Origin of the sequence: Kibdelosporangium philippinense, from assembly GCF_021390435.2 — a bacterium.
In the GTDB taxonomy this organism is placed as follows: domain Bacteria; phylum Actinomycetota; class Actinomycetes; order Mycobacteriales; family Pseudonocardiaceae; genus Kibdelosporangium; species Kibdelosporangium philippinense.
The window spans coordinates 112,781-170,451 of record NZ_JAJVCN010000004.1; the positions used below are offsets into that span (position 1 = coordinate 112,781).

At 65.7% G+C, this 57,671-nt stretch carries 55 protein-coding genes (2 of these 55 running past the window's edge); 29 read left to right on the top strand and 26 right to left on the bottom strand.

Annotated features, from left to right (window positions below):
• On the bottom strand, positions 1-398 hold the 5' portion of the coding sequence (locus LWC34_RS43430; protein ID WP_233731150.1) for a hypothetical protein. Its footprint begins 214 nt before the window's first position; 398 of the gene's 612 nt are visible here — the first part of the coding sequence; the start codon lies at positions 396-398; the stop codon falls past the left edge of the window.
• Between the two features lie 23 nt (positions 399-421).
• On the opposite strand from LWC34_RS43430, the gene LWC34_RS43435 reads away from it, so the two are divergent.
• The 3 genes from LWC34_RS43435 to LWC34_RS43445 all read left to right on the top strand — a co-directional run bounded on the left by LWC34_RS43435 (position 422) and on the right by LWC34_RS43445 (position 4,853).
• Positions 422-1,597 (top strand): acetoin utilization protein AcuC, encoded by a 1,176-nt coding sequence (locus tag LWC34_RS43435; RefSeq protein ID WP_233731151.1) that lies wholly within the window; start codon positions 422-424, stop codon positions 1,595-1,597.
• A gap of 4 nt (positions 1,598-1,601) precedes the next feature.
• The gene (locus LWC34_RS43440) at positions 1,602-4,262 is read left to right on the top strand and encodes a bifunctional acetate--CoA ligase family protein/GNAT family N-acetyltransferase (protein WP_233731152.1); all 2,661 of its coding nucleotides are present in this window, start codon (positions 1,602-1,604) and stop codon (positions 4,260-4,262) included.
• Between the two features lie 162 nt (positions 4,263-4,424).
• Positions 4,425-4,853, top strand: coding sequence for an MgtC/SapB family protein (locus tag LWC34_RS43445; protein WP_233731153.1), 429 nt, complete (start codon positions 4,425-4,427; stop codon positions 4,851-4,853).
• Here LWC34_RS43445 and LWC34_RS43450 read toward each other — a convergent pair.
• The 3 genes from LWC34_RS43450 to LWC34_RS43460 form a co-directional block, all read right to left on the bottom strand.
• Positions 4,850-5,434, bottom strand: coding sequence for an NADPH-dependent FMN reductase (locus LWC34_RS43450; RefSeq protein ID WP_233731154.1), 585 nt, complete (start codon positions 5,432-5,434; stop codon positions 4,850-4,852). The two genes, LWC34_RS43445 and LWC34_RS43450, sit on opposite strands and share 4 nt — an antisense overlap.
• A gap of 13 nt (positions 5,435-5,447) precedes the next feature.
• Complete coding sequence (locus LWC34_RS43455; RefSeq protein WP_233731155.1) at positions 5,448-6,230, bottom strand: tryptophan 2,3-dioxygenase; 783 nt, start codon at positions 6,228-6,230, stop codon at positions 5,448-5,450.
• A 185-nt stretch (positions 6,231-6,415) separates the two neighbouring features.
• Positions 6,416-6,742, bottom strand: coding sequence for a hypothetical protein (locus tag LWC34_RS43460; protein ID WP_233731156.1), 327 nt, complete (start codon positions 6,740-6,742; stop codon positions 6,416-6,418).
• A 169-nt stretch (positions 6,743-6,911) separates the two neighbouring features.
• On the opposite strand from LWC34_RS43460, the gene LWC34_RS43465 reads away from it, so the two are divergent.
• The 4 genes from LWC34_RS43465 (at position 6,912) to LWC34_RS43480 (ending at position 12,416) form a co-directional block, all read left to right on the top strand.
• Positions 6,912-8,153, top strand: a complete 1,242-nt coding sequence (locus LWC34_RS43465) for a bifunctional glycosyltransferase family 2/GtrA family protein (RefSeq protein WP_233731157.1) — start codon at positions 6,912-6,914, stop codon at positions 8,151-8,153.
• On the top strand, positions 8,150-10,201 hold the full coding sequence (locus LWC34_RS43470) for an ArnT family glycosyltransferase (RefSeq protein WP_233731158.1): 2,052 nt from the start codon (positions 8,150-8,152) through the stop codon (positions 10,199-10,201). The genes LWC34_RS43465 and LWC34_RS43470 overlap by 4 nt, the downstream gene beginning before the upstream one ends.
• A 62-nt stretch (positions 10,202-10,263) precedes the next feature.
• On the top strand, positions 10,264-10,971 hold the full coding sequence (locus LWC34_RS43475; protein ID WP_233731159.1) for a response regulator transcription factor: 708 nt from the start codon (positions 10,264-10,266) through the stop codon (positions 10,969-10,971).
• Positions 10,971-12,416, top strand: a complete 1,446-nt coding sequence (locus LWC34_RS43480) for a sensor histidine kinase (RefSeq protein WP_233731160.1) — start codon at positions 10,971-10,973, stop codon at positions 12,414-12,416. The genes LWC34_RS43475 and LWC34_RS43480 overlap by 1 nt, the downstream gene beginning before the upstream one ends.
• Before the next feature lie 65 nt (positions 12,417-12,481).
• Here the strand turns inward: LWC34_RS43480 and LWC34_RS43485 are convergent, their stop codons facing one another.
• Genes LWC34_RS43485 through LWC34_RS58360 form a run of 3 tightly spaced genes read right to left on the bottom strand, consistent with a single transcriptional unit; the run spans position 12,482 to position 15,665 of the window.
• On the bottom strand, positions 12,482-13,987 hold the full coding sequence (locus tag LWC34_RS43485) for an aldehyde dehydrogenase (NADP(+)) (protein ID WP_233731161.1): 1,506 nt from the start codon (positions 13,985-13,987) through the stop codon (positions 12,482-12,484).
• Complete coding sequence (locus LWC34_RS43490) at positions 13,984-14,808, bottom strand: NAD-dependent epimerase/dehydratase family protein (protein WP_308200220.1); 825 nt, start codon at positions 14,806-14,808, stop codon at positions 13,984-13,986. Before LWC34_RS43490 ends, LWC34_RS43485 begins: the two co-directional genes overlap by 4 nt.
• Positions 14,809-14,864: 56 nt before the next feature.
• Positions 14,865-15,665 carry an IclR family transcriptional regulator gene (locus tag LWC34_RS58360; RefSeq protein WP_233731162.1) on the bottom strand — a complete coding sequence of 267 codons (801 nt, stop codon included), beginning with the start codon at positions 15,663-15,665 and terminating at the stop codon, positions 14,865-14,867.
• 208 nt (positions 15,666-15,873) lie between these two features.
• Here LWC34_RS58360 and LWC34_RS43500 point away from each other — a divergent pair, with 208 nt between their 5' ends.
• The 8 genes from LWC34_RS43500 to LWC34_RS43535 all read left to right on the top strand — a co-directional run bounded on the left by LWC34_RS43500 (position 15,874) and on the right by LWC34_RS43535 (position 23,892).
• Positions 15,874-17,181, top strand: a complete 1,308-nt coding sequence (locus LWC34_RS43500) for a sugar ABC transporter substrate-binding protein (RefSeq protein WP_233731163.1) — start codon at positions 15,874-15,876, stop codon at positions 17,179-17,181.
• Positions 17,178-18,137 carry a carbohydrate ABC transporter permease gene (locus LWC34_RS43505; RefSeq protein ID WP_233731164.1) on the top strand — a complete coding sequence of 320 codons (960 nt, stop codon included), beginning with the start codon at positions 17,178-17,180 and terminating at the stop codon, positions 18,135-18,137. The genes LWC34_RS43500 and LWC34_RS43505 overlap by 4 nt, the downstream gene beginning before the upstream one ends.
• Positions 18,134-19,066: a carbohydrate ABC transporter permease gene (locus LWC34_RS43510; RefSeq protein ID WP_233731165.1), complete on the top strand. Its 933-nt coding sequence runs from the start codon at positions 18,134-18,136 to the stop codon at positions 19,064-19,066. The genes LWC34_RS43505 and LWC34_RS43510 overlap by 4 nt, the downstream gene beginning before the upstream one ends.
• A gap of 24 nt (positions 19,067-19,090) precedes the next feature.
• Positions 19,091-19,996, top strand: a complete 906-nt coding sequence (locus LWC34_RS43515; RefSeq protein WP_233731166.1) for a 5-dehydro-4-deoxyglucarate dehydratase — start codon at positions 19,091-19,093, stop codon at positions 19,994-19,996.
• Between the two features lie 4 nt (positions 19,997-20,000).
• Positions 20,001-21,275 carry a glucarate dehydratase family protein gene (locus tag LWC34_RS43520; protein WP_233731167.1) on the top strand — a complete coding sequence of 425 codons (1,275 nt, stop codon included), beginning with the start codon at positions 20,001-20,003 and terminating at the stop codon, positions 21,273-21,275.
• Complete coding sequence (locus tag LWC34_RS43525; RefSeq protein WP_233731168.1) at positions 21,269-22,393, top strand: hypothetical protein; 1,125 nt, start codon at positions 21,269-21,271, stop codon at positions 22,391-22,393. The genes LWC34_RS43520 and LWC34_RS43525 overlap by 7 nt, the downstream gene beginning before the upstream one ends.
• 56 nt (positions 22,394-22,449) lie before the next feature.
• The gene (locus LWC34_RS43530) at positions 22,450-22,869 is read left to right on the top strand and encodes a hypothetical protein (protein WP_233731169.1); all 420 of its coding nucleotides are present in this window, start codon (positions 22,450-22,452) and stop codon (positions 22,867-22,869) included.
• Positions 22,870-23,022: 153 nt separating this feature from the next.
• Complete coding sequence (locus tag LWC34_RS43535) at positions 23,023-23,892, top strand: nuclease (protein ID WP_233731170.1); 870 nt, start codon at positions 23,023-23,025, stop codon at positions 23,890-23,892.
• On the opposite strand, the gene LWC34_RS43540 is transcribed toward LWC34_RS43535, so the two are convergent.
• Together LWC34_RS43540 and LWC34_RS43545 are read right to left on the bottom strand one after the other, a co-directional pair.
• Positions 23,873-24,787, bottom strand: a complete 915-nt coding sequence (locus LWC34_RS43540; RefSeq protein WP_372496828.1) for an aminoglycoside phosphotransferase family protein — start codon at positions 24,785-24,787, stop codon at positions 23,873-23,875. The two genes, LWC34_RS43535 and LWC34_RS43540, sit on opposite strands and share 20 nt — an antisense overlap.
• Positions 24,772-26,430, bottom strand: coding sequence for a fumarate hydratase (locus LWC34_RS43545; RefSeq protein WP_233731172.1), 1,659 nt, complete (start codon positions 26,428-26,430; stop codon positions 24,772-24,774). The genes LWC34_RS43540 and LWC34_RS43545 overlap by 16 nt, the downstream gene beginning before the upstream one ends.
• 91 nt (positions 26,431-26,521) lie before the next feature.
• Between LWC34_RS43545 and LWC34_RS43550 the strand changes: the two genes are divergently transcribed.
• The gene (locus LWC34_RS43550) at positions 26,522-27,055 is read left to right on the top strand and encodes a hypothetical protein (protein ID WP_233731173.1); all 534 of its coding nucleotides are present in this window, start codon (positions 26,522-26,524) and stop codon (positions 27,053-27,055) included.
• A 441-nt stretch (positions 27,056-27,496) separates the two neighbouring features.
• Here the strand turns inward: LWC34_RS43550 and LWC34_RS43555 are convergent, their stop codons facing one another.
• From LWC34_RS43555 to LWC34_RS43565, 3 genes are all read right to left on the bottom strand, one after another.
• Positions 27,497-28,474 (bottom strand): sigma-70 family RNA polymerase sigma factor, encoded by a 978-nt coding sequence (locus tag LWC34_RS43555; protein WP_233731174.1) that lies wholly within the window; start codon positions 28,472-28,474, stop codon positions 27,497-27,499.
• A gap of 232 nt (positions 28,475-28,706) precedes the next feature.
• On the bottom strand, positions 28,707-29,129 hold the full coding sequence (gene dtd, locus LWC34_RS43560; RefSeq protein ID WP_233731175.1) for a D-aminoacyl-tRNA deacylase: 423 nt from the start codon (positions 29,127-29,129) through the stop codon (positions 28,707-28,709).
• The gene (locus LWC34_RS43565; protein ID WP_233731176.1) at positions 29,126-30,601 is read right to left on the bottom strand and encodes a N5-glutamine methyltransferase family protein; all 1,476 of its coding nucleotides are present in this window, start codon (positions 30,599-30,601) and stop codon (positions 29,126-29,128) included. Before LWC34_RS43565 ends, dtd begins: the two co-directional genes overlap by 4 nt.
• Positions 30,602-30,656: 55 nt before the next feature.
• Between LWC34_RS43565 and LWC34_RS43570 the strand changes: the two genes are divergently transcribed.
• On the top strand, positions 30,657-31,028 hold the full coding sequence (locus LWC34_RS43570) for a DUF3099 domain-containing protein (RefSeq protein ID WP_233731177.1): 372 nt from the start codon (positions 30,657-30,659) through the stop codon (positions 31,026-31,028).
• On the opposite strand, the gene LWC34_RS43575 is transcribed toward LWC34_RS43570, so the two are convergent.
• The 5 genes from LWC34_RS43575 to LWC34_RS43595 all read right to left on the bottom strand — a co-directional run bounded on the left by LWC34_RS43575 (position 31,025) and on the right by LWC34_RS43595 (position 34,358).
• The gene (locus LWC34_RS43575) at positions 31,025-31,879 is read right to left on the bottom strand and encodes a carbohydrate kinase family protein (RefSeq protein WP_233731178.1); all 855 of its coding nucleotides are present in this window, start codon (positions 31,877-31,879) and stop codon (positions 31,025-31,027) included. The genes LWC34_RS43570 and LWC34_RS43575 overlap by 4 nt on opposite strands.
• Positions 31,876-32,796 (bottom strand): pseudouridine-5'-phosphate glycosidase, encoded by a 921-nt coding sequence (locus tag LWC34_RS43580; protein WP_233731179.1) that lies wholly within the window; start codon positions 32,794-32,796, stop codon positions 31,876-31,878. The genes LWC34_RS43575 and LWC34_RS43580 overlap by 4 nt, the downstream gene beginning before the upstream one ends.
• Before the next feature lie 84 nt (positions 32,797-32,880).
• Positions 32,881-33,264, bottom strand: a complete 384-nt coding sequence (locus tag LWC34_RS43585) for a type II toxin-antitoxin system VapC family toxin (RefSeq protein WP_233731180.1) — start codon at positions 33,262-33,264, stop codon at positions 32,881-32,883.
• Positions 33,251-33,499, bottom strand: coding sequence for a type II toxin-antitoxin system Phd/YefM family antitoxin (locus LWC34_RS43590; protein ID WP_233731181.1), 249 nt, complete (start codon positions 33,497-33,499; stop codon positions 33,251-33,253). Before LWC34_RS43590 ends, LWC34_RS43585 begins: the two co-directional genes overlap by 14 nt.
• A gap of 49 nt (positions 33,500-33,548) precedes the next feature.
• Positions 33,549-34,358: a sporulation protein gene (locus LWC34_RS43595; RefSeq protein ID WP_233731182.1), complete on the bottom strand. Its 810-nt coding sequence runs from the start codon at positions 34,356-34,358 to the stop codon at positions 33,549-33,551.
• A gap of 48 nt (positions 34,359-34,406) precedes the next feature.
• Here LWC34_RS43595 and LWC34_RS43600 point away from each other — a divergent pair, with 48 nt between their 5' ends.
• Complete coding sequence (locus LWC34_RS43600; RefSeq protein WP_308200221.1) at positions 34,407-34,649, top strand: DUF3039 domain-containing protein; 243 nt, start codon at positions 34,407-34,409, stop codon at positions 34,647-34,649.
• Positions 34,650-34,742: 93 nt separating this feature from the next.
• Here the strand turns inward: LWC34_RS43600 and LWC34_RS43605 are convergent, their stop codons facing one another.
• Positions 34,743-37,841, bottom strand: coding sequence for an efflux RND transporter permease subunit (locus tag LWC34_RS43605; protein ID WP_233731183.1), 3,099 nt, complete (start codon positions 37,839-37,841; stop codon positions 34,743-34,745).
• A 175-nt stretch (positions 37,842-38,016) separates the two neighbouring features.
• Positions 38,017-39,072, bottom strand: a complete 1,056-nt coding sequence (locus LWC34_RS43610; protein WP_233731184.1) for a YihY/virulence factor BrkB family protein — start codon at positions 39,070-39,072, stop codon at positions 38,017-38,019.
• A gap of 245 nt (positions 39,073-39,317) precedes the next feature.
• Here LWC34_RS43610 and LWC34_RS43615 point away from each other — a divergent pair, with 245 nt between their 5' ends.
• From LWC34_RS43615 to LWC34_RS43640, 6 genes are all read left to right on the top strand, one after another.
• A complete protein-coding gene (locus tag LWC34_RS43615; RefSeq protein WP_233731185.1) occupies positions 39,318-41,063 on the top strand; it encodes a DEAD/DEAH box helicase in 1,746 nt (581 codons plus the stop codon).
• Positions 41,064-41,335: 272 nt separating this feature from the next.
• The gene (locus LWC34_RS43620) at positions 41,336-41,761 is read left to right on the top strand and encodes a PH domain-containing protein (protein WP_233731186.1); all 426 of its coding nucleotides are present in this window, start codon (positions 41,336-41,338) and stop codon (positions 41,759-41,761) included.
• 361 nt (positions 41,762-42,122) lie between these two features.
• Entirely contained in the window at positions 42,123-43,244 is a 1,122-nt protein-coding gene (locus LWC34_RS43625) for a sugar ABC transporter substrate-binding protein (RefSeq protein WP_233731187.1), read from the top strand.
• 72 nt (positions 43,245-43,316) lie between these two features.
• Positions 43,317-44,093: an ATP-binding cassette domain-containing protein gene (locus tag LWC34_RS43630; RefSeq protein WP_233731188.1), complete on the top strand. Its 777-nt coding sequence runs from the start codon at positions 43,317-43,319 to the stop codon at positions 44,091-44,093.
• A gap of 35 nt (positions 44,094-44,128) precedes the next feature.
• Positions 44,129-45,580, top strand: a complete 1,452-nt coding sequence (locus LWC34_RS43635; RefSeq protein WP_233731189.1) for a sugar ABC transporter permease — start codon at positions 44,129-44,131, stop codon at positions 45,578-45,580.
• Positions 45,581-45,585: 5 nt separating this feature from the next.
• Complete coding sequence (locus LWC34_RS43640) at positions 45,586-46,761, top strand: ROK family transcriptional regulator (RefSeq protein WP_233731190.1); 1,176 nt, start codon at positions 45,586-45,588, stop codon at positions 46,759-46,761.
• 177 nt (positions 46,762-46,938) lie between these two features.
• Here the strand turns inward: LWC34_RS43640 and LWC34_RS43645 are convergent, their stop codons facing one another.
• From LWC34_RS43645 to ppgK, 5 genes are all read right to left on the bottom strand, one after another.
• The gene (locus LWC34_RS43645) at positions 46,939-47,118 is read right to left on the bottom strand and encodes a DUF7455 domain-containing protein (protein ID WP_033391384.1); all 180 of its coding nucleotides are present in this window, start codon (positions 47,116-47,118) and stop codon (positions 46,939-46,941) included.
• A gap of 680 nt (positions 47,119-47,798) precedes the next feature.
• Complete coding sequence (locus tag LWC34_RS43650) at positions 47,799-49,361, bottom strand: IS1182 family transposase (RefSeq protein WP_233723308.1); 1,563 nt, start codon at positions 49,359-49,361, stop codon at positions 47,799-47,801.
• A 194-nt stretch (positions 49,362-49,555) separates the two neighbouring features.
• Positions 49,556-49,927: an FKBP-type peptidyl-prolyl cis-trans isomerase gene (locus tag LWC34_RS43655; protein WP_233731191.1), complete on the bottom strand. Its 372-nt coding sequence runs from the start codon at positions 49,925-49,927 to the stop codon at positions 49,556-49,558.
• 129 nt (positions 49,928-50,056) lie between these two features.
• Positions 50,057-51,442 carry an RNA polymerase sigma factor gene (locus LWC34_RS43660; RefSeq protein WP_233731192.1) on the bottom strand — a complete coding sequence of 462 codons (1,386 nt, stop codon included), beginning with the start codon at positions 51,440-51,442 and terminating at the stop codon, positions 50,057-50,059.
• Between the two features lie 176 nt (positions 51,443-51,618).
• Positions 51,619-52,380 carry a polyphosphate--glucose phosphotransferase gene (ppgK, locus tag LWC34_RS43665; protein ID WP_233731193.1) on the bottom strand — a complete coding sequence of 254 codons (762 nt, stop codon included), beginning with the start codon at positions 52,378-52,380 and terminating at the stop codon, positions 51,619-51,621.
• A 73-nt stretch (positions 52,381-52,453) separates the two neighbouring features.
• Here ppgK and LWC34_RS43670 point away from each other — a divergent pair, with 73 nt between their 5' ends.
• Positions 52,454-53,242 (top strand): inositol monophosphatase family protein, encoded by a 789-nt coding sequence (locus LWC34_RS43670; RefSeq protein WP_233731194.1) that lies wholly within the window; start codon positions 52,454-52,456, stop codon positions 53,240-53,242.
• Positions 53,243-53,287: 45 nt separating this feature from the next.
• Here the strand turns inward: LWC34_RS43670 and cei are convergent, their stop codons facing one another.
• Entirely contained in the window at positions 53,288-54,004 is a 717-nt protein-coding gene (gene cei / locus LWC34_RS43675) for an envelope integrity protein Cei (RefSeq protein WP_308200222.1), read from the bottom strand.
• A gap of 508 nt (positions 54,005-54,512) precedes the next feature.
• Here cei and LWC34_RS43680 point away from each other — a divergent pair.
• A complete protein-coding gene (locus LWC34_RS43680; protein WP_033391377.1) occupies positions 54,513-54,821 on the top strand; it encodes a DUF4193 domain-containing protein in 309 nt (102 codons plus the stop codon).
• 63 nt (positions 54,822-54,884) lie between these two features.
• On the opposite strand, the gene LWC34_RS43685 is transcribed toward LWC34_RS43680, so the two are convergent.
• Complete coding sequence (locus LWC34_RS43685) at positions 54,885-55,358, bottom strand: DUF3093 domain-containing protein (protein ID WP_308200223.1); 474 nt, start codon at positions 55,356-55,358, stop codon at positions 54,885-54,887.
• A 24-nt stretch (positions 55,359-55,382) separates the two neighbouring features.
• On the opposite strand from LWC34_RS43685, the gene dut reads away from it, so the two are divergent.
• From dut to LWC34_RS43700, 3 genes are all read left to right on the top strand, one after another.
• The gene (dut, locus tag LWC34_RS43690; protein WP_233734030.1) at positions 55,383-55,862 is read left to right on the top strand and encodes a dUTP diphosphatase; all 480 of its coding nucleotides are present in this window, start codon (positions 55,383-55,385) and stop codon (positions 55,860-55,862) included.
• A complete protein-coding gene (locus LWC34_RS43695; RefSeq protein ID WP_233731196.1) occupies positions 55,862-56,515 on the top strand; it encodes a DUF3710 domain-containing protein in 654 nt (217 codons plus the stop codon). Before dut ends, LWC34_RS43695 begins: the two co-directional genes overlap by 1 nt.
• Positions 56,516-56,638: 123 nt before the next feature.
• Positions 56,639-57,671, top strand: the beginning of a protein-coding gene (locus tag LWC34_RS43700) for an autotransporter outer membrane beta-barrel domain-containing protein (protein WP_233731197.1). The gene runs 2,027 nt beyond the window's last position; only the first 1,033 of its 3,060 coding nucleotides appear in the window; its start codon is at positions 56,639-56,641; its stop codon lies beyond the right edge, outside the window.

Here is a 57,671-nt window from a genome sequence, read left to right on the forward strand (position 1 = left end):
TTCTGCGGGTCGATCGTCTCCGTCAGCACGACCAGTGCGATTCCGGCGGGCGTGCCGGAGCGGTCCAGCGTGTAGTTGCAGAAGCCCGCGTCCTCGGGTTCCGCGGTCGCCGTCGTACCTGTGATGCGGCTGATGTCCGCCGGGGTTACGAAGGTTCCGCATGCCGGAGCCGTGGTGAGGGTTTTGCGTTTGGCGATGGTCAGCGGTGGTCCGGATGTGGTGGTCGTCGGGCGTGTGGTGGTGGAGGGGTACGAGGGTTCGGTGGGGTAGGGCGGTTCTTGCGTCGTTGTGATGATCGAATCGCTCGGGGCGGCGGCGAGCGGTGTTCCCTCTGTTGGCTGGGTGCAGGCCGCAGCTGACAGGACGAGTGCCACACAGCACATGAACCGTCGGATCACAGGGATCAGACTAGTGTTGTCCCATGGGTACGCCAGCCGCTGTCGTATGGGACCCCGCACTTCTCGGTTACGACCTGGGTGGGGATCATCCGTTCAACCCTGTCAGGCTCGAGCTGACCATCGCGTTGGCCACGCAGCTCGGGGTTCTTGACGACGTCGAACTTCTCCGACCGGAACCCGCGCCGGACCACGAAATCGAACGAGTCCATGATGCGGAATACATCGCTGCCGTCAAGGAAGCGCCGATGGTGGGCTGGGATGTCGGCCATGGCCTCGGCACGCCGGACAACCCCGTCTTCTCCAACATGCACGAGGCCACCTCGCTCGTGGTCGGGGCAACCCTGTTGGGCGCGCAGAAGATCGCGTCCGGTGCCACGAACCGTGCGGTGAACATCGCGGGCGGATTGCACCACGCGATGCGTGACCGGGCGGCCGGGTTCTGCGTCTACAACGACTGTGCGGTGGCCATTTCCTGGCTGTTGGACAACGGCGCTGACCGTGTCGCCTACATCGATGTCGACGTGCACCACGGTGACGGCACGCAAGCGGCGTTCTACAACGACCCACGCGTGCTGACGATCTCCTTGCACCAGAGTCCGATGACGCTCTTCCCGGGTACTGGCCGGGTTACCGAGCTCGGCGGGCCGGATGCGCAGGGCACGTCGGTGAACATTCCGTTGCCGCCGTTCACTCGTGACCCCGCATGGCAGCGTGCGTTCCACGCCGTGGTTCCGAGCTTGCTCAAGGAGTTCCGGCCGGATGTCCTCGTCACTCAGTGCGGTGTGGACACTCACGAGGAGGACCCGCTCGCGGAGCTCTACCTGAGCGTGGACGGGCATCGCGAGACCTATCGGACGTTGCGGTCACTGGCCGAGCAGTACGCGGGCGGCAAGTGGCTTTCGATGGGCGGTGGTGGTTACCAGTTGCTGCGGGTGGTGCCGAGGTCGTGGACGCATCTGATCGCCACCGTCCTCGACCGCGACATTGAGCCGTCGACTCCGCTGCCGCACGACTGGGTGAACAACGTCCAGCGGCGCGCGCCGAACGCGATTCTTCCGCGCACGATGACAGACGAGATGGATGTCAGCTTCGAACCGTGGGACGGGTCGACAAGCGAACCGGTCGACTCGGTGATCCGGGACGTCCGGCACGCGATCTTCCCGCTGCACGGATTGGATCCAGACGACCCCAGGGACTGAAGACGTGGCGGATTTCGATCCTTACGACTACCCGCGCCGCTGGGAGGCGGACGTGGTGCTGTCGGACGGCGGCACCGTCCACCTGAGACCGATCACGCCGGACGACGCCGACCGGCTGGTCGCGTTCCACGGCCGCCTGTCCGAGCGCACCAGGTACTTCCGGTACTTCGGCGCGTACCCGCGGATCCCACCGCGGGATCTGGAACGGTTCGTCACGCTCGACCACCACGACCGGGTGGGTTTCGCGGCGATGCTCGGCGACGACATCATCGCCGTCGGCCGCTACGAACGCCTGCACGGCAGCGAGCAGGCCGAGGTCGCGTTCGTGGTGGAGGACGGTCACCAGGGCCGGGGCATCGGATCGATCCTCCTGGAACATCTGGCCGCGGCAGCGCAGGAAAGCGGCCTGAAACGGTTCGTCGCGGAGGTGCTCGGCGAGAACGGCCAGATGGTCAGGGTCTTCAAGGACGCCGGGTACCAGATCAGCCGCGCCCTTGAGGACGGCGTGATCCACCTGGAGTTCGCGATCGACCCGACCGAGGAGTCCGTCGCGGTCGCGCGTTCGCGGGAACAGGCCGCCGAGGCACGCAGTGTCCACAATGTCCTGCACCCCAAGTCGGTCGCGGTGATCGGCGCCTCGACCGATCCGACCAAGGTCGGCTACGCGGTACTGACGAACCTGCTCACCGCCGACTTCGCGGGCCCGGTGTTCCCCGTCAACGCCGAACACTTATCGGTCCGGGGCGTCCGCGCGTACCGCCGGGTTCTGGACATCCCTGACCCGGTCGACCTCGCGGTCGTGGCCGTGCCTGCCACGAGCATCAACGAGGTATTGGACGACTGCCTGGCCAAAGGCGTGAAAGCCCTGGTCGTTGTGACGTCCGGGTTCAGCGAGATCGGCGACGAGGGTCGCAGCGCTGAGCAGAAACTGGCCGAGGAGGCCAGGGCGCACGGCATGCGTGTGGTCGGTCCGAACGCGCTCGGTGTGGTGAACATGGACCGTGCTGTGCGGCTGAACGCGAGTCTGGCGCCGAAGCTGCCTGGCTTGGGGCGCACGGGTTTCTTCTGCCAATCGGGTGCCTTGGGCACCGCGATTCTGGCGGACGCGGCCGCGCGCGGCCTTGGCTTGTCGACGTTCGTCTCGGCAGGTAACCGGGCTGACGTGTCCGGTAACGACATGCTGCAGTACTGGATGACCGACCCGGCAACCGATGTGGTGTTGCTGTACCTGGAATCCTTCGGTAACCCAAGGAAATTCGCTCGGTTGGCGCGCAGATTGGGCCGTACGAAACCGATTGTTGCGGTGAAATCGGGCCGCAATGCCGTGTCGCCCGCGCTCCTGGCCACGTCGGTGCAGGTCGACGAGCCGAGCGTGCAGGCAGTGTTCGAGCAGGCCGGTGTGATCAGGGTCGAGTCCCTGGCGCAGCTGTTCGACACGGCTCTTTTGCTTGCACACCAACCATTGCCAGCGGGCAGTCAGGTCGCTGTGGTCGGTAACTCGACAGCGATCGGCGTGCTCGCGGCCGATACGGCGTTGGCGCAAGGCCTTGAGCTGGCGGAAGAGCCGATCGATGTCGGGCCGCAAGCGGGGCCCGAGGAGTTCGCGGCCGCGGTCCGAGAGGCCTTGGAGCGTGACGATGTCGACGCTCTGATCGTGGTTTTCGTGCCCCCGCTGGCGATTCCGGGAGCGGCCTACGCGCGCGAGCTCCGGGACGTGGGACAAGGGCAGGGAAAGCCGATTGTTTCCACGTTCTTGGCGGCCGAGGGTGTGCCCGCGGAGCTCGCGGTGGCTGGGCCGGACGGTTGGTCGCCGGGGCGCGGGTCGATCCCGTCCTATCCGAGCCCGGAACGAGCTGCTCTCGCGCTCGCCCGCGTGACCAGGTACGCCCGCTGGCGATCAGCCCCGCGAGGCACGCTGGCGCGTCCAACCGGGACAAAACCGGACGCGGCTCGTGATCTGGTTCAGTCCGTGATGGACAGCGGGGCCGAATGGCTTACCGATACGCAAGTCGTGCAGCTGCTGGGTTTCTACGGCATCGAGGTCGCGCCGTTCAAGATCGTCGCGAGTGCCGACGAAGCCGCTGACGCGGCGGAAAAACTGGGGTTCCCGGTCGCGGCGAAGGCGTCGAACTCCTTGTTGAAGCACCGGTCGGACCTGGTCGGCGTGCGGCTGGACATCAGCGGTCCGGACACCATGCGGGCGGCGTACACCGATCTCTGTCAGGTATCCGGTGTGGACACTGTGTACGTGCAACGGATGGTCGCCAAGGGCACCTCGTGTGTGATCGGCCTGCAGGACGACCCGTCCTTCGGCACGCTGGTCTCGTTCGGACTGTCCGGTGTGGTCAACGATCTGCTCGGAGATCGGGCATATCGCTCAATTCCGATGACCGACGTGGACGCGGCAGGCCTGGTTCGCGCACCAAAAGCGGCGCCGCTGCTCGCGGGCTACGGCGGCAGCCCCATGGCAGACCTTGGCGCGCTGGAGGATCTCGTGCTACGGGTCGCCGCGCTCGCCGAAGACGTCCCCGAGGTACGCAGGCTCGAGCTGGAACCTGTTGTGGCGTCGGAATCCGGTGCGAGCGTCGTGTATGCCCGAGTCGCGGTTGGACCGCCGCCGTCACGCCACGACACCGGCCCGCGACGCCTGCGAACCATGAACTAGACCACGTGGGGTGGACAACACCTGAGTGAAGGGTGTCTACTGATCGACGGCCTTGAGGAGGTGAGCCGAATGTCCGCTGATGGAAGTAGTAGTCGTCGATACCTCGCGGGCTCGGCTCGATAAACCGGCCGACTCGCGGGACAACCGTGGGGAGGTCGCGAAATGACCACATTTGAGATGGGCCTGCGGATCGCGGCCGGGGTTGGTCTCGGCGCGCTGATCGGGTTCGAACGTCAATTCCGCGCCCGGATGGCCGGGATGCGGACCAATGCCCTGGTTTCGGTCGGGGCCACGTTGTTCGTGCTGCTCTCGGCGCATGGATTCGGCGGTATGACAGACGCCGATCCGACGCGAGTGGCCGCGCAAATCGTGTCAGGCATCGGTTTTCTTGGTGCTGGCGTCATCCTGAGGGACGGCGCCAGCATTCGAGGGCTCAACACGGCGGCAACGCTGTGGTGCTCGGCAGCCGTCGGAGCGTTGGCCGGAACCGGCCTTTACATCGTCGCGGCGATGGGCGCGGTGACCGTGCTGGGCACGAACATCGTATTGCGTTGGGCGGCAAGGAAAGTCGACCGGCAGAACGGCGACTAGTTCGCCTCTGCGATGAGAGCGGCGACCGCATGCTGATGCCTGATCAGATCGGACAGTCCGTTGAGGACGTTCGAGAGGATCGCGGTCGCCTGCTCAGGCAAAGCGTCCGAGTCAGTCAAGTGCTGGTGTGCCAAGGAAAGAAGGAACTCCGGCTGGCCAAGAACGGCGGCGTTCATCTTGTGCAGCACAACCCGCAGATTCAGTTGCGCCCGGATTGTCCCTATCGGACTCGTTGACGCGCCGATGATGGCGACGGGTTTGCGGTTGAGTACATCGCCGAAGTCGCTGGGCCGTGACAGCCAGTCGAGCGCGTTCTTCAGCACACCAGGGAGGGATCCGTTGTACTCAGGGGTGGCGATGAGAACCCCGTCCGCCGCGTGGATCCGCTGTCGCAGATCGGTGACGGCGGCCGGGGCGGGGTGCTCCTCGTCCTCGTTGAACGGCGGGATGGCGGCCAGATCTTGGAAACGGTCGAACGACAACTCCGGCGGCGCCACATTCTGTGCCGCGGTCAACAGCCGGGTGTTGAGGGACGCCTTGCGCAGGCTTCCGGACAGGGCAAGGATCGTCAGATCCGACATGGTTCTCCTAGAGCTAAGCCGGGTTCATCGTCCACAGATCGGGGAACGGCAGCGAGCTGCTGGATTTCTCCAGCCAGCCCACACCGCTGGTGCCGTAGTACCCGGGCCGGTCGCCGAACGACCGCCGGGTGGCTGTCAGGTGCAGGTACTGGTATTCGCCGTATCCTTCGGCGACCCGCATCAGCGCTTCGCCGCAGGAACGCAGGTCGGCCAGCCCTCCGTCGTCGCCATAGAAGACCGTGCTCCAGACCTCGGCAACTCCTGGGTGCGGTTGGCGTGGGCACTCCGAGGCGACGTCGAGGACTTCCTGCGGAACGGGCAGGCCACGCCGGTGCAAGAGGTGCAGCACCGCTGTGTACACACAGGGTGCGTGCAAGGTGGCGTGCAGGTCGCCGTGCGGACCGGGTACCTGGGCGAGCTCGGCGGATTTCAGGTCGAGCAGGAAGGCCATTTCACGAAATTTCCACGACTGCAGCGAGGAAGACTTGCCGTGCTCGGCGCTGAGCCCGTCCTTGATCGGGAGAAAATCGCCGACCGTCATCCATTCCAAGGATTTCCAGGAGGCGTTGAGCGCCGTGAAGTGTGCGGCGATCCGGCGCAGTGTCGTGATCGCTTCCGGTACCGCGTCGGTCTGCAGGTGCTCGATCACGCGGCGAAGTTCGGCGGCGATCAGGCCGAAATACAGTTCCTGCACCTGGCACACGGCCAGGAACGACAGTTCACCATCGGTATCGGTGACCGGCTGCTGCAAGGCGTGCAGCTGGTCGGCCCGCAAATAGGCGTTGTACGCAGTCATTGCGATCAAGCCTCCTGGACTTCGATGGACCTTCATGGTCGTCATCCAGGGGTATGCGTGACAAATTCCAATGTGGGTATACGCCATGCTTGTTTGGCTATAACGCACACAAGGCCCCGCACCCACGTAAGTGCTCCGAGCCGGCAGGACGGCCCGAAGCACTCACGCGGTGCAGGGTATTAACTTCAGGTTGGGTGGGGGCTCGCTCCCGCCGCCAGACTGAACGAGCCCCCGTCTATGGAGGGATCAGCACGCGCTGATACCCAGTGATGTGCTGCCGCATCCGCAGCAGCGGGGTGCCCAGCGGCGATCCCGGAACCGCCGGACACGAACCCGCTGCTCATCGCACCCCCGGTGCGGTCACGCAGGATCAAAGTCGGTGTCGATCTCGTTGCCACAGTCAGCAGCACCAAGACAGCGACTGTGAGCACGACCTGCACGCGCGGTCCAGCGAGGGCGAGAACGCCCGCGAAGATAAGCAACGCGATGGTCACACGCTCGTGTGTGCGCATCTGGCTCCTCCTCGTCGAGGACCGTGGCGGCAGGGTGAATGAAAGTTAAGGCACAAAACCGGCCTGGGTCAAGAATGTGATTGGAGTTCATGCACGTGAACATTTGCTCCCAGGCTTCTTTGAGGTCACGCCCAGGGTGCTCGCGGTTACGCACGGCATACCTGAGGGCATGACTGGCACTCAAGCCTCAGCCAGGCCACCGACGGGGCCAACGGTGGCAAGAACCGTCACCGTCGACGTGGTCGTCCCGGTCTACAACGAGCAACGGGCGCTGCGTGGCTGCGTCGACGTGCTGAAATCCTATCTGGCGGAACGGTTTCCGTTCGAATGGACCATCACCGTCGTCGACAATGCGAGCACCGACGGCACGTTGTCGATCGCCAACGAACTGGCACAAGCCGATGATCACGTCCGCGTGCTGCACCTGGACGAGAAAGGACGAGGCCGGGCGCTACGCACCGCATGGCAATGGAGTGACGCCGATGTCGTGGCGTATATGGATGTCGACCTGTCGACCGGGCTGGATGCCTTGCTGCCCTTGGTCGCGCCACTGGTCAACGGGCACTCCGACGTCTCGATCGGATCGCGCCTCGCGCCGGGCGCCAGAACGGTTCGCGGGCCGAAACGTGAGCTGATTTCCCGCGGCTACAACGCACTCATCAGGCTGAGCCATGGCGCGAAGTTCACCGACGCGCAGTGCGGCTTCAAGGCTGCGCGTACGGACGTGATCCGGCCGCTGCTCGAGCATGTCCGGGACGACAACTGGTTCTTCGACACGGAGTTGCTGCTTCTGGCCGAACACAACGGATTGCGGGTGCATGAGGTCCCGGTTGACTGGGTTGAGGACATGGATACTCGTGTCCGAATTGGATCGACTGCGCTTGAGGACATTCGGGGCTTGATCAGGGTCGCTCGTGCCAAGGCTGGTGGGACCGCCCGCGTTCGGGACCTTCCTGTCCGGCCGGAGCCTCGCGCGGCGCATCCGGATGCGGTTGTGTCCAGAAGAGACACTGGGTTGGTCTGGCAGCTGTTGTCCTTCGGTGCGATCGGTGTTGTGTCCACAGCGGTCACACTGGTGTTGTACGCGATGTTCAGATCGGTGATGAACCCTTTGGTTGCCAACCTTTTGGCGCTGATCGTGACGACAATGTTCAACACCGAGGCCAACCGTCGGTTCACGTTCCTCGGCCCCCGAGGCTCGTCCGGCCGGGTGCATTTCCAAGGTCTGATCATCTTCGGGTTGTACTACGCGTTCACGTCGGCGGCGTTGCTCGTTCTGCATTCCACTGTGGCCGAACCTGGCCGGATGCTTGAGCTGACTGTGCTGCTGGGTGCTTCACTGCTTGGCACGGTCGGCCGATTCGTATTGCTGCGTGGCTGGGTTTTCAAACAGGGAAAGGGAAGGGTATGACAGTCGCCGCTGTGGAACACGCGGAGGTGATGGTCGCGTCGCGACGACCGGCGATCTGGCATCGGTACGCCCTCGCGGCTATCCTTGTCGCCGGTGGGGTTTTCTACGCTTCCGTGCTGTGGAGCGGAAGTTGGGGCAACACGTACTACACGGCTGCGGTGAAGTCGATGTCGTTGAACTTCACCAACTTCGTCTTCGGCTCGTTCGACCCGGCCGGTGTGGTCACAGTGGACAAACCACCGTTGGCGTTGTGGCCTCAGGTGATCTCGGTGTGGATCTTCGGGTACCACGACTGGTCGGTCCTTTTGCCGCAGGTGATCGAGGGTGTTGCCGCGATCTTCCTGCTACACCGGACAGTTCGGCTGTGGGCTGGGCAGAACGCGGCACTGGTCGCGGCGCTGATCTTCGCGCTGACGCCGATCACGGTTGTCACCAATCGGACCAACAACACCGACACGATGCTTGTGCTGATGCTTGTGGCTGCGGCTTATGCGTTTACGCGTGCGATGAAGGTGGTTGAGCCCAGGACGCGGACGAAGTGGTTGTGGTTTGCGGCTTTTCTGATCGGCTGTGGGTTCTTGGCCAAGATGCTGGCCGCGTGGATCGTCGTGCCCGCTTTCGTTGCTGCTTATCTGGCTGGGAGCAAGGCAAATTGGCGTCGGAAAGCCTTCGATGTGATTGGTGCCGCTGTGGTTCTGCTTGCCAGTTCACTGTGGTGGGTGGCCGTTGTGGACTTGTGGCCGGGACGTAAGCCTTATATCGGTGGAAGTACTGACGGTAGTGCGTTGGATTTGGTGCTCGGCTACAACGGGCTCGGCCGGGTCTTCGGTGGCGAAGGACGCAGCGGCGGAGTCGTTTTCGGCGGCGGCAGTGGACCCGGCGGTGGCGGTGCTGCAACCGGTGGGCTTGGTGGTGGCGGCGTTTCAGGTGGCGGTGGGGCTGGTGGGATTGTCGGTGGTGGCGGACCGGGTGGGGCTGGCGGTGGCGGTGCCAATCTTGCTTTCGGTGGGGAAGCCGGTCCTGGCCGGATGTTCGGCGAGGCGGTCGGCGGCCAGATCAGCTGGCTGCTTCCATTGGCCTTGATCGCACTCGTTGTCGCTTCTGTCCTTGGATTCCGTCGATTCCGCCGGTTCGCTCCCGCGGACACCGCCCAGCGCGCCGGTTGGGTGCTGTGGGGCACCTGGTTGATCGTCAACGCCCTGGTTTTCAGCCTGCAGGAAGGCATTTTCCATCCCTACTACACCACCGTGATGGCTCCAGCGATCGGTGCCTTGGTCGGCGTCGGCACGGTATGGGCGATCAAGATGTACCGCGAACCCAAGGGATTGAGCTGGCTTGTGCTTCCTGCCAGTGTCGCGGTCGCGGCGGCGTGGGCATGGGTGTTGATCTCACGGGACACCGCATGGAACGGCTGGCTCCGATGGGCCGTGCTTTGTGTCGCGGTGGTCGCGATCCTGGTTTTGGTGCTGCGTAAGGCCAAACGCGCAGCCATTGTGCTCGGTGTGGTGGCCGTGTTACTTGCTCCTGGTGTGTGGTCGGGTGCTGGGGCGTTCGCGTCCACCGGCAATCCGGGGATCCCGATGGCTGGACCGGCGGCGAACTCGGCTGGCGGTTTCATCCTGCGGCTGCCGCCGGGCCAGACGACTCCGCCGCCTGGGATGATGCCGCCGCAAAATGCCGGTCCAGCCAGGGCGAACGGCACCCTCACCGCTGACCAGCGCAAGATCGTGGACTACGCCAAGGCGAACGCGGGCGGTGCCGAGTATCTGATGGCCGTGGAGGGCGGGGCTCAGGCCGCGTCGGCGTACATCATGGCCACCGACGAGAACATCGTCAGCATGGGCGGCTTCAGCGGCCGCGACCCGGCACCGACCGTGGAGCAGTTGGCCACGTGGGTCAAGGACGGCAAGCTGAAATTCGTCCTGGTCGGCGGCCGCGGTGGGATGCGTGGTGGCCAAGCCTCGGCGACGTCCACGTGGGTACAGGAGAACTGCCGGTCCGTGCTCACCGCGGGCACTCAGCAGCTTTATGAGTGCACGGTCGAGTGAATCACAGCGTGCTCCCAGGTTGCTCCCAGGTTGTTCCCAGGTTCGTCGTTGACGCTGGTCAGGTGGAGTCCCAGCAGGCGACCGTGCTCGTGGTCGACGACGAACCGAACATCCTGGAGCTGCTGTCGGCCGCGCTTCGGCTCAGCGGGTTCGTCGTGCACGCGGCGGACTGCGGGGCCGAAGCGCTGGCCGCCGCCCGCCGGATCCGGCCCGACATCGTGGTGCTCGACGTGATGCTGCCCGACACCGACGGCTTCACCCTGGCCCGAGGCCTGCGCACGATCCAGGACCGTCTCCCGGTGCTGTTCCTGACCGCCCGTGACGCGGTGGAGGACCGGATCGCGGGCCTGACCGCGGGCGGCGACGACTACGTGACCAAGCCGTTCAGCCTTGAGGAAGTGGTCCTGCGCCTGCGCGCGATCCTGCGCCGGACCAACGGCGCCGAGACGCCGCGGGACGACGGCACCTTCCGGTACGCGGACCTCGTGCTGGATGAGGACGCGCACGAGGTCTATCGCGCGGGCAAGCTCGTGCAACTGTCGCCGACGGAGTTCAACCTGCTGCGCTACCTGATGGTCAACGCGGAACGCGTGGTCAGCAAACCCCAGATCCTCGACCGGGTCTGGAACTACGACTTCGGCGGCGACGGCCGGATCGTCGAGTCGTACATCAGCTACCTCCGCCGCAAGATCGACTCGGTGCACCCTGCCCTGATCCACACCATTCGAGGCGTCGGCTACTCACTCAGGCTGCCGCGGGACGAGCGCTGATGGCCATGCGGCGCCCGTGGACGCTGCGGATGCGGCTAGTCGTGGTCCTCCTCCTGCTCGGCACGGTCGGTCTTGCCGGGTTCGGCGTGGCGAGCGTGGTGCTGATCCGACAGTCGATGATCGCCAGGATCGACGACCAGCTCAGGGACTTGGCCAACCGCCGTGGGCTCGGGCCGCCCCCTGAGGGACGGCGCAACGGCGACAACCTGCCGACCGAGTTCTTCTTCCTTGAGCTGTACACGAACGGCAGCCTGATCAGAGGGAGCAGCACGTCGGCCGGTCCCGCCCTGCCTGTCATCACCGGGCAGACAATCGGTCCGCTCGACGGAAAACCTTTCTTCGCCGAAGACAAGCAAGGCGGCGCGCCATGGCGGGTGATCGTGCACCAACGCAGGCCGCCGCCGGCCGAGAACCGCCCACCAAGCATCGTGATGGTCGCCCAGTCGATGGAGAACACCGATGCCACGGTGACCAGGCTGATCTGGATCGAGGTGGCCGTCGGGATCGGACTGCTCCTGGCGATCGGCGCGGGCAGCTTCCTGTTGGTACGGCTGGGCTTGCGGCCACTCGACCGGATCGAGCGAACAGCGGGCGACATCGCCGCAGGCGACCTGGACCTGCGAGTGGCCGCGGACTCCCGCACGGAAGTAGGCCGCCTCGGCGGCGCGCTGAACACGATGGTCGGCAGGCTGTCTTCGGCGCTGCGCCAACGTCAACAGTCAGAAACCCGCCTCCGCCGGTTCGTCGCGGACGCCTCGCACGAGTTACGGACCCCGCTGACGTCGATCCGTGGCTTCGCCGAGCTGCACCGCCGCGGCGGAGCGCCGGAACGGGCCGACGTGGACAGGTTGATGAGCCGCATCGAGGGCGAGGCCATCCGGATGGGCGCGCTCGTGGAAGACCTGCTGATGCTGGCCCGGCTGGACCAGGAACGCGCGTTGGACCTGACCGAACTGGATATCCGGACGTTGGTCGAAGACGCCGTGCACGATGCGCGGGCGCGGGATCCTGAGCGTGAGGTGATCCTGGAGGTCGCGCGTAAGCCGATCCGGGTGACGGCCGATGAGCACCGGATGCGTCAGGTCATCACGAACCTGATCAGCAACGCGATGACGCACACGCCTCAGGACACCCCGATCCAGGTCCGTGTGGGGCTGCCAGCCAACCGCAAGGACACACCTGTGGCGATGGCCGGGACTTTGGAGCATTACGGGCGCGTGGTGCTTGAGGTCATCGATGAAGGGCCGGGCATCCCTTTGGAAGCCGCGCCGAACATCTTCGACAGGTTCTACCGCGTGGACGAGGCCCGGACGCGCACGCGCGGCGGCACAGGCCTCGGCTTGGCCATCACAGCGGCGATCCTGGAAGCCCACGGCGGCCGGGTCGAACTCCGCACGGCACCAGGAGAAGGCGCCCGATTCACGGTTCTCTTGCCTTTGCCCTGATAGAGACTCGTGAGTGGTTATCCGTGTTAGAACACGGATAACCACTCACGACAGTTATTGGGCCTTTAGTGCTTGGCGAGGACGCCGTCGCGGCGGCGGGTGATGCCCAGCGGGTTGGCGTCCTGCAGTTCGGCGGGCAGCAGCTCGTCCGGCCACGTCTGGTACGTCACCGGAGCCAGCCAACGGTAGATGCCGGGAACGCCGATCGACGTGTGGATCGCGTTCGTCGTCGCGGGCCACGGGCCGCCGTGCTGCATCGCCCACGCCAGCGCGATACCCGTCGGCCACCCGTTGTAGATCAGCCGACCCGCGATCTTGTGCAGTTCGGCAGCCACAGCCGCGGCTTCCTTGTGCTCCGAAGCGGAGGCGTGCACCGTGCCGGTCAAGGTCCCGGGCAGACGGGACAACACCGGCAGGACGTCGTTCACGTCCGAGTAGGTCACGACGATGCCGGACGGCCCGAAGTTCTCCTCGGTCAGCTTCTCCAGGTTCGCCACAAACGTCTCCAGCGGCACGGAGAACAGCGCGGGCTTGCCTGCCCAAGCGTCATCCGGAGCATTGCCCGTGGCGACCAGCGAGACAAGGGAGTTGTTGGACAACGCATCCACGTGCGAGCGGTACGAGTCGCACATGCGCTCGTTGAGCATCGCGCCACCGTTGGACTCGGCGACGGCCTTGCCCAACTCGTCCACAATGGACGAAGGGGCGAACACCAGCCCAGGGTTGGTGCAGAACTGGCCCACACCCATCGTCACCGACTGGGCGAAACCTGCCGCGATGTCCGAGGCGCGCTCCGAGGCCGCTGCGGGCAGGATCACCGTCGGGTTCACGCTGCCAAGCTCGCCGTAGAACGGGATCGGGTCCGGGCGGCCGTTCGCCAGGTCGTACAACGCGCGCCCGCCGCCGATCGAGCCGGTGAAGCCCGCAGCTTTGACCAATGGGTGCTGCACAAGGCGAACGCCCGACTGGGTGCCGTAGATGACCGAGAACAGTCCGGCTGGGGCACCGGCTTCCGTCAACGCTTCCGAAACCACACGAGCGGTCTCGCGGGTCGTGTTCGGGTGCGCCGAGTGGCCCTTCACGACAACCGCGCAGCCTGCCGCGAGCGCCGATGCCGTGTCGGAACCCACTGTGGACAAGGCAAACGGGAAGTTGCTCGCCGAGTACACCGCGATCACGCCGATGGGGCGCAGCACTCGCCGTACGTCCGGCCGCGGCGGGATGATGTCCATGTTCGGCGAGTCGATCATCGCTTCGACGTAGCTGCCTTCACGCAACACGTCCGCGAACAGCCGCAGCTGGTTGGTCGTACGCTTCAGCTCCGTCGTCAGCCGGGGCACGCCGAGCGCGGTCTCCGTGTCGCAGACGCTGATCAACGTTTCCGACGACTCGTCGAGACGGTCCGCCACCAGGTCGAGCACCCTGGCCCGGTCTTCCGCCGTCCAGCCCGACCACGTCTCGAATGCCGAGTGCGCGGCCTCGCAGAGCCGGTCAACCTCGGCGTCCGAGGTGACCTCGAGCGGGTCGCCGAACGGCTCACCCGTCCTCGGGTTGTAGCCCTGCACACTCACCGTCCTGCCTCCTTCACAGCTGTGTTGAAGTCCGGGCCGCACCATGCGCCGCCCAGGTAGCGCGCCGCGTGCGAGTCCGGGTCGAGCTCGCCGTGCTGCGCGATGACCTCCTCGGCGTAGGCCTCGGAGTTGTCCTGCGACTCGTAGCCGAGCTTGCGGCCTTCGTCGAGGGAGAACCAGCGGCGGGTGTTGTCCGAGATGCCCCAGATGATCCGGAAACCGGGCTCCGGCGTGGCAAGGCACGCTTCGAACAACCGGGCGCCGTCAGCGGGGGAGAGCCACGTCGACAGCATCCGGACGTCCTTGGGCTTCTCGAAGCACGAGCCGATCCGGACACAGATCACGTCAAGGCCGTAGCGGTCGGCGTACAGGCTGCCCAACGCCTCGACCGCGACCTTGCTGACGCCGTAGTTGGTGTCCGGGCGCGGGAACTCGTAGTCGCCCGCTTCGCCGTCTTCCTTCTTCACGTAGCCGACCGCGTGGTTCGAGCTCGCGAGCACGACCCGCTTCACGCCTTGGCGGCGCGCGGCTTCCAGCACCACGTAGGTGCCGTTGATGTTGACGTCAAGGATCTTGGACCAGACCTGCTCGAGACTGTGCCCGCCGAGGTGGATCACGGCGTCGACGCCCGCGCAGGCCTTCTCCATCGCGTCCATGTCGGTGATGGACGCCTTGATGATCTCGGTCTGTTCGCCGTCGGCGGGCGCGGGCAGGTCCGCGATGTCCAGCAGCCGCAGTATCCGATCGTCGGCGGCAAGCCGAGGGCGCATCAACGTCCCGACTCCGCCTGCCGCACCGGTGATCAGGATGCGTTGGGTCACGTTCGTCTTTCCCTTTCGATATCGCGGCGGCGGCCAAATTGTCAGCGTCGAAATTCTCAGCGCCCGAACTGCCTGAGCAGCTCGGTGATCGTCTTCGCGCCTTCCAGCAGCGCGGTGACCACTTGGTTCTCGTGGTCGGAGTCCAGCCTGCCCAGCGGCACCGAGCAGCTGATCGCGTCGATGACCGGGTTTCGGTACGGCAGGGCGACCGCGAAACAGCCGAGTCCCGGCGTGTTCTCCTCGCGCTCGTGTGCGTAACCGGCCACCCGGAACTTGGCCAGCTGCTCGTGCAAAGCCGCGCGGTCGACCACGGTGTTCGGGGTCAACGGATTGAGTTTCTCTGGCAAAATGGCATCGACATCCGCCGCCGGACGTTCGGCCAACAGTGCCTTGCCGAGGGAGGTGGAGTGCGCGGGCAGCCGCCGGCCTACGCGGGACACCACGCGCAGGTGGTGCTCCGATTCCCGGCTGGCCAAGTAGACGACGTCGCCGCCGTCCAGCCGTGCCAGGTGGACTGTTTCGTTGACCTCGCGCCGCACGTGCTCCATCACCCGGATGGCCACCTGGACGACCGGATCGTGGTCCAAATAGGACGTACCGACGAGCAGGGCGCGCACGCCGATGCCGTACGTCCCGCTGGCCGGTTCCACTTCCACCCAGCCACGCGCGACCAGCGTCTGCAACAGCATGTACAGGCTGGACTTCGGGTAGCTCAGTTCGTGGTGCAGCTCGGTCAGCGTCAGTCGGCGCTCCGAGCGGGCCAGCGCCTCAAGCAGTTCCACCGTCCGGTCGGCCGACTTCACCGCGGCGGGCCGGGTGGGCTGGCTGGCCGTTTCACGGGCTTGTTCGACCGCCACTTGGGTCCTCCTTTGGCAACAACCCCGTCACGCGTCCTTGACAGTAGTCGGCCTCGATTCTTACAGTCCCGGTCGCGGGTTCACAAGTACGACCGAACTTCGCATATGTGAAAAGAAGCGCCCCTCAGCAGGTCGGAGTGGTCCAATGCCGGACACCGCAGTCTCGCGCTCGTTACTCAGATCGTCTGTCACGTCCCGTGGTCTCCAAGTGACCGCGGCCGCCACAGCAGTCGCTGCGGTGTTGACCGGGTGTGGCACATCGACATCTCCTTCTTCCACCCCACAGGGTGATCCGAACGCACCGCTTGAGGTTTGGACCCGCAGCCAGGAGTCCGCTGCAAAGGTTTACACGAGGATATTCGAGGAGTTCACCAAGAAGACCGGCCAGAAGGTCGAGTACAAGGCCGTCTTCAACGATTTCGACAAGCAGATCCAGCAGCGGGCGGCCAACAAGGACCTGCCTGACCTGGTCATCACCGACACCGGCTCGCTCGGGGTGTTCACCCAGCAGGGCCTGGTCGGCGAGGTCGACCGCAGCTCGATCGCTGGTTCCGCCGACGTCAGCGAACGGGCATGGGGCAACGCCAAGACCGCCGACGGCAAGTTCCGCGCCGTGCCGTGGTCGACGCAGGCCAACGTGACCCTGGTGCGCAAGGACTGGCGCGAGAAGCTGGGCAAGGCGGTCCCGACCACGCACGCCGAACTGCTCGACCTGGCCAAGGCCTTCACCACGCAGGACCCGGACGGCAACGGCCAGGCCGACACCTACGGCATCCTCGCCCCGGCGACCACCGACCGCGGCTACACGCTGTGGTGGGCATCGAGCTTCCTCTGGCAGGGCGGCGGCGACGTGCTCAAGGACAACGGCGCTGGCAAGTTCTCGGTGGCCATCGACTCGCCGGAGAGCGAGCGGTCGGTCGAGTGGATGCGCGGACTGTTCTGCGACAGCAAGGTGATGAACCCGAACGCGCTGACGCTGACGACCAACGACGCGCACCCGCTGTTCGAGACCGGCAAGGTCGGCATCTACACCACCGGCCCGTACATGTTCAGCCGGTTCGACAAGAACCTCGGCAAGGACAAGTACGAGGTCATCCCCGCCCCCAAGGGCCCAGGTGGCGACACCGTCCTCGGTGAGGGTGAGGACATGTACATCATGGCTGGCTCGCCCAACCAGGCTGGCCAGAAGAAACTGGTCGAGTTCATGCTGACGCCCGAAGCGCAGCAGCTCGGGATGAAGGTGCAATCGGGTGAGACCCCTGTGGTCCGCCTGCCGGTGAACAAGAACGTCGACGTCAAGGCCGTGCTCAACGACCCGCGCTGGGACACCACCAAGCAGGTCTACGAGTCCGCCGGTCGTCCGTTCCCCGCGGTGCCGAACTTCCAGCCGTTCCGGCAGAAGACCTCGGAGTCGCTGAACAAGATCTTCACCTGCACCACCGACACCAAGGGTGAGCTGGCCAAGCTCGCCGGTGAGCTGAGCAAGGAACTCTCGACGCAAGGCATCAAGCAGTGACGGTTGCGCATGAGACAACCGCTGCCCCGGGCGACACCAAGCCCGCCCGGGGCAGCGGTATCACCGCGCCCGCGCCGAAACGGGGCAAGCACTCGTTCCGTGTGCTGATCCCTTGGCTGTTCCTGGCGCCAGCGCTGTTGTTGTTCCTCTACTTCAAGTTCATCCCGATGGCCGAGGGCATCCGGCTGAGCCTGTACAAGGTTCAGCCGTTCCTCGGCGACATCTTCATCGGGATGGACAACTACACGGCCGTCTTCGACGACACGGCGTTCCAGGAAGCCGCGTACCACACGGTGATCCTGGCGTTCGGTCAGACGTTCGGCGCGATGATCGTTGGCTTCTTCCTCGCGCTTCTGCTTGAGGGACAGGCGAAGTCGTTGTGGTTCGTGCGCTCCGCGGTGTTCCTGCCGGTGGTTGCCGCGACCGCGGTCGTCGGTGAGATCTGGCGAGTGCTGTACTTCCCTGACCCCAACGGTTTCCTCAACGAGGTGCTCTCGTGGGTCGGTGCCGGTCCGTCGACGTTCCTCGACCACCCGGACACCGCCTTGACCTCGGTCATGATGGTCGGGATCTGGAAGCACGCGCCGTACGACATGGTCCTGATCCTGGCCGGTCTCGCCGGGATCGACCGCGAGCAGTACGAAGCCGCGGCGATCGACGGCACGAACGTCTTCCAGCGCCTGTGGTACGTCACGCTGCCCGCGCTGCGGCCCGTGATCACGATTCTGCTGACCCTTGCGGCCATTCGTGGCCTGCGAGTGTTCACCGAGGTGTACGTGCTGACCGGTGGTGGGCCCGCGGGTGCGACTTCGGTGTGGATGACAACCGTGTTCTCGCGAGGCTTTGAGAAGAACGACATAGGTGTGGCATCGGCCGCGTCGGTCATGCTGTTCCTGGTGACGTTCCTGCTCACCGTGGTCGTGCAGGTGTGGCGTCGATCAAGGGAGTCGCGGTGACGATTTCTTCTGGGACCAGCGCCGGCCAATCCAGGCTGAAATCCAAGCGCAAGCCGGGAGTCTCCGCGCGGCTGGACACCGCGCTTGGCTGGTCGACTGCCCGCAACGCGTGGGGCAGCCGGGCGATCCGGATCGTGTTGTGCACGTTGGCAATCCTGATCTTCACCGGACCGTTGATCACGGTGTTCTCCGGTGCGTTCGACGTCAACAGGGACCCGACGCAGCTCTCGATCCTGCCGGGCAACCCGACCCTGCAGAACTACGAGGAAGCCGGCGCCAAGAACATCTGGGGCTACTTCGCCAACTCGTTGTTCATCGCGGGCGGTGCCTTGCTGCTGCAGCTGCTTGTCAGCGTGTTCGCCGCGTACGCCATGGCACGCAAGAAGTTCCGTGGCCAGGCGATCATCATGCTGGTGATCCTGACGACGATGATGCTGCCGGAGGAGGTCATCGCGATCCCGCTGTCGCTGGTGATCGGTGACCTGCCGGTGTTCGAGCTGAACCTCAGGGGGACCCTGCTCGGGGTCATCCTTCCCCTGGGTGCCTGGGGGTTCTCCATCTTCGTGATGACGGAGTTCATGAAGGAGATCCCGGTCGAGCTGGAGGAGGCGGCCAGGGTGGACGGTGCGGGTGAGCTGCGGGTCTTCGCGCAGATCATCCTGCCGCTCTGCCGGCCGGCGCTCGCCGTGATCGCGGTGTTCGGTTTCAACATGATCTGGGACCAGTACCTGCTGCCCCGGATCGTGGCCAATGACCCCGCCGACTACACGCTGACCGTCGCACTGGCGGATCTGCGGTCGGATATCGAGGTGGGGCCGGGCATCGTGCTGGCAGGCGCGCTGCTTGCGTTGGTACCAAGCCTGATTGTGTACCTGTCGCTGCAGAAGTCGTTCCTGCGTGGGATAACCACAGGTGCGGTCAAGGGTTGATCGCCGGTCGAGATTGAGGTCAGTATGCAACTGGATGGAGTGCTGTTCTTCCCGGTGACCCCCTTCGACGCAACCGGGGGAGTCGCCGTGGACGTGCTGGCCGAGCACGTCAAGCACGGTGTCGCCGCCGGTCCCGGCGGGGTGTTCGTGGCGTGCGGGACGGGCGAGTTCAACGCGCTGGACGTCGACGAGTTCGAGCAGGTCGTCAAGGTCGCTGTCGAAGCGACCGCGGGCCGGGTGCCGGTGTTCGCCGGTGCGGGCGGCCCGCTGCCCATCGCGAAGCGGTTCGCGGCCGCTGCCAAGTCCGCCGGCGCGGACGGGCTGCTGTTGCTGCCGCCCTATTTGGTTTCCTCGCCGCAGGCCGGACTTGTCCGGTACGTCGAGGAGGTGAGCCAGGCAAGCAACCTTCCTACGATCGTCTACCAACGTAACAATGCTGTGTTCACCCCGGAGTCGGCCGTACAGGTTGCTTGCCTGCCCAATGTGATCGGCCTGAAGGACGGGCTCGGTGACATCGACCAGATGCAGCGCATCGTGCTGGCCATCCGGTCGCAAGTGGACAAACCGTTCCAGTTCTTCAACGGGCTGCCCACTGCCGAGCTGACCGTGCCCGCGTACCGCGGCATCGGCGTGGAGTTGTACTCCTCCGCGGTGTTCTGCTTCGCGCCGGACATCTCGTTGGGCTTCTACAACGCGGTGACCTCTGGTGACGTGGCGAAGACCAACCGGCTGCTGACGGACTTCTACTGGCCGTTGGTCGAATTGCGGGACAAGGTGCCGGGTTACGCGGTGTCCCTGGTGAAGGCCGCGGTCACCAAGACCGGGCTGGACGTCGGTGGCGTTCGCGCGCCGCTGATCGACCCGTCGCCGGAGCACCTCGAGGAACTGGACCGGATCATCGCCGCTGGACGGGCCGCTCTGGAGGGCTGAATACGTGAAGATCACCGAGATCGTCCTTACGCCAGTCGCTTTTCGTGACCCGCCGCTGCTGAACTCGGCCGGTGTGCACGAACCGTGGGCGCTGCGCACGATCGTCGAGGTGCACACCGACGAAGGCGTTTCCGGGCTCGGCGAGACCTACGGCGACATCGCGCACATCGAGCGGCTGCGCAAGGTCGTGCCGTCGCTGATCGGGCTGGACGTGTTCGCGCTCGGCCCGATGCACCTGCGCGTCGCCGAGGCACTCGGCGGTGTCACAGGTTCCGACACGCACGGCCTGACCGGCAACTTCTCCGCGCCGGGCACGGTCGACCGGGTGTACTCGCCGTTCGAGGTCGCTTGCCTTGACATCCAAGGCAAATCGATCGGCCGTCCGGTCGTCGATCTGTTGGGCGGACCTGTCCGTACGGAGATTCCGTACAGCGCTTACCTGTTCTACAAGTGGGCCGGGCATCCTTCGGAAAAGCTCGGCGACGAGCAGCCAGACCAGTGGGGCGCGGCGCTCGACCCGGCCGGTGTCGTGGCACAGGCCAAGCAGCTGATCGACGAGTACGGGTTCAAGTCGATCAAGCTCAAGGGCGGTGTTTTCCCGCCGGATCAGGAGATCGCGGCGATCAAGGCGTTGCGGGAGGCCTTCCCGGACACGCCGCTGCGCCTGGACCCGAACGCCGCGTGGACGCCGGAGACGAGCATCAAGGTCGCTCAGGAACTGGCCGGGATCGTCGAGTACCTCGAAGACCCCGCGCCGGAGATCGAGGGCATGGCGCAGGTCGCCAAGGTCGCGTCGATGCCGTTGGCCACCAACATGTGCGTGGTGTCGTTCGAGCACCTCGCGCCTTCGGTTGAGCAGAACGCCGTTCAGGTCATCCTGTCCGACCACCACTACTGGGGCGGTCTGACACGGTCGGCCAAGCTCGCGGCGATCTGCGAGACGTTCGGCATCGGCCTGTCGATGCACTCCAACTCGCACTTGGGGATCAGCCTCGCGGCGATGACGCACCTGGCCGCGGCGACGCCGAACCTGACGTACGCGTGCGACACGCACTATCCGTGGAACGCGGCCGACGACGTGGTCAAACCGGGTGTGCTGTCCTTCAAGGACGGTTCACTGACCGTGCCGTCGGGGCCGGGCCTCGGCATCGAGCTCGACCGGGACGTTCTGGCGCGGCTGGCGGAGAACTACCGGACGTGTGGCGTGCTGAAGCGCGATGACACTGGTTATATGCAGAAGTTCAACCCTGAGTACGAAAAGAGGCGTCCCCGTTGGTAAACGCGGTTGCTCACGTCTATCCATGGGATGTCGTAGGCGATCCTGACGCGGCTTCGCGGTATGCCTCGCTGGGTGTGGACGCGGTCGCTTTGGCGGCCTCGTACCACACCGTGCGGGCCGCGACCCCGCTTCACCCTTCGCACCGGTTGATCGACGCCCGGCACGCGGCGTTCTATCTGCCGGTCCGTGAGGAAGCTTGGCAGGGTAAGCGCTTGCGCCCCGCCGAGCCTTCGTGGGTCGAGGCGGATTCGTACCGCACGGCGCGTGACGCGCTGAAGGCCGCCGGGCTGCCGGTGTACGCGTGGACCGTGCTCACGCACTCCAGCCGTCTCGGCGACCTGCACCCGGATCTGACCGTAGTAAACGCTTTCGGCGACCGGTATCCGTATGCGCTGTGCCCGTCCAACCAGGATGTCGTGGAGTACTGCCTGACCCTGGTCGAGGAGATCATCGCGCTGGGCGCGCCGGACGGGATCATCCTCGAGGCGTGTGGCGCGCTCGGGTTCGTGCACGGCGGCCACCACGAGAAGACCGAAGGCTCCGACTGGGGCCCGATCCGGCAGAAGCTTGCTTCGGTGTGCTTCTGTGCCGGGTGCTCGGCCAAGTACCCGGACGCTGACGGGTTGCGTGCGCAGATCCGTGCGGCCATTGATTCCGCCGAGCCGGATGAGATGCCCCTCGATGCGTCGATTGCCGAGATCCGTACGGGGGTTGCCGCTGAACTGCGGAAACTGCTCGTGAACCGGATCAGGGAACTCGCGCCGGGCACGCGGGTGATCGTGCACGCCAACTCCGACCCGTGGGCGACCGGTCCGTTCGCCACGGTCGCGCCGGAACTGGGCGTCGAGGTCGACGCGTTGGTCGCGATGGCCTGGCCAGGGCCTGCGGCAAGCGCGCCGAACATCCAGGCGCTGCGCAAGATCGCCCCGGACACCAGGATCGCCGGGTATGTACTGGCATTGCCGCCCAAGCCGATCGACGGGCAGGCCATGCTCGCCGAGATGCGGGCGCTTGCCGAGGAAGGCGTCGAGGAATTCCACCTCTACCACGCCGGACTCGCGTCGGAAGCCAGGTTGGACGCTATCCGTGAAGCTGTGAACGCGCTTCGTGCAACCTGAGATGTAGGTGGTTCCGTCCTTGGTGCATGAGACACCTAGCGACAGTCGGAGCCAGTGTGCTGCTTGCGCTGAGTGCCGCGTGCGGTGCTCAGACCCAGACTGGCTCCGCACCACCGCCTTCGGAACTGCCAAGCGAGTCCAGCCCGACGTCTGAGCCCGAGTTGCCAGCCCCAGGCGCCAAACTGGTGACCAAACTCGACGCGGCCAAACTCCCCGAGGGCTACCCGAGAAAAGTGTGGACCGAGGGTGACGGCAGCCGAATCGGCGTCACCGCGCAGGAAGGCGGCTGCACGAGAGCCAGCGTCGAGATCGGTGAGCAGAGTGCGGAGAAAGTCGTACTGACCATGGTCGAGACGTCGCCGTCCACCGAGCAGATGTGCACGATGGACATCCGGTATCCGACGTTCACCGTGAACCTGAACGCACCCTTGGCTGAGCGGCCGGTCATCCTGGACTATCAGCAACGAAAGGTCTGAAAACCCGTCGTGAGTGGTTATCAGGGTTAGAACACGGATAACCACTCACGAGGAAAGACCCGTTGCTGCATTCGGGTGAGTGCCCTAACTGTTGTCCCTGTTCGCCGATATGCCCGGTGTACGAGGGGGAAGCAGCCGAGGGAGAGCGTCACCATGGCCATGTTGGTGATCGAGGGCACTTTCCGGATCGTCGGGGCACGGCCGGACGGAGACTCTGTCCGGTTCTATCCGAACAACCTCGACGACTGGAACAAAGTCGAAGGCGGGCGCAAAGTCCGTCGTAACAAGAGCGGTGGTGCCCAGTTACGGCTGGACGGCATCGACGCGTTGGAAACTCATTTCCGGACCGAGGACGGCGAAACTCATCAACCGCCGCGATTCGCCGACGCGGCATCCGCTGAACTGCTGGACTTTCTTGGATTCACCGAAGTCGTCCGCCGCCAGAAAGACGGCACGGTCACGGCGTCTGAACCGGTGCAGGCGCCCGGCTATATCTTCACGCGCACTGCCGATGTCTACGGCCGTTGTGTCGCGTTCGCGGGCAAAGGCGAGGCGCCTGGCAAGAGCGGCACGAAGATTCACGTTGACGTGCCGATGATCCAGCGGACCGTGAACTACCACCAGCTCGCGCACGGGCTGGCGTATCCGACCTTCTACCTCAAGCTGTTCCCGGACCTGCGGACCTCGATGGCCGAGGCAGCCAAGGCGGCACGGGCCGAGCAAGTTGGCTTGTGGCCCAAGGATGTCACGCAGACCGGCGCACGGGTCGCGCAGCCGCGTTCGTTGTCCCAGGACCTCGTCCTGATGCCGAAGTTGTTCCGGCGCTTGGCGGATTACCTCGCGTTGAACGACGGCGACCTGTCGCTCGGCGGGTTCCTGGAGTTCCTTGACCAGAAGGATGACCGCTTGTTCGTCGTTTCGACCGCTCACTGGACCAGTTTGGACACGGTCGTCGAGGTGATCGACGACGACACGGTCCGGTTGACTGTGCCGCCGGAGGACCTCATTTTCGAAGAGAAGTAACGGCTTCGGCGATGGCGATCTGCATCGGCTGCAGCGCGTCTTCGCCGTCTTCGACGTCCCACAACGAGTTCTGCAGCGCGCGGCCGAGCGTCCACCCGGCCGCGCGCTCGCGGTCGATGCCGAGCGCCTCGGTCATCAGGTCGAAGCGCTTGAGCACGGCCTTGGTCACGTCACCGGTCGCGACCATTTCGTCCCACCGGTTGTCCAGTGCGGGCATGATGTCGAAGCCGGGGTCGCCGACGAGCGGCTTCGGGTCGATCGCCAGCCACGGTTCACGGTCGGCCGCCAACACGTTGTCGTACTGCAGATCCCAGTGCAGCAACCGGTCGCCGGGTTCGCTGAGCAGGTCCTCGACCCTTGCGGCCCAGTCGCGGAGCAGTCGTTGTTCGTCCGGATTGGACAGTTTGGTGACGGCCGAGGGAGTGTCCGCGACCATTTCGGCTGCGATGTCCTTGAGGTGCCGGATGTTCGACGGTCCAGGGACCTTGGTCAGCCTGGCCAACAGTTCGGCGAGGATCTCGGTCGCCGCGAAGTCGTCCGGCATTGTCGACAGTGGACGGTTCTCGTCCAGGCGCTCGAGCAGCATCGCGCCGGTGTCCTGATCGTGGTCGAGCAGCCGGACAATGCCGTCGCCGTCCCAGATCTTCAGCCCGACCGGTTCGCTTTCGTGCTCCCAGTCAACGGGTTGCAGCTTCAGCGCGGCCCGCACGCCGTCCCTGACGACCGGAAGGACAAGGGAAGCCATGCCGTGCATGGGTTTCCCGTCCATGCTGAGCTGCCAGTGACCGAGCATTCGCTCGGCCAATCCCGGAAGCCCGGCGAGCCATTCTTCGGGAAAGTTGTCGCGAAGGGACTCGACCAGGGCTTCCGGGAGGGTGATCACTTGCGGAAGGATATCTGAAGTGTGGGTGCCGATGTCTCGGCGAAGAAGTCGTTGCCCTTGTCGTCAACCACGATGAACGCGGGGAAGTCCTCGACCTCGATCTTCCACACGGCTTCCATGCCAAGCTCCGGGTACTCGAGCACGTCGACCTTGCGGATGCAGTCCTTGGCCAGCCGGGCGGCCGGGCCGCCGATCGAACCGAGGTAGAAGCCGCCGTGCGACTGGCACGCGTCGGTCACCTGACGCGACCGGTTTCCCTTGGCCAGCATGACAAGCGAGCCACCAGCGGCCTGGAACTGCTCCACATAGGAATCCATCCGGCCCGCGGTGGTCGGCCCGAACGAGCCGGACGCGTACCCTTCCGGGGTCTTGGCCGGACCGGCGTAGTACACCGGGTGGTCCTTCATGTACTGCGGCATCGGCTCGCCCGCGTCCAAGCGCTCTTTGATCTTCGCGTGCGCGATGTCACGCGCGACCACGAGCGGACCGGTCAGCGAAAGCCTTGTCTTCACGGGAAGTTTCGACAGGGTTTCGCGGATCTCGGCCATCGGCCTGGTCAGGTCGATCTGCACGACCTGCTCGGACAGATCCTCGCCGTGGATCTCCGGCAGGAACTGCGCCGGGTCACGCTCGAGCTGCTCGATGAACACGCCATCGGCCGTGATCTTCGCCTTGGCCTGACGGTCGGCTGAGCACGACACCGCGACACCGACCGGGCAGGACGCGCCGTGCCGGGGGAGCCGGATCACGCGAACGTCATGGCAGAAGTACTTGCCGCCGAACTGCGCGCCGATGCCGAACTGCCGGGTCATCTCAAGCACCTGCTGCTCAAGATCGACATCCCGGAACCCGTTGCCCAGGGCGGATCCCTCGGTCGGCAGGTTGTCCAGATAACGCGCGGACGCCAGCTTGGCGACCTTCAGGTTGTGCTCGGCGCTCAGACCGCCCACGACGATCGCGAGGTGGTACGGCGGGCACGCGGCCGTGCCGAGGCTGCGCAGCTTCTCGTCGAGGAACTTGGCCAGCCGGTTGGGGTTCAGGACCGCCTTGGTTTCCTGGTACAGGAAAGTCTTGTTCGCGCTGCCGCCGCCCTTGGCCATGAACAGGAAGTCGTAGCGCGGGTCCGTGCCGGGCGCGTTGAAGAGGTCGATCTGCGCTGGCAGGTTCGTGCCGGTGTTGCGCTCGTCCCAGAACGTCACGGGTGACATCTGCGAGTAGCGCAGGTTCAGCTCCTGGTACGCCTCGAAAATGCCGCGGGACAACGCTTGTTCGTCGGTGCCGCCAGTCAGCACACCTTCGGTGCGCTTGCCCATCACGATCGCCGTGCCGGTGTCCTGGCACATCGGCAGCACGCCGCCTGCCGAGATGCATGCGTTGCGCAGCAAGTCCATCGCGACGAACCGGTCGTTGCCGGACGCTTCGGGGTCGTCGACGATCGCGCGCAGCTGAGCAAGGTGTGACGACCGCAACAGGTGCTGGATGTCCTTGATGGCCTCCTTGGCGAGCAAGGTCAACACATCCGGGTCGACTTCGAGGAACTTGCGGCCCGCGGCTTCGATCACTCGGACACCCTCAGCGGACACCAGCCGGTATTCGGTGGTGGTGTCCGGGGCGAGCGGGAGCACGTCGGTGTACTGGAACGAGGTGGTGGTCACGCGGGCTCCTTTGCGCGCGGGTCGGAAACTTGTTGTGACGTTACCGCTCCGCCCGGAACCGGCCGTGCCGACCTCGCGTTGAGTGAGTCACATGAGCGATTCAGGCGATCTTCCCGTACGGCGGACCCGGCTGCTGGCGATTCAGGCAGAGGAGGTCCTGCCGCGTTGCGTGCCGGTCTGCAACGTGCGCGACTTCCGCTGCCGTGTCCCCGGCCTGTGGCCCAGCGGTAGGCCGAAGCGTGCGGCCGTGAACCTCAAAGGCCTGGTGTTCGGCGTCGTCATCAGCGTGCTCTCGCCGATCCCGCGCTGGCTGTTGGCACTGGGACCAAAGACCTTGATCCGCGGATCAGACCTCGACGCGGCCGCGGTGCGGTGGATGCGCGCGGCGAACGCGCCGGGCAGCACCACGTACACGCTGCTGGCCCGTGACCGGATCGCGGTGGTGGTGCGGGCAGAGTGGGACATGAAGGTCTTGTGGGAGAGCGGAATTGAACGCTTCATCGTTGTCGGCAACAAGCGGCGCGCTCGACTGTGGCTCTACTTCCCGGACGGATCGTACGTATCGATCCCGGCCGGCGAGGAGCAGCTGCGCCTCTTCGAGGAGTTCGGGCCACGGCTGGCCTGAAACGGTGGACCGCCCGTCACGGGCTGACAGGAATCGCACCCCTGTGATCCCGCCAGCCGCGTGACGTGCGGAGCCCGTCCCCAGAGTTCCCCAAGGTGAGCCGAGACCGCGCGTCAGCGCGTCCCGCTGGTCAAAACCCAACGTGACAACGCTGGAAAGCAAGGAGCGCGCACCGTGGGGGGTTTGGGGGGCTCGGCCCCCAAAATCACACGACGAGGCCCCTGTCCGCGCTTTCCGCGGACAGGGGCAACCGCCGAGGAGTTCGGAAGGCCGCGCCAGCCCCCGACCGCCGCGACCTCCCGGGGAAAGCAGTTACACTGCGCCGTCTGACTACTTTAAGTCACTCGACCCGTGCACTGCGTAGTCTTTGTTACGCCCGCCTCAGTATCGTGACGTAACTCATGTCGCGCCAGTGCCGTTCGGGTGACCTGCATCACTTCGTCAGCTCGCGTACGCCCGGAGTTTCTCGGCGCGCTCACCCTGGCGAAGTTTCGACATGACCTCACGCTCGATCTGACGCACCCGCTCGCGGGACAGCCCGAAGCGCTTGCCGATCTGGTCGAGGGTCCTGGGCTGGCCGTCATCGATGCCGTAGCGCAGCCGGATGACGTGCTGCTCACGCTCATCCAGCGTCGCGAGCACGCGACGGAGGTCGTCCTGCAGCAGGCCGGAGATGACCGCGCCCTCGGCGTCGGTCGCCTCGGAGTCCTCGATGAAGTCGCCCAACGGGGCGTCTTCCTCGGCTCCGACCGGCATGTCGAGGCTGACCGGGTCACGAGCGTGGTCGAGCAGGTCGGAGACCTTGCTCGGGCTCAGGCCCGACTCCTTGGCCAGTTCGTCGTTGGTGGCCTCACGGCCGAGCTGCTGGTGCAGGTCGCGCTTGATCCTGGCCAGCTTGTTCACCTGTTCGACGAGGTGGACTGGCAGCCGGATGGTGCGGCCCTGGTCGGCCATGCCCCTCGTGATGGCCTGGCGGATCCACCACGTGGCGTACGTGGAGAACTTGAACCCCTTGGTGTAGTCGAACTTCTCGACCGCGCGGATCAGACCCAGGTTTCCTTCCTGGATCAGGTCGAGCAGCGGCATGCCGCGCCCGGTGTAGCGCTTCGCCAGCGAGACGACCAGTCGCAGGTTCGCTTCGAGCAGGTGGTTCTTGGCCACGTGCCCGTCGCGGATCAGCGACTTGAGGTCCATCCTGCGCTGGGCAGGCAGTTGCGGGTTGGTCTCCAGCATGTGCTGGGCGAACACCCCGGCTTCGATCCGCTTGGCCAGGTCGACCTCTTGGGCGGCGGTCAGCAGTGCGGTCTTGCCGATCCCGTTGAGGTACACGCGGACCAAATCGGCCGCTGGTCCCTGTGCGTCGAGGTCCAGTTCGGCGGCTTCAGGAACATCGCGGTCAAGAGTCTGCGGGACGGTCATCGGACTCCCTCCCCCTGTCTCGGGCTGGCGGTGGCTCGTGTCACGACCTACGAACCACGGTCCCGATGGGACCTCGCTGCCCGTTGGTTGGACACTAGAGAAAACGTGAGCGGTTCGAGATTCGTTCCCGCTTTCTCAAACTGGATGACGTCACTGACGACCAACCGGTTGCGCCGCAGAGCCTGAGATATTCCTGAGAGATGACCACTGTCCACAGTGGCTGAGAAAATCCTTAGATTTCGACGAGGACAGTGAACGGTCCGTCGTTCACACTCGTTACTTCCATCATGGCCCCGAATTCACCCGTTTCTACATGGGCTCCCCGATTGCGCAGCTCACGCACAACTGCTCCGACAAGGGGTTCCGCCTGTTCGGGGCGTGCGGCGCTGATCCAGGACGGCCGCCGACCCTTACGGGTTTCCCCGTAGAGGGTGAACTGACTGACCACCAACAGTGGCGCACCGGAAGTGGCACATGACTCTTCGTCGCGCAGAATCCGGAGCTCGAAGAGTTTTCGGGCCATGATCGCTGCCTTTTCGGGCGTATCCGCCGTATGCACGCCCAGCAATACCAACAGGCCCGCGTCGATTGCCCCGACGACACGACTGTCCACAGTCACACTCGCGCTGAGCACGCGTGCCGCGACTGCCCTCACGCTGGCACCAACATGCCATGCCGGACAAGCTCATCCACCAACGGAAGCGCGGCGACGATAAGCGCGTCGGTCGGCACGCCGTGCGCCGCGGCGAGCAATTCGAGCAAGTCTCCCAACGGCAACAGACCGCGACATCCCGCTAGCAATGCGCGCACGAGTTCGTCGATCTCGTGCTGCCAACCGGGACCGTCGGTGCGGTGCAGGCGACGGACGATGGTTTCCCATCCTTCATCGCCAGGTGACGAAACTTCTTCGAGGACAACCGATTCGGCCACCTTCAAGTGCGCTCGAAGCAGAGCGTCAGGTGACGAATGCACGCGCAGCCAGTCGATCCGGTCCAACCAGCCCGCGGCTTCCTGGCCAAGCGGATCGTCGAACGCGTGCCGCAAGTCCTCGCACACGATCCGTGGTTCGCCATCAGTCCGTCGCAGCGTCACAAAACCGAAGCCCACGCCGGCGACCTTGTTTTCCGCGAACCAGTCCAGCCACGCCGAGGCCCGCGCGGAGCCTTCGGCCGAACGTGGATCGATACCCGCGTCACGCAGCCACGTGCCCACATAGAGGTCCGGATCGGCGACATCTCGTTGCACGAACCACGCGTCCACCCCGCCGGGCAGCCATGACGTGACGCGCTCTTCCCAGTCCTGGCCCGGCAAATGCAGCCACGACGCGAGCAATTGGCCCACTCCGCCGCGTGTCAGATATTCCGGAAGCGCGGCGACTACGAGCGCGCTCGCGTCGTCACCAGCGAGTCCGGAATCGCGATACGTGTAGTCGACTCGGGACGGTCCGACGACAAACGGTGGATTGCACACCACTTGATCGAACCGTCGGCCAGTCACCGGTTCGAACCATTTGCCTTGGCGCGTCTCCACGTCCAGCCCATTGATCCGGAATGTCGCGTTTGCGAGCATCAAGGCGCGGGTGGACAAATCAGTCGCGGTAATGGTTCTCGCGTGTCTGGAGGCGTGCAACGCCTGCACGCCACAGCCAGTACCGAGATCCAGGACCGTTCCAACTGGACGGCGAATGGTCGCGCGAGCCAGGCTCAGCGACGCGTGCCCGACGCCCAGCACGTGGTCCACCGGCACCTCGGAGCCGAGCTGGTCGGAGTCCAGGTCCGCGAACACCCACCACGAGCCTTGGTCGTCGGCGTAGGGGCGTACGTCCAGCCCGGCGCGTACGCGCTCGCCGCTCACCCGGACGAGTCCGGTGGCGACCGACTCCGGCCACGGCAGGACGCCCTTTACTTCCTGTTCGGGCAGTTCGTCACCGAGCAGGAAGAGTCGGATGAGCGTGCCCAGCTCGGCGCCGTCCTTGGTCGCGCGGCGGGCGGGCTCCGGTTCGCCGCGGCCAAGCGCGGCGTGTGCGGACTCACCAATCAGGCGCAGTACTCCGTCAGCGTCGTAGCCGGCGCGCTCGAAGGCGTTCCGCAGAGCGGAACAGAACTCTGGGGAAAGATCATCGGCCACCGTGGAATAATTTCACGGCTGGGGCCCCGTGTCGCTTCGGGCCCGGAGTGGCAGGATGGGGCGTGGAGGTGGTGTTGTGAACAGCTCAGCGAAGAACCCTGATGAGCGCAGCGACACCCCGGTACTGATCACCGAGGCCGCGCCGTCGTTCAACGACGAACAGGCCGCACGCAAACGCAAGTACCTGACCATGATGGGCCTGCGTCTGCCGTGTTTGTTCCTGGCGTTGATCTTCGCCCAGGTCTCGTGGTGGCTGGCGCTCGGGTTCCTGGTGTTGTCGATCCCGCTGCCGTGGGCAGCCGTGCTGATCGCCAACGACCGTCCGCCGCGCAAAGCGAAGCGGTTCAAGCGCTACAAGCACGAACAAGGCGTTCCGAGTACCACTGTGCTCGAGCGCTCGAACAACCACCAAATAATCGAGGGTTAATTCAACGGAATCGCGCCGATCCCGCTGACGACTATGCTCGCCGCACCGACGCCTGCCCGCAAAGCCGCTTCCGGTGCCGCACCGGCCAGCCATGCGGTCAGAAAACCGGCGTTGAAAGCGTCACCGGCGCCCGTCGAATCCATGCAGGACACCGATTCGGCCGGGACGGACACCGTCCCGGTGCGATCGGCCCAGCTGGCCCCAGCAGATCCAGCGGTGGCCGCGACCGCGGTGACGTAGTCGAACAGGCGATGGTCCTTGGACAGCAGCGCGAGCTCATCTTCGTTGGGCAGCAACAGATCGACGCCCTTGATCCAGTCAAGGAACTGGCCAGGATCGTGGATCAAAGCGGCCGACTGCGGGTCGACAGACGTGGTCAAGCCCTTGTCGTGCGCGGCTTTCAGCATCGCCAGACCCGCGTCCCGCGACTGTGGGTCGAGCAGGATGTACCCCGAAAGATGCAGGTGTTTCGAGGTTTCCAGCAGCTCGGGCCGTAGATCGCCGGGCTGAAGCCACGCACCCGCGCCATGATCGGGGAGCATGGTCCGTTGCCCGGTCTTGTCGACCATGATCACGACACAGCACGTCGCCGCGTTCGGATCGACCGCGAGCTCACACCGCACGCCGGCAGCCGAGAGATTGCTGAGCACCTGACGGCCAGCCATGTCATCACCGATACGCCCGACCAGTACAACGTCCGCGCCCTGCTGGGCACACCAGGTCGCGGTGTTCGCGCCCGCGCCGCCCATCGTGATCCGAACTTGGGCGGAGGTGTCGCCGCCGTAGACGATCTCGCTGTTCGGCAGCACCACCACGTCAAGGCCAGCGTCCCCGACAACGAGGATGGTCATTGACGTGCCGCCAGGTCGGCAGCGATCTGCGCGGCGAGGGTGACGTTGGACACGACAAGCGCCTCGTTGGCGTCCAAGCTCACGCCACTGCTCGCGGTGTGGAAGTGCTCAAGCAGGACAGGGGTGACGTCACGACCCTGCACGCCGCGCTCGTCGAGCAGCCTGACCCCATCGGCCAACAGGCGATCGTGCAGCTCGCGGTCCATCTCGTACTCAGCAGGGATGGGGTTGGCGAGCAGAATTCCTGAGTTCCCTGGCATGTGCAGGTGTGCGTGCACGATGTCAGCGGCCTGCTTGGCCGTATCGACCCGCCAGGGGAGCTTGTACGCGGATTCCCGCAGGTAGAAGGCGGGGAAGTGGTCGACCTGGTAGCCGATGACCGGCACCGAGCGGGTTTCCAGCAGCTCGAGGGTGGCCTCGATGTCCAGGACCGACTTCACCCCGGATGAGACGACGAGCACCGGGGTTTCGGCGAGCGCGTCGAGGTCGGCCGACACGTCCCACGAGGTGTGCTTGCCGGGAAGTGGTAGGTGCACGCCACCCAGCCCGCCGGTCCCGAAGACCTTGATGCCCGCTGCATGCGCGATCGCCGCGGTGCTCGCGACGGTTGTTGCGCCGTCTTGGTTCATGGCGATCGCCGGGCCGAGGTCCCGCTTGGAGAGTTTGACCAGTCCCTCGGCCGCACAGACCCGGTCGATCTGCTGGCTGTCGAGGCCGACTCGGATCTTGCCGTCGAGGACCGCGATCGTGGCCGGGATCGCCCCTGCCTCCCGTACGACGGTTTCGAGGCGCTCGGCCACCTTGCGGTTACGGCCGGGCGGCAAACCATGGGAGAGGATCGTGCTTTCCAGGGCGACAACACCCTGACCCGCCGCGAGCGCGGCGCGTACTTCGTCAGCGATGGCGATACTGGTCACGGACGCATTCTTTCCGGGCGGGCAGCCAAAGGTCCACTCGCGTCCGCCCGTTGGGGCAGTGGCCACTGCCCCAACGGTTCGCGATTACTTTGTGGCGTCGATGACGAACGTGCGTCCCAGAGCAAGTAGCACGTGGTCGGCGGTGAGCAGGTCGAGCCCGAGTAGGCTGGCCTGGGCGATGATCAGCCGGTCGAACGGATCGTGACGAGCCAGTTCCGGGAACGCTGTCAACGCTTCGGCGTGCTCACCCGTGATCGGCAGGATCGTCAGGCCTTGCTCGACAAGCAGATCACTGAATTTGTCCGGAATCGTGAGCTTGCCGAGCATCGACTTGATCGTGAGTTCCCACACGGTGGCCGCCGACACGTGTACTCCGTCAGCGGCCAGTATCCGTTCGCGCGCAAGCTTTCCGAGCTTCGGACTGTCGTCGAGCAACCACAGCGCGACCTGGCTGTCAAGAAGCAGCACTGTCGTCACCGTAGAACATCTTCTGGATATCCGGATCCGTGCCGGTGAACGCGTTGTCGTCGTAGCTCAGCTCCCCTTTGAGCCCGCCGATGACGACCGGAGTGCGTTGGTGCGGAACAAGATCGGCGACCGGCTTGCCTGCCTTGGAGATGACCACACGCTCACCGTTCGCGACCGCTTCGAGCAGTCGGGACAGATGAGTCTTCGCCTCGTGGATGTTGACGTTTACGGTCACACCCGTATGGTACCTAGCTAGACTTAGCTAAGTCCAGCTAGGGTTATGTCTAATCGAAGATCGCCCGTGGCCTGGCTACTTCACGCAGCCATCCTTCGATTTGCTGTTCCCAGTTCGTTGCCCCGGCCTTGGCGTAGTCCACCGGGAAAGCTCCGATGAACGGACGACCCTGCGGCCCAAGCCCGCTGCCCTTGCCAACCCGGACCTTCTTCTGCACGTCCAGCACGACCTGCATGCCGGACGACCCGGCAAGGAAAGTCACCGCGACCTCAAGGAACGCCTGCGCGAAAGCGGGACTCGGGGCGAACCGGATCTCCTGGTAGAACGGCAACTGCTGATCAAGCCCAGTGATCTTGTTCTTCTCCAGCGCGCCAGCCCGGAACTGGAATCCCAGCCTCGCGAAGGCATCGAGAATCCGGTGCTGAGCAGGCAGCGGCTCGATCGCGATCGCGTCGATGTCCTGTGGATCGACCATGGATCCGCCGAGGTCGAGCACGGTTTGCAGGCCGATCGCCATCCCCGTCAGGTGCTTGCCGAGCACTGTCGTGATCGGGGTTTCCCACGGCAGATGCACCTCGAAGGGCACCGTCAGCGTCTGCCCGGCCCGCACCATCGCGTTGCTCGCCAGGTTGATGTTCTGGAACGGCATGTCCACCAGTGACACGTCCCCGCGCACGTCGGCTTGTTCGACCCTGGCGAGCAGGGTCACGCCCAGTCCTTGCACTTCTTGATCAACCTGGCCGCCGACCAGCATGATCTGGCCGCGTAATGGCCCGCCTGGCCGGACGTTGTGGTCGAGCAACTGCGCGTCGACCTTGGCACCGCCCTGCCCGAAACTCGCCAGCACCTTGGAGAACATGCGCGCATCTAACCAGGATCGCCGGAGCTTTGATGCAGAATTGGTGTCGTGAGTACCTCCACCCAGACGCTGCCTGATGTCGACACCCGTGATCAGACGAGTGACGACACCCCGAAGATGTTCCACTACGTGCAGAAGAACAAGATCGCCGAGAGTGCCGTGATGGGCACCGTGGTGGTCGCGCTGTGCGGCGAGGTGTTCCCGGTGACCCGCTCACCGAAGCCGGGCTCGCCGGTCTGCCCCGAGTGCAAGCGCATCTTCGACACGCTGGACCCGGGCAAAGACTCCTAGATCTTGATGCCGTGAAGGTCGCCCTTGCTGCATTCAACGCGTCAAGGGAGGCCCTCGCGCGTCTAACGCCGCGAGGGTGACCTTCACGGCAAATCAGTCCACGCCTGCCGGGATGCGCGGTTCTGATGCAGGTGCCCGCTTGGCGTCGCGGCGGTTGCGCGACCGCTCCTTGACCCGCTCGACCATCGTGTAGAGCGTCGGCACGAGCACTAGCGTCAGCAACGTCGAGCTGACCAGGCCACCGATCACGACCAGCGCGAGCGGCTTGCCGATGAACGCGCCCTCGCCGGTCACGCCGAGCGCCATCGGCGCCAGCGCGAAGATGGTCGCCGCCGCGGTCATCAGGATCGGCCGCAGCCTGCGCCTGCCGCCCTCGATCACCGCCTCCTGAATCCCCATTCCTTGCCTGCGGTACTGGTTGACCAGGTCGATCAGCACGATCGCGTTCGTCACCACGATGCCGACGAGCATCAGCAACCCGATCATCGCGGGCAGGCCGAGCGCGGTGTCCGTGATGAGCAGCAGGCCGAACGCGCCGGTCGCAGCGAACGGGATGGACACCAGCAGGATCAACGGCTGTACGAAGCTGCGGAACGTGGCCACCATGATCGAGAACACGATCACGATCGCCGCGAGCAGCGCGAGCCCGAGGTCAGCGAACGCTTCCTGCTGATCCGCGCTCACGCCACCGATCGCGTACGTCGCACCGCCGCTGAGCGTGAGGCCCTTCAGCGCCGCGTCCAGCTCCCGGTTCACCGTGCCGAGGTCCTTGCCGACCGGCTTCGCCGTCACATTCGCGCTGCGCTGGGAGTCACTGCGCTTGATCACCACCGGGCCCTCGACCGTCCGCACCTTCGCGATCCGCTCGAGCGGCACGATTCCGGTCGGTGTGACCAGCGGCAACGCCCTGATCGCGGCAACATCCCGTGGCGGCGTGCCCGATCGCAGCACGACCTGCTGACGCTCGCCCGCGATGGACACTTCAGCGACCGGGAACCCGGCGATCGCCTGGCTGGCCAGTTGGCCAACCGCGTCCGCGGTGAGCCCGGCCGCGGCGGCGGCACGCTCGTCCACATCGATCTGTACGCGGGGCGCGCTCACGGCCAGATCGCTTGTCACCTCGGACAATCCGCCGACGCCCGCTAGCTTCTGACGTACCTGCTCAGTCGCCGCACGCAATGCCTCGTCGGTCGGCGCGTTGACGGTCACGCTCACGTTGCTGCTGCCGAAACCGCTTGCCTCGGCACCGATTTTGACCTCGCCGATGCCCGGGCGGCTGGCCAGCTCCCCGGTGAGTTTCTGTTCAACGGCCTTGGTGTCGCTGCCTTTGCGCAACGTCACCTGGTAGCGGTTGGCCGAGGAGACCTGGCCGGTGAAGCCCGGTTCCGAGCCGATCGTGACCTGGTAGGCCTCGACCTCGCTTGTCGACGCCAGCACGCTCTCGACCTTCTTCGCCGCCTCGTCGCGGGTGGCGATACTGCTGCCGGGCGCCAGGGTCTGGCTGATGTTCACGCTGTTCGAGCCGGAGTCGAGGAAGTTGGTGTCCAATCTGGACAGTAGGCCGAACGTGCCGCCCAGTATCACCAAGGCAATCAGCAACGTCGTCCACCGGTACTTCGTGGCGAACCCGATCACCGGCACGTAACCGCGCTGCATCACGCTGCGCCGTTCCTTCTCATCGGCGCGCTCACGGATCGCGGCGGCGTCCTCGTCTGCCTTGGGCGGCTTGAGGAACCAGTACGCCAGCACCGGCACGATCGTCAGCGAGACGAGCAGGGAAGCCAGTAGCGCCACCGTGATCGTGATGGCGAACGGCGAGAACAGCTGCCCGGTCAAGCCGCCGACGAACGCGATCGGCAGGAACACCGCGACCGTGGTCAGCGTGGACGCGGTCACCGCGCCAGCGACCTCGCGCACGCCGTCCAGCACCGCGCGTTGTTTGCCTTCGCCGTACGCCAGATGCCGTTTTATGTTCTCCAGCACCACAATCGAGTCGTCGACCACGCGGCCGACCGCGATTGTCAATGCGCCCAACGTCAACAGGTTCAGCGACAGGTCGCCGGTCCACAGCGCCAGCAGCGCCACGAGCACCGACAACGGGATGGACACCGCGGTGACCAAAGTGGACCGGACGGACAGCAGGAACAGCAGGATCACCAGCACCGCGAACCCGAGACCGAGCAGGCCCTCGGTCGTCAGGCCGTTCACCGCTTCCTCGATGTACGGGCCCTGGTCGAAGATCACGGTCAGCTCGGCGCCGGTCGTCTGCCGCAGGCTGGTCAGCTTGTCCCGCACTGCCTTGGAGATGTCGACCGCGTTGCCGTCGGTGGTCATCATGATCGCGATGCCGAGGCTCGGCTTGCCGTTGGTCCGTGTCACCGAGGTCGCCGATGTCGCAGTGGCCAACTGCGATTCAACTGTCGCGACGTCCGCGAGCCGGACCGGTTGACGCTGACCGGCCAAGTACATGTTCCGCAAGGAATCCACGGACTCCAGTTGCGCGCCGACCTGAACGGTCAACGTCCGGTCGCCGTCGGTGAGCGCGCCTGCCGGAACCGGTTTGCCGACCGATTGCAGCGCCGATATCAACGCGGCCGGTTGCACTCCGGCGATCGCGAGCTTGGCGTAATCCAGCGTGACCGTGACTGTTTCCTTGGCGGCGCCGGTGACGTTGACGTCACGCACGCCTGTGATCTTCTTCAGCTCTGGTACTGCTTCCGCGGCCAATTGGTCCGCGAGCTTCTGCTGATCCCCGGTTGTCCCCGCGGCGAGGACGACCGCGGGGAAGTCCGATGTGCTGCCCGCGGTCACGGTCGGCCGGATGTTCTGGGGCAGTTGCGTGCCGAGCCGGTTGATTGCCTGCTGCATACGGTCGACCGCGCGGTCCATGTCCGTGCCGAACCTGAACCGCGCCACGATCGACGCCACACCCTCGGCCGAGTCGGAGCTGACCTGCTCAAGGCCTTCGACGCCCTGCAGGCTGCTCTCGATCGGCTCGGTCACCTGTGCGGCGACCGCGTCCGGCGCCGCGCCGGGATACGGCGCCACGATCACCGCGGTCGGCGGCTGGATCGAGGGGAACAGCTGCTGCTTGAGCGACGGCACGGCGAAGACGCCGAACCCGATGACGGCGAGCGTGATCAGGGCGATCAGGCTCCGGTTGGCAAGACTTAATCGCGCGAGCGACCACACGTGACTTCGACCCCTCCGGCAAATGTGCGGAGCCTGCGTCCGGCGACGGGTTGCCCTCCCGCGCGGGCGCAGGCTCCTGCGAACACATCGCCCGGTGCCCCTGGGGCGATGTCCCAGAGCCTGTCACAGGCCGCGCCGGTGAGCATGCACCTATGGCGTGACTTTCGAGTCGTCCCTAGGGATGAGTTCTCGTTGGCCGGGAGGATGACTCCGTCCGGCCGAGCTCCGGCGCCCTGGTGTTGTCACTGTTGTTGGTGGTGGTGCGGGTTTTCTCGGAGCGGATATGCTCGGCGACGCGTTCCATCTCCAGCCGCCGCCACCGGCGTCGCTGGCGCCTGGTCATCTTGGCAGGCCACAACTCCTGGATCGCGGCGTTGAAATGAGCGCCGAGCACAATGGCGAACCCGATGAAGAAAGTGAACAGCAGCAGCGCGATCGGCGTGGCGAGCGCGCCATACGTGTAGCCGGTCGTGGTGATCCACGCGATGTACAAGCGCAGCAGGCTGCTCGCGAGCATGAACACCACTACCGCGAGCACGGCGCCAGGCAAACCACGGTGCCACGGCAGTTTCCGCGGCAGCGCGAGCTTGTACAACGTCGTTACCGCGAGCAACGCGAGAATTCCGAGAGTGGGGTAGTACAACAGGTCCACGTAGAACGAGACCTGTTCGCGCCACGACGACGGGAAGAAGTTCGGCAGGATGTCCGGGCCGAGAGCCAGCAGCGGCAGCCCGATGATCAAGCCAACCAAGCTGATCATGTACAGCAGGAGCGCGAAGATCCGCTGCCACACTGGGTTACGCACGGTGTACTGCTCGTGCGCGGACGTGATCGCGTCGACGAACGACGCCATCGCGGACGACCCGGCCCACAGCGAGATCAGGAAACCGATCGACACGACCTCGCCACGCCCGGTGCGCAGGATGTCGTCGACCGTCGGCGTGACGATGTCGCGGACCACGTTGTCGCTGAAGATCGTGAACGAGAAACCGACGATCCGGTCCTGGACCTCGTCCAGGATGTGCGGGCCGAACCAGCCGGAGATGTAACCGAGGCTGCCGAGCAGACCGAGGAGAAGCGGCGGAAGCGAGAGCGTCTGCCAGAACGCGGCTTCGGCGGCCTCGGAGAAGATGCTGCCGTTCCACGCCCGTTTGAAAGTGCGTTTGACCAGCCCACCAGGACCCCGGCGCGGTGCAACGCCGTTGGTCGGAGGCGGATGCTGGTCGCTCATGCCTGCCTTTCGCTGTGGTTACCTTCGTCGCATGAGCGAGTTCACTGTGTCGATGATTCGCTCGCAAGCTCGCTCATGGCAGCCAAGCATGGTCCATGGACGGTGATTTAGCCGACTCGACCCGCCTGCCGAGCAGTGACCGCGCGGCACGCGCGGCGGCCGGAAGGTAGGCTGGCGAAGCCCTCAACGAGTCCAGCGGGACACGCCCTGAGGGCATTCGTGCGAGAAAGGAGCCGAGAGTTTCCGTGGTAGCGCCCGACTACGCACCCCCGGCCCCGCCCCCGTCACCCGCTCAGCGGCCCCTGCGCGCATGGCAGCGGCGTGCGATCACGAAGTACCTCGCGGCCAAGCCGAAGGACTTCCTCGCGGTGGCGACGCCCGGCGCGGGAAAGACGGTGTTCGGCCTGCGGCTGGCCCTGGAACTGCTTGCGGACCGGACGGTCGAGGCGGTGACGATCGTTGCGCCGACCGAGCACCTGAAGCACCAGTGGGCCGAATCGGCGACCAACTTCGGCATCCCGATCGACTCGAACTTCACCAACGGCCAAGGCCAGACCTCACGCGACTACCGAGGCGTGGCGGTGACGTACGCCCAGGTCGCGGCCCACCCAACGCTGCACCGCGTGCGCACGGAAAACCGCAAGACCCTGGTGATCCTCGACGAGGTCCACCACGGCGGCGACGCGAAATCCTGGGGCGACGCGATCCGCGAAGCCTTCACCCCAGCAGTACGACGCCTGCAGTTGACCGGAACACCGTTCCGAAGCGACGACTCGCCGATCCCGTTCGTCAACTACGAACCGGACGCAGGCGGCTCGATGCGCAGCGTCTCCGACCACACGTACGGCTACGCCGACGCGCTGCGTGACGGCGTCGTGCGCCCGGTCATCTTCATGGCCTACTCCGGCGAGGCGTCCTGGCGCACAAACGCGGGCGAGGAGTTCACTGCGCGCCTCGGCGAACCAATGACGCAGGAACAAACCGCACGCGCGTGGCGTACCGCGTTGGACCCCACCGGCGAATGGATGCCCGCGGTCCTCAACGCGGCGGACGTCCGGTTGCGGCAGCTACGCGCTGGTGGTGTCCCAGACGCGGGCGGTCTCGTCATCGCCTCAGACCAGACAACGGCCCGCGAATACGCACGGATCTTGCACAAGACAACCGGCGACGAACCGACGGTCGTGTTGTCGGACGACCCGAAGGCCTCAGGCAACATCAAGAAGTTCGCGGAGTCCGATGACCGCTGGATGGTCGCGGTCCGCATGGTGTCCGAAGGCGTGGACGTACCCCGGCTAGCGGTGGGCGTGTACGCGACCAGCGCGTCAACCCCGCTGTACTTCGCGCAGGCGATCGGCCGTTTCGTGCGCGCACGGCGCCAGGGCGAAACCGCGAGCGTCTTCCTGCCCAGCGTGCCCGTGTTGCTCGAACTCGCCAGCCAGATGGAGGTGCAGCGCGACCACGTCCTGGGCAAGCCGCACCGCGAGAAAGACGGCTGGGACGACGAGCTCTTGGCGGCAGCCAACCGAACTGAGGACGAACCAGGCGAGGAAGAGAAGGCCTTCACCTCACTGGGCGCGTCGGCCGAGCTCGACCAGGTCATCTACGAAGGCTCATCCTTCGGCACGGCAGCGGGCGTCGGTTCGGAGGAAGAACAGGACTACCTGGGCCTGCCCGGCCTGCTGGAACCCGAACAGGTCCGGACCTTGTTGCAGCAGCGGCAGGAAAAGCAGCTCGCGACCCGCTCACGCAGGCACGCCGAGCAGGCCAACCGGCCCGCGGCACCCGCCGAGAACCGCCCGCAAACCGTGCAGGAACGCCTGAACGGGCTGCGTAAGGAGCTCAACACCCTCGTCGCGATGTTCCACCACCGCACAGGCAAGCCACACGGCGTGATCCACGGTGACCTCCGGCGGCAATGCGGCGGCCCGCCGACGGCGATGGCATCGGTCGAACAACTCGAGGAACGCATCGCCACCCTGCGCTCCTGGTGAGCGACGGGCGAGGCTCCGAAACCGTTGGCGACGCCATCAAAAGCTGGTGCGGACACGGCCGAAGTCGTCGGCGAAACGTTGGAGGACGCCTGGGATGCCATCTGCTGACCGGTTGTCGTGGCCCACTGAATGGCCATGTCGTTCCGGCCGCCGTTATCTGCCCGGCATCGTCGTGCTCGTCGTGTTCGCGCTCGGGACGTTCGTGGCGGACCTGGGATTTGTTGCGATCGGTGCTAATGGCGGGCTGAAGTACGGCCGGCCTGCTCATCGCCGTGTTCTTCATGCTTGGCGCCTTCTTCATCTACTACACCCGAGTCCGCAGGCCAGCCCGGTACACGGACATCCGGTCCGGCCAGCAGGTAACGCAAGTGCGGTACTCACTGGTCGCCTTCATCTGCCTAGTCGCACAGATGAGCTGTTTCGCCTCGATCTTCGTGCTAGCCACCGTCGACTACGCGCGAAGCGGGATCACCGCGGCGGCGGTGGCCTTCGGAGGGCTCGGCGCGGGGACCGCGACATTTGTTGTGGCCGTCTTGTCGGGCCGGGTGCGGCGGGGTCGGCTGACGCTCTCCCCCGAGGGGATCGAGCAGCGTGGGTGGACGTTCTCATCGTTCCTGCCATGGGAGGCGTTCGCTGGTGTCAAGGCTGCCTGTACGCGCTGCTCAAGCACTACGTCGAGCACCCAGAGGCGCGGGTAGAACTCGGTACCGACGCCGTGCTGGCTCGCCTCGGCCGCTGAGGCGCACAACAAAAGTCAGTTTTGTTGAGCACCAACCCACATTGTCGGTATTTGGTGTTTCATACCCCGCTCGCAACAACAAATTAGACGCTGGTATGGGACACCATCGGTCCGTTTTGTCCGCATCGGCACCGTTGGCTGCTTACCGGCCGTAATGGCGTCGTCACTTTTCAGGGGGTCGAGGCTCTTCAGTTACGTCGTCGTTGCCACTTCGTATCCCACAAAAGCGTCTGAATCGAATCAGTTACCTTCCAGTACCGGGGGTGCCAGGCATATGTTGTGCCGCACAACATTTTCGAGTCCCACTGGAAGGACGACGAATGCGTAGCAAGACCCTTGCCCTCGCCGCCGTGGGTGCGGGTGTCGCCCTCGTGCTCTCTGCTTGCGGGGCCAACGAGGCACCGGCGCCCGGTGCGGGTGGCTCCTCTTCGGGGGTGGCAGCGCCGTCCGGCGGCACGAAGGTCGGCGTCATTCTGCCGGAGACCGCCACCTCCGCCCGGTGGGAGGGCTTCGACAAGCCGATGATCATCGAGGCGATGAAGGCGCAGGGCCTCGACGCCGACGTGCAGAACGCACAGGGTGACACCGCCACGTTCACCCGCCTGGCCGACAGCATGATCACCCAGGGCGTCAAGGTCCTCGTGATCGCGTCGATCAACAGCGAGCTCGGCAAGACCGTCGCCGCCAAGGCCGCGAACGCGGGCATCCCTGTCATCGACTACGACCGCCTCAACCTTGGCGGCAGCTCGAAGTACTACGTGTCGTTCGACAACAGCAAGGTCGGCGAGCTGCAGGGCCAGGCCATGGTCACCGCGCTGAAGGACAAGGCGGGCGCGCAGGTCATCGAGATCGAGGGCGCGCCGACGGACAACAACGCCACGCTCTTCTACCAGGGTCAGCAGAAGGCGCTGAAGCCCGCGTACGACAGCGGCGCGCTCAAGCTGGTCCGCTCCCAGCCGATCGACAACTGGGACAACCAGAAGGGTGGCCAGGCGTTCGAGCAGATTCTGACGCAGAACGGCGGCAAGGTCGACGGCGTCGTCGCCGCGAACGATGGTCTCGCCGGCGCGGTCATCACCGTGCTGAACAAGAACGGCCTGAAGGTCCCGGTCACCGGGCAGGACGCCACCGCCGCCGGTCTGCAGGCCGTGCTTCGTGGTGAGCAGTACATGACGGTGTTCAAGCCGATCAAGCAAGAGGCTGAGGCCACCGCCAAGCTGGCCGCCGCCCTTGCCAAGGGTGACACCGCCGCCGCTGACGCGATCGCCACGCAGACGGAGAAGGACCCGAAGGGCAACCGCGACGTCAAGTCGGTCCTGCTGACGCCGCAGACGATCACCAAGGCGAACGTCAAGGACGTGATCACTGCCGGTTACGTCAAGGCTTCCGAGGTTTGCACGCCGGAGCTCAAGGCCGCGTGCACCGAAGCAGGCATCTCCTAGTTCGCCCAATCTCCGGGGCGGGTGCCTGCCCCCGACTGGCACCCGCCCCGGTTCCATCACGGAGTACACACCATGAGTAGTGATCCGATCCTCGAGATCAAGGGTCTCAACAAGAGCTTCGGCCCGGTCCACGTCCTGCACGACGTGGACTTCACTGTGCGAGCGGGTGAGGTCACCGCGCTCGTCGGTGACAACGGCGCCGGAAAGTCCACTTTGGTCAAATGCATCGCCGGGATCTACGGTCACGACTCGGGAACCGTTTCATTCCAGGGCAACGAGGTGCACATCCGCGGTCCGAAGGACGCGGCGGAGCTCGGCATCGAGGTCGTGTACCAGGACCTCGCGCTGGCCGACAACCTCGACATCGTGCAGAACATGTTCCTTGGCAGGGAACGTGGTTCGCGATGGCTGCTCGACGAGGCCGCGATGGAGAAGGCCGCGCGCGAGACGCTCGCTTCGCTGTCGGTCCGCACGGTCAAGTCGGTACGTACGCCGGTCGCGTCGCTGTCCGGTGGCCAGCGTCAGACTGTCGCGATCGCCAAAGCCGTGCTGTGGAACAGCAAGGTCGTGCTGCTCGACGAGCCGACCGCCGCGCTGGGTGTCGCGCAGACCCGTCAGGTGCTCGACCTGGTCCGCAGGCTGGCCGAGCAGGGCCTCGGTGTGGTGCTGATCAGCCACAACATGGCCGACGTCTTCGAGGTCGCCGACCGGATAGCGACGCTCTACCTCGGCCGGATGGTGGCACAGGTGCCGACGAAGGAAGTGACGAACACCCAGGTGGTCGAGCTGATCACCGCCGGACGGTCCGGTGAGCTCGGGCTCGCCCGTCCCGACACCGTGACCATCTGACGCCGATCACCTGAAATACGAACTGGACCCCACGCATGACTGAAAAGCCTTCCGCCACCGGAACGCCAAGCGCGCCGGAGGAAGCGAAACGTGCCGGTGCGATCTCCGACTTCGGGATCGACACCACATCGAAGACGACCGGCGAGGCGGTCAGCGACTACTTCGCCAGGGTCCGCGGCGGCGAGCTCGGCTCGTTGCCAGCCTTGGCAGGCCTGCTCGTGCTGGTGATCTACTTCGCCGCGCAGTCCGACGTCTTCCTGTCGCTCGCGAACATCGCGAACCTGTTCCAGCAGGGTGCCAGCATCGTGATCATCGCGATGGGCCTGGTGTTCGTGCTGCTGCTCGGCGAGATCGACCTCGCCGCGGGTACAGCGTCCGGTGTGTGTGCCGCGGTGATGGCGTTGCACCTGGTGCGCAACGGCAATCTGCTCGGCGGTATGGGCAGCACGGTGTTCTACGTGTTCTGCGGGCTGCTCGTGGTGGCCCTCGGACTCGGCCTGCTGATGAAGATCTGGGCCGGTTCGGCGTTCGCGTTGGTCGCGCTGCTGATCGCGCTGATCGGTGTACCTGCCAACGCCTGGCTGGAGATGCTGCTCGCGGTCTCGGTCGGCGCGTCGATCGGCTGCATCACCGGCTTCCTCGTCGCCAAGATCGGCATGCCGTCGTTCGTGGTGACGCTGGCGCTGTTCATCACCTGGCAGGGCGTGATCCTCAAGCTCATCGGCCAGGGCGGCACGCTACCGGTCGGCTCGGAGTCGCCGACGCTGTTCGCGGTCGCCAACGGCAACCTGACCATCACGGGCAGCTGGATCTTCTGCGCGATCGTGGTCCTCGGCTACGCGGGCGTCACGCTCGGCCAGCACTTCAAGCGGCTCAACTCCGGCCTGGTCACCCAGCCGACGCCGATCGCGCTGATCAAGGTCGCCGCGATCGCGGTCCTGGCGATCGTCGGCACGTACATCTTCTCGACCAACCGCGCGCCGAACCCGAACATCGTGATCGAGGGCGTCCCCATCGTCGTGCCGATCGTGCTGGGCATCATGGTCATCGGGTTGTACGTGCTCAACCGCACCCGCTACGGACGGCACATCTACGCCGTCGGCGGCAACGCCGAAGCGGCCCGCCGCGCCGGTATCAACGTGCCCAAGATCCGCGCCAGCGTGTTCGTGGTGAGCTCCGGGCTCGCGGCGATCGGCGCGATCGTGGCCGCGTCGAAGGTCGGTTCGGTCGACCCGCAGGCCGGCGCGTTGAACACGCTGCTGTTCGCGGTCGGTGCCGCAGTCATCGGTGGTACGTCGCTGTTCGGCGGAAAGGGCAAGATCACCGACGCGGTGATCGGTGGCACGGTGATCGCGATCGTGCAGAACGGTCTGTTCCTGCTGAACTACGGCGCTGCTGAGATCAACATCATCACCGGCATCGTGCTGCTGGTCGCTGCCACGGTCGATGCGCTGTCGCGCCGTCGTGCGGCGGCTGCCACGTCCTGATCGCCGTGACGACTTCGCCGATAGCGGGGGCGCGGCCCGACGAGGTACGCAGGCACAACAGGACAGCACTGTTGCGACGTCTGCACATCGACGGGCCGTGCACCCGTGCGGCGCTCACCACGGAACTAGGACTCAACCGCAGCACAATCAAAGCGCTGGTGGACGGCCTTGCCGAAGCTGGCGTGGTGGAAGAGCGAGTGCCGCTGCAACGCAGCGGCGCTGGCCGTCCATCGCTACTCGTACTGCCCCAACCCCACGCGGCCGTCGTACTCGCGATCGACATACGCGTCGAGGGTGTCGCCATAGCCCTGGTTGGCCTCGGCGGGCAGATCCTCGGCCGTAACAGCTGGAACCTCTATGGGCGTGCCAGCCAGCCGGACGAGGTCGTCGCACACATCGTGGATTCGACGCGTTGGCTCGTTGGTGAGCTGTCTGTCGAGACGGCCGCGGTTGGCGTGTCTGTGCCTGGTGTGGTCCGTGGCTCTGACGGGCTCGTGCACGAGGCGCCCAACTTGCACTGGACCGACATCCCGTTAGGGGAATGGCTCTCTACGGGCTTGAACATGCCCGTACGCCTCGGCAACGACGCGGAGCTTGGTGCCTTGGCCGAGCACGTCCGCGGAGCCGCCCGTGGCGCGTCTGACGCGGTATACGTGTCGGCTGACGTCGGCGTTGGCGGTGGCGTGATCTCCAACGGCGCACCGATGCGCGGAACAAGCGGGTACTTCGGCGAAATCGGGCACATGGTGATCAAGCCCGGCGGCCGCCCCTGCTACTGCGGGAGCCACGGCTGCTGGGAGACCGAGATCGGCGAGGCCGCGATGTGCCGCGCGCTGGATCTGCCCGAAGGCTCGCCGCGTGGCGCGATCGTGGCGGCGTTGAAGGAGCTGTCCGCGCACTCGTCCTTGGCCCGCGAGCAGCTCGCGGAGTTGGTCGACTGGCTGGCTCTCGGCCTGGTCAACGTGGTCAACATGCTCGGTCCGGAACTGGTCGTGCTCGGGGACCTGTTCACGTCCCTGCCCGCGGCCCTGATCGCGGACGTTGGACGTGAAGTCCGGACGAGGAGCCTGGTCAGCCGGGCAACCGGGGGAACGCGGATCGTGCCATCGGTGCTCGGCGGTGACGCCAAGCTGATCGGTGCGGCCGAACTGGCCTTCGAACCGGTCCTCGGCACGATGTAACCGCCGTGTCCACCGTTCCGGAACACTGTGTCCACCGTTCCGGAACACCGTGTTGACCGTTGCGTGCGCTGTCCAGGCGGTGCGAATCCTCCCTTGGACAGCAGCAGGGGCGGGGACCGACGCTCTTCAGTCCCCGCCCCGCACTACGTCTTGGCTGTGATCCGGTGGATCGTGGTCTCAGCCCTTCTGCAGCTCTGCCTCCAACTCCTTCAGGCGCGCCTCGTGCTCACGCGCGTGGTGACCGCAGAACAGCAGTTCTCCTCCTGAGGGCAGGATCGCCCGAACCTGCGCGGCTGCCCCGCAGCGGTCGCAGCGATCGGCGGCTGTCAGTTCGGGGCGGGTGAGCGTGGTGTTCATGGTAAATCTCCCTCCGTCCCGGCACCGTGGTCGGTGCCCTCGTCAGGCTGCGACCACTGGGTCTCCGCCGAGTCGAGTTGCCTGGCGGATACCCGATGTTCGCTACCTCTACTCTTGCAGACGTTTTGGCGATCGTCAGTGTTCCCGCGCCCGAGAGAGACAGCCGTAACAATTGGTTCGCCCAGTTGCCGTAGTGGCCGTCCCGATATTCAAGATCTTGTGGTGTGCGGGCCGACTGGCGTGGTACAAGCAGGCGTTTCAGCGCAGGGGCGGGCCTTCGCCCAGCTCAGCTCGAAGATGGCCGGACGGGTTCCCGGCGGGCCGACACGTTCGTGTCAACTTTCACGCTCGGTGAGGGCACGGGTGTGATGAACGTCGCTTTTTCGAGGGAAACGTATGCGTGTGGTGCCCCGGCGGGCTCACCCTCCGAATACGAGAGCCCGCCGGGACGCCATGACTAGTGGTCACGATCGGAAGTCTGTCGGGGGTCTCGACGGCCCAGCTTCCCGCTAGGAGGCCGCTGAATTAGGGTGGTTTGCGGGTTGGTTGTCACCGAGTGATGGCAGGCGAGGACCTGGGCCTTGCTGATTCATGGGTGATGCTGGGCGTTCAGGGAGCCCAGGGCGGTTGCTCGACGAGGTTCACAATCCCCAAGACTGGGGGTTGGGCCGTGGTTTCCCTCAGGTAGCCAGGGTCCAAGCGCCCGCCGCATGGGTCAGGCCGCGACCGATGAGGTTGCGGAGGTTCAAGGCTGCGGTGCGGCGTTTGAGCCAGGCGTTGTTCTTGCCGGTGCCTAGATATCGGAGTTTGAGACGTCGGCCACCGCGGCTGGCGATCTGGGAGATGACCCGTTCCACGTTGGGGCGGAACGTCCTGTAGCTCTCGCGCAGTTCGGGCTTGTCCGCCCAGTCGCGTCGGGCTTGGCGCAGCAGGTCATCTCGTGGGTGCAGAACGATTTTACGGCCGGTCTTGGACGTGGTGCACTGTGCACGCAGTGAGCAGGCACGACAGAGAGCGCCAAAGGTGGCGACCCGGGTCCGGCTGATCGGGCGGGTGATGTCGTTGGGGCAGGTGACCGTGCCCGCTTGCTCGTCCACGGTGAAGTCGTCCACGGTGAATCCGCCCTCGACCGGAGCCCGCAGCGGCTTGGGCTTGATCACCGCCTCATGCCCGGCATCGTCGATCCCACCGCGTAGATCCCCTGTGCCATAGGCGGAATCGCCGTACCACGCGCGCTTGCCGTCCTCGGCGTCGAGGAACTCCTCGGCCACAGCGGGGTCGGAGTTCTCCGTGCCGGCGGCCGTGGTCACCTTCTCGTCGGTGACGATCCCGGTCTCGGGCTCGGCCGCCACGTGCGCCCGATACCCGTCCCGCCGGTTCTCCGGGGACTTGCGGGTATGCCGCGCATCCGGATCCACTGTGGACACCACCCGGTCCGGGGCGACCTTGCGGGCGATCCGCCACCGCCCATCAGTGCCGTCACTGCCCTCGGCGGGCTCGACATCCTGACCGGCGACCAACGCCAGCAACGCCAACGCGAACTCCGCGTCGCCTTCCAGTTCGGTATCGGCCAGCGCCGCCACCAGCGCGTTCGCATCGTTGACCAGCGCGGAGACCAGCGCGTCCCTGGCGGCCGGGTCGTCCCAGTCGATCCTCGGCTTGTCCGGCCGACTGTAGTCATGGCCGGTACACACCTTCGCGATCTGCCCCGCCGCGCCGGGCACCTGCCGATCCACCCGCCGGATCGCCGAGATCAGCTGGGTGATGGTGTCCTGGGTGGCGACCGCGTCGGCCAGGATCGTGGAATCCACCGCCCGCTTGCGGCGGCCACGCAGGATCCCGGTCTCCTCGACGACCGTGCGCACCGCGTCGTTGATCCGATGCGGCCGCCCCGAGGTGGCCAGTCGTTTGCGCCAGTACACCAGCGTCGAGGGGTCGAATCCCTTGTCGTCCAATGCCATCCCGGTCGCGACCTTCCACCGCAGGTCACACCGGGCCGCCTCAGCGGTCTCCCGATCCGAGAGATCATGCAGGGTCTGCAACACCAGGATGGAGGCCATCACCGACGCCGGGATCGAGGGCCGTCCCTTGCCCGAGGGGAACAGATCCTCGAACTCTCCATCGGGGAACAGATTCCGGCGATGCCCGGCCAGGAACGCGAACATGCTCCCCGCCGGGACCAGATGACCGACCAGCGCCTCCGCGTCCAGCAGCTCCCGATCACCACGCTCCACACCCTGCATGAAACGATTCTCCCAGCTCAAACCCACATCCTGGGGCGACACGCCGATTATTCAGCGGCCTCCTAGCCAGATTTTCCTCTGGGCAGCACCGGGCGAAGGCGCCGGTACAACACCGGTACCGGCCCCTTCGCCCGGCTCACTCAGCGAAAACCTGGATCCGCCGAATACCCCCAACGAACTCCCGATCGCAACCACTAGCTCACGCCGAGCAGATCGACCACGAAGATCAAGGTCTCGTTCGGCTTGATGGCGGCACCAGCGCCGCGAGCGCCGTAACCGAGGTGCGGCGGGATGGTCAGCTTGCGACGGCCGCCGACCTTCATGCCAGCCACGCCACGGTCCCAGCCCTGGATGACCCGGCCAGCGCCGAGCGGGAAGTCGAACGTGTCGCCACGGTCCCACGACGCGTCGAACTGCTTGCCCGTCGAGTGCGAGACGCCGACGTAGTGCACCGTCACCATCTGGCCAGCCGTGGCCTCGGGGCCGTCGCCGACGGTGATGTCCTCGATCTCCAGGTCAGCTGGCGGGTTTCCGGTGATCGGGCCGATCTCAGGCTTCGTCGCCACGAGGTGTCCTCCATAAAGCGATGCTCTGCAAGTACCAGGACAACGTACTCAAGTGCCCAGGTCAGCGCCGAACAGGGCCAATGAGAAAGCCCCCGGCCACGACCGGGGGCTTCTCCTACAACGATTCGATCACTCGAGGTAGTCGCGCAGGACCTGCGAGCGCGACGGGTGACGCAGCTTCGACATCGTCTTCGACTCGATCTGACGGATGCGTTCCCGCGTCACGCCGTAGACCTGGCCGATCTCGTCCAACGTGCGCGGCTGACCGTCGGTCAGGCCGAACCGCAGCCGGACCACGCCTGCCTCACGCTCGGACAGCGTCGCCAGCACCGACTGCAGTTGGTCCTGCAGCAGCGTGAACGACACCGCGTCGACCGCGACCACGGCCTCGGAGTCCTCGATGAAGTCGCCGAGCTGGCTGTCGCCTTCGTCGCCGATGGTCTGGTCGAGCGAAATGGGCTCCCTGGCGTACTGCTGGATCTCCAGCACCTTCTCCGGGGTGATGTCCATTTCCTTCGCCAGCTCTTCCGGCGTCGGCTCGCGGCCGAGGTCCTGCAGCAGCTCACGCTGGATCCGGCCGAGTTTGTTGATCACTTCGACCATGTGCACCGGGATACGGATGGTGCGCGCCTGGTCGGCCATGGCACGGGTGATCGCCTGCCTGATCCACCAGGTGGCGTACGTGGAGAACTTGTAGCCCTTGGTGTAGTCGAACTTCTCGACAGCGCGGATCAGACCCAGGTTTCCTTCCTGGATCAGGTCGAGGAACGCCATCCCACGGCCGGTGTAGCGCTTGGCCAGCGAGACCACGAGCCGGAGGTTGGCCTCGAGCAGGTGGTTCTTGGCGCGCTCGCCGTCCCGCACGATCCAGCGCAGGTCGCGCCGCATCTGCGGGGTTAGCTTCTCGCTCTCCTCCTCGGCCTTGCGCACCCGCTCGGCCGCGTAGAGGCCGGCCTCGATCCGCTTGGCGAGTTCGACCTCCTCCTCGGCGTTGAGCAGGGCGACCTTGCCGATCTGCTTGAGGTAGGCACGCACCGAGTCGGCCGAAGCGGTGAGCTCGGCGTCCTTGCGGGCCTGACGGAGGGCTTCGGACTCTTCTTCGTCCCAGACGAAGTCGCCGCCGCCCTCCTTGGCGTCCTTGGGAAGCTTCTCGTCTTCCTCTTCCGGCTCTTCCTCGACCACCGGCTCGTCGACGAGCTCGGCGTCGTCGGCCTCGAGGTCCTCGAGGTCCTCGAGCTGGACGTCCTCAAGCTCGCCTGGCTCGTCGGGCTCGCCGTCGGCCTTCTTGGCCGTGGCCGGGCCTGCCTTGGCCGCTGGCGCCTTGGCCGCGGTCTTCTTGGCAGCAGCGCGAGGTTTGGCTGCGGCGGGCTTGCGTCCCGCCGACGACTTCGCCTTCGCGCCCGCCGTCGCGGGCTCTTCGGCGTCGGTCTTGCCGGCAACCGAAGCGGTCTTGGTCGTCTTCGCCGCGCTCTCGGTGCTCGGGGAGCGTCGGGTTGCGGTCTCTGCGGCTGCCACGTACGCCCTTTCGAAACGGTCGACAACGGCAACACGGCGGGGGTCGAGTTGCCGGGAGTTCGGGGAGTGCCTCCGGGGCTTTGCCGAAGGCGCTGTTCCATTGTAACGACGCCCGGCGAGTGCGGTGACACAACAAGGGCGTCAAGGCAGTTCCTACGGGCGTGAATTACTCAGAATCAGTGCTGGACGCCGATATCCGCCGCGACAGCGGCGCCGACAATCCCCGCGTCGTTGCGCAGTTCGGCGGCCACGACTTTGGTACGCACGTCCAACAAAGGCAGCCATTTGTCCGCCTTCTTGCTCACGCCGCCGCCAGCGATGATCAGGTCCGGCCAGACCAGGTCCTCCAGCCTGCGCAGATAGCGGGTCACGCGCTTGGACCACTCCTCCCACGAGAGGTCGTGTTCCTCCTTGACCGAGGCCGCCGCCTTGGTCTCGGCGTCGTGCCCGTCCACCTCCAGGTGGCCGAACTCGGTGTTCGGGATGAGCTCGCCGTCAAGGAAAACCGCACTGCCGATGCCCGTGCCGAAAGTCAGCAACACCACCACGCCACTGCGGTCGATATCTGATCCATAACGGATTTCGGCCATACCCGCCGCGTCGGCGTCGTTGAGAACCACGATCTCGTTCGGTTGCCTGCCGAGTCGCTCGGCGAACAACGCGTGCGCGTCGGTGCCTATCCATTTCTTGCTGATGTTCGCGGCGGACAACGCCTTGCCCTGCTTGACCACAGTCGGCAGCGTGATCCCGACCGGTCCGTGCCAGTCGAACTGCTCGACGGTCTTGGCGACCACATCGGCGACGGCATCCGGCGTCGAAGGTTGTGGGGTGCTCGTCCTGACCCGCTCGCCAACGAGCGTTCCGGCCTGAAGGTCGACCACGCATCCCTTGATCCCGGAACCGCCTACGTCTACCCCGAAGCCGCGGGTGCCAGCCATCCCCGTGGTCCTTCCTTCTCGATTCAGTTCCCAGGTGATGGGGGGACGATAACCGATGTGGTCGGATGTACCCATGGTCCATCTGCGGGACACTCTGCGCCAAGTCGCTGTCCGAGTGGCGCGTGAGGCGGCCGAGTTGGTCGAGACGACGCGACGCTCCGCTGTGCGGGACGTCGCGACGAAATCCAGTGCCACCGATCCAGTCACCGCGGGCGACCGCGCGGCCGAGCGACTGATCCGCGAGCGACTCGCCGAGCTGCGACCAGGCGAATCAGTGCTCGGAGAGGAAGAAGGCGGCGCGACCGCGGCCGACGGGGTGCGCTGGGTCGTCGATCCCATCGACGGGACCGTGAACTACCTCTACGGCTTCCCGTGGTACTCCGTGTCGGTGGCAGCCCAGTTGGACGGCATTACGGCCGCAGGGGCCGTTGTAGAGCCCGCTAGCGGCCGTGTGTGGTCAGCGGCACGCGATGGCGGCGCGACGCTCGACGGCCAGCCGCTACGGGCCAGCACGGCCGAGGAACTGGAACTCACGCTGGTGGCCACAGGATTCGCCTACCGGCCCGAACGACGGGCCCGGCAGACTGAGGTGGTCCGGCACCTGCTGACGCGCGTACGGGACATCCGGCGGACCGGATCGGCCGCCCTTGACCTGTGCATGGTCGGCGCGGGCTGGGTGGACGCCTACTTCGAGGTCGGCCTCAACCCGTGGGACTGGGCCGCCGGGTCGCTCGTCGCCGAGGAAGCGGGCGCGATCGTGGAGTTGCCTGGCACGGGCGAATTGGGCGACGCCGTCTTCGCGGCCGCGCCAGGGATCGCGACCGGGCTCAAGGGCCTCTTGCTCGCAGCTGGAAGGTCGTGAGTGTTTTAGCCGGTTAGAACCGGCGAAAACACTCACGAGGGTTGTTCAGCCGCAGGGTGCGCGGCGGATCGCGTCGATCAAGGCCTGGTCGATCTGTGGGCCCGCGTTGGCCTCGACGGACTGCAGTCCACCGGACTGCGGCGGGTGCTGTGCGCCCCATTCGCTCAGCAGCCGCAGGATCTGCCGGGTCTCCGGCCTGATCGCCAGCTCGTCGAACTTGCGGCCGATCACCATCTCGACCGAGGCGTCCTGCCGGTTGTCCTTGACCAGTTCGAGGCACGGCTCCAGCAGGCTCAGCGTCCGTGCCGCGGCGGCTCCCTGCTGGCCGAACCGGATCTGGCCGCGGCAGGTCATGTCCTTGCTCGGGTACTGCGGGTCTTCGCTCGGCGTGCCGATCTGGGTGAAATTGAGCTGTTTGAGATTCTCGGTGACCTGTGCCGCCTCGCCACGCTGCGTGCTCGCGTTCAGCACTTTGACGGTGACCTGCTCGGGCGGTGCCGCCGAGGTCTGGTCAAGTCCGGTCTGATCGATGTGTTCCCCTGGTTGCGGCGGCGCTGGCGGAGCGGATTCGCCCGGCGCCGCGGTCGCCGGGAGCCCAGGATCGCACCGGACTCCCTGTACCTCCGGCTCCTTGTTCGCCACGTTGAGCCAGACGATGCCTGCCGTCAAACCCAGTAACAACAGCATGATCAGCGCAGGAACAGGCCGCCGCTTGCGATATCTTGGGGCCTGCTCACCCCCGTTGAAGCTCCCCGCCGTCACGTGTGCCCGCCCTCCAAAAGCCGGTCAGATTCCCCTGCTGTATCTGTCGATCGGCTGTTGACTTTTGTTGCTGTGATCAGCCTAGGCGTTTCCGCCGGGCTGCGGGCATCGGGGCGAGCACATCTCGTAGTCGTTGCCCGATGCGACGTGATGATCGCGGACAGTGAGACATCGCTGGTATCCGACCATGGCCGGCTGTCGGCGGCAAGTCCGTGCCATCCGCCGATCGCCTGGTCGGACCGGTCCGGACGTGTGCATCAAGGCCGATACGCGCGATCGGGAACACACCCGGATGGGTGATGCGTTGACTGAACGGGCGTGGGATGGGCTACCCTCTGCGCGCTCCGGTCGCCGAAGACTGAAGGCCGAATCGATTCTGTTGGCCAGAAAATCCAACGCGACCAGGGGAGACGTCCGTCACTCCAATGGCGGGCACAAAATCGGGCCCTGGAACGTTGACCAGCGGCACGAGTGCATGGGAATGATTTGACCGCAGGGGTGAAACAAGATGGCGACCGACTACGACGCTCCTCGCCGTAGCGAGGCTGACGACCTCGCCGAGGACTCCCTCGAGGAGTTGAAGGCGCGCCGCAACGAGACGCAGTCCGGTGTTGTCGACGTCGACGAGTCGGATACCGCTGAGAACTTCGAGCTCCCCGGTGCCGACCTGTCCGGCCTGTCCGGCGAGGACCTGACTGTCAAGGTGATCCCGAAGCAGGCTGACGAGTTCACGTGCTCGCACTGCTTCCTGGTTCACCACCGCAGCAGGCTGGCCGAAGAGCGCGACGGGCTCTACGTGTGCCGGGACTGCGCCTGACGGCGGCGTCTGGACAAGACACGACAACCAGTAAATCCGATCCGGGTATCTGACCCTTCCAGGTCAGGTACCCGGCTGTGTCTGCGCATGCTGGCGAAGCAGCGATGCGACTTTCTCGGGGGAGCGGGTGGAGAAGATCCAGTACGGCGTTGGGTCGTCCGGGTCGGTCAGATGAACCCGCAGAGCGGTCGGGATCCAGCCGCGGTGCAGTACGAACGCGGCCGGGTCGAGATCACGGCCGAGCGCGCGCCGCTTGGCGTTGGCATCGAGCACCTCGACCTCGCCGACGAACTCCAGCGGCAGGTGCGCGTCGCCGACCCACAGCTCGTCGTCGTCGACTTTGACCTTGGCGCGGCCCGCCCAGAACAGCACGAACGCCATCAACGGCAGCAGGACGACGTACGGCAGCCAAGACCGGATGCCCTGGTAACCCAGGTGCACGGTGGCCGCCATCAGTGCCGCGCCGATCATCGGCATCGGCCAGCTCAACCAGGAGACCGAGAGCCGTTCGGAGTGGGCGTGAGAGGTGTCCGGCACGTGACCAGGGTAGTCTCGCCGCTCGTGCCCAGCGTGCAGGTCCTGATTTCCCGGCTCGACCCCGGTGTGCCCATCCCGTCCTACGCCCGGCCCGGCGACGCCGGCGCCGATCTGGTGACCACGTCGGACGTCGAGATCGCGCCGGGTGAGCGCGCGATCGTCGGCACCGGGGTGGCCATCGCGCTGCCCGACGGCTACGCGGCTTTCGTGCACCCACGATCGGGCCTCGCCGCCAGAGTGGGCCTGAGCGTGGTGAACACGCCGGGCACGATCGACTCCGGGTACCGGGGCGAGATCAAAGTCTGTCTGATCAACCACGACCTGCACGCGCCGATCCGGCTGTCCAGGGGCGACCGGATCGCTCAACTGGTCGTGCAGCGGGTCGAACATGCGGTATTCCAAGAGGTGGAAGAACTGGGCGACTCGGCGCGCGGCGCGGGCGGGTACGGGTCGACCGGTGGGCATGCGGTTCTCGCGTCAACACGCGGGAAGACGGAGGAATAGTGGCACTTTTCGGGCGCCGCCGGGCCAGACAAGACGAGCCGGACGAAGACTACGAGGACTTCGACGGTGCGGAGTACGACGGCGAGGACGCGGCGGAGGGGTCCGTTCAGGGCGATTTGACGTCCATGTCCGGTCCGTTCGACGAGGAGCCGCCGGACGACAACCTGCCACGGCTGAACCTCGGCTCGGTGTACCTGCCCGTGCCGGACGGCGCGCAGCTGCAGGTCGAGATGGAGCAGCCGGGCGTCGTCAAGGCGGTGCACATCATCACGCCCGCTGGCCAGATGACCGTTTCCGCGTACGCCGCCCCGAGGTCGGGCGGCCTGTGGGAAGAGGTCTGCGGGGATCTGGCCAATGAGCTGAAGGCCAACGGCGCCCAGGTGCGCAGCGCGTCCGGCGACTGGGGCCAGGAGCTGATGGCCAACCTGAACGAGATGGCGTTGCGGTTCATCGGCGTGAACGGGCCCCGGTGGATGCTGCGCGGTGTTGTCGCGGGGCCGCCGGAACAGTCGGCGCAGGCGGCGCACGGGTTGCGGTCGTTGATCCGTGGCGCGGTCGTGGTTCGTGGCACGCAGCCGATGCCCGTCGGGCTGCCGTTGCCGATCGAGCTGCCGGACGAGATCGCTCAGCACATCGAGGCCCAAGGGGGATAGGCGCGTCAAGGGGCGGCCTGCTGGCGTTCGCCGAACAGACCAGCGGGCCGCGTTACGCCCCATAAAGGCAGCGCTTTGGTCCGTTCGGTTCGATGACCCGATCGCGGTGTTAAGAACCCGATCATGAATGGGCGAGAGTTCGCGGAGTCGACCGCGGACACGGCAAATGAGCAACCACGGTCTGTCACCGCGGCGCCGCATGCTCTGCTTGCGTTGCAAGCGACTGCGGGCAACCGTGCGGTGACGAGAATGCTCGCTGTGCAGCGCGAACCGTTGGACGCGCCCGTGCTCGACAGCCGTGCGATGGCCGTGACCGTCGGCCCTGAGCTGGAAAAGGAACGCGCGAGTGTGCTCGCCGCGTACGAGACAGCGGACGAGCCGCAACGAGAGGCGTTGCGAGACAAACTCCTGCAGATCGACAAAGACCTCACGCTGCTCAACGAGCCGGGCGCGTCCGACCAGGCTCTCAACGCCCTGATCGCGCGCCGCAAGGCGGCCGTGTCGGTCGGGCCGACCACGGACACCTCAGGTGCCGGCTGGCAGGTCGGTTCAAGCGGGCTGACCTCCAGCAGCCAGTCCGTGACCAGCCAGGTCAACGACGGCGGTTACGTGCAGACCTCCACCACCACGTCCAGCACGACCATCGACTCGACCGGCTGGGCGAACAAGAAGTCCGAGACGAACACGCTCGCCAACGGCAGCGACTCGGCGAGCCAGACCACCACGACCGATCGCAAGGTCGACATCGCCAACGGCCTGAACTACACCTCGGGCTCCTCGCAGAAAACCGAGGCCTCCGGCGAATCACGGACGACCGGCAGCAGCAGCACGGTCGGCACCAGCGGGTACAGCACAACCACCGAGGACACGAAAACCGTCGGCAGCACGGTCGACTCGACCAAGTCGACAAGCGCAATCACCCGTGGCGACGGCAAACTCGGCTGGAGTGACAGCGAGACAAGGAAAACCGGGACCCAGGACGGCAAAGGCGCGCTGACCAAAGGCTCCGAGACCACCTCGTCCAGCAACGCGGGCGTGATCGCCGGGCCGGACGGTGTCGGAGCTTATGGCGGCGGGTCGAAGAGTTTCACGCAGACCCGCGCGAAAGGCATGTCGACCGGCCAAACCGTTGGGCTGGACGGCAAAGTCGTCGCCA

Coding starts and splice junctions, on each gene's coding strand:
- LWC34_RS43435 (WP_233731151.1), top strand. CDS start 422: ATGGGTACGCCAGCCGCTGTCGTATGGGACCCCGCACTTCTCGGTTAC.
- LWC34_RS43445 (WP_233731153.1), top strand. CDS start 4,425: ATGACCACATTTGAGATGGGCCTGCGGATCGCGGCCGGGGTTGGTCTC.
- LWC34_RS43450 (WP_233731154.1), bottom strand. CDS start 5,434: ATGTCGGATCTGACGATCCTTGCCCTGTCCGGAAGCCTGCGCAAGGCG.
- LWC34_RS43455 (WP_233731155.1), bottom strand. CDS start 6,230: ATGACTGCGTACAACGCCTATTTGCGGGCCGACCAGCTGCACGCCTTG.
- LWC34_RS43460 (WP_233731156.1), bottom strand. CDS start 6,742: ATGCGCACACACGAGCGTGTGACCATCGCGTTGCTTATCTTCGCGGGC.
- LWC34_RS43465 (WP_233731157.1), top strand. CDS start 6,912: ATGACTGGCACTCAAGCCTCAGCCAGGCCACCGACGGGGCCAACGGTG.
- LWC34_RS43470 (WP_233731158.1), top strand. CDS start 8,150: ATGACAGTCGCCGCTGTGGAACACGCGGAGGTGATGGTCGCGTCGCGA.
- LWC34_RS43480 (WP_233731160.1), top strand. CDS start 10,971: ATGGCCATGCGGCGCCCGTGGACGCTGCGGATGCGGCTAGTCGTGGTC.
- LWC34_RS43515 (WP_233731166.1), top strand. CDS start 19,091: ATGCAACTGGATGGAGTGCTGTTCTTCCCGGTGACCCCCTTCGACGCA.
- LWC34_RS43535 (WP_233731170.1), top strand. CDS start 23,023: ATGGCCATGTTGGTGATCGAGGGCACTTTCCGGATCGTCGGGGCACGG.
- LWC34_RS43550 (WP_233731173.1), top strand. CDS start 26,522: ATGAGCGATTCAGGCGATCTTCCCGTACGGCGGACCCGGCTGCTGGCG.
- LWC34_RS43555 (WP_233731174.1), bottom strand. CDS start 28,474: ATGACCGTCCCGCAGACTCTTGACCGCGATGTTCCTGAAGCCGCCGAA.
- LWC34_RS43570 (WP_233731177.1), top strand. CDS start 30,657: ATGGGGCGTGGAGGTGGTGTTGTGAACAGCTCAGCGAAGAACCCTGAT.
- LWC34_RS43575 (WP_233731178.1), bottom strand. CDS start 31,879: ATGACCATCCTCGTTGTCGGGGACGCTGGCCTTGACGTGGTGGTGCTG.
- LWC34_RS43595 (WP_233731182.1), bottom strand. CDS start 34,358: ATGTTCTCCAAGGTGCTGGCGAGTTTCGGGCAGGGCGGTGCCAAGGTC.
- LWC34_RS43610 (WP_233731184.1), bottom strand. CDS start 39,072: ATGAGCGACCAGCATCCGCCTCCGACCAACGGCGTTGCACCGCGCCGG.
- LWC34_RS43625 (WP_233731187.1), top strand. CDS start 42,123: ATGCGTAGCAAGACCCTTGCCCTCGCCGCCGTGGGTGCGGGTGTCGCC.
- LWC34_RS43630 (WP_233731188.1), top strand. CDS start 43,317: ATGAGTAGTGATCCGATCCTCGAGATCAAGGGTCTCAACAAGAGCTTC.
- LWC34_RS43635 (WP_233731189.1), top strand. CDS start 44,129: ATGACTGAAAAGCCTTCCGCCACCGGAACGCCAAGCGCGCCGGAGGAA.
- LWC34_RS43645 (WP_033391384.1), bottom strand. CDS start 47,118: ATGAACACCACGCTCACCCGCCCCGAACTGACAGCCGCCGATCGCTGC.
- LWC34_RS43650 (WP_233723308.1), bottom strand. CDS start 49,361: ATGCAGGGTGTGGAGCGTGGTGATCGGGAGCTGCTGGACGCGGAGGCG.
- ppgK (WP_233731193.1), bottom strand. CDS start 52,380: ATGGCTGGCACCCGCGGCTTCGGGGTAGACGTAGGCGGTTCCGGGATC.
- LWC34_RS43670 (WP_233731194.1), top strand. CDS start 52,454: ATGGTCCATCTGCGGGACACTCTGCGCCAAGTCGCTGTCCGAGTGGCG.
- LWC34_RS43680 (WP_033391377.1), top strand. CDS start 54,513: ATGGCGACCGACTACGACGCTCCTCGCCGTAGCGAGGCTGACGACCTC.